The following is a 57,671-nucleotide window of genomic DNA, read 5'->3' as shown; positions in this document are numbered from 1 at the left end:
TGGCCATGGAAGGCCTCGATCAAGGGCTCATCGAGCTGCAAAAGGGGCTCGCCGCCGGTACAGACCACATAGGGCTTGCCAGGCTGGCCCTTGGGCCACAAGGCGGCCACTGCGGCTGCCAGCTCTGCAGCCGTGACGAACTTGCCGCCGCCCTGCCCATCGGTGCCGACGAAATCGGTATCGCAGAAATTGCAGACGGCACTCGCACGATCCTGCTCACGACCCGTCCACAGATTGCAGCCCGCAAAACGGCAGAACACCGCCGCACGGCCGGCTTGCGCGCCCTCGCCCTGCAGCGTGTAGAACATCTCCTTCACGGCATAAGTCATGTTCAACGCCTCACACCGGGATCAGCTCATCGATGCCGACAGCGCTGACGATGGCGCCAGAGCCACGGGTTTCATACATGTCGACACGGTCCAGGTGCGGCAACACCACGCGGCCCTTGGCCAGCACCCAGGCCGACAGGCTGGCGGTATCGCCATCGGGCAGATCGGCAATCTCGAACAGCGGACGGTGATCGATGGCCTTGAAGATCGGATCGAACAAGGTCTTCACGTCGCCAAAGTCGACGGTCCAGCCAGCGAATTCATCGAGTTCGGCGCCGAGATGCAGGCGCAGCGTGTAGGTGTGGCCATGGATGCCGCGCAAGACATGGCCCTCGGGTGCCCGCTTCAGCTGGATCGCGCTGTCCAGCGTCAGCTCTTTCCAGATCCGGTAGTTGCGGCCATCGAAATTGGCACCGCAGCTGCCGGTTTCATAGACGGTCACCCAGGACAGCTCAGGAAGCTGCGGCTTGATGCGTTGCCACAGCCAGGCCGAGATCACTTCGCTGGTCGGGTTGTCCAGACCTTCGATCTGGTTCAGGCACTGGTAGTTCAAGACCATGTGCAGGGGCGCCCAGATCTCGTCCAGGTGGTCGTAGTCGATGCTCAGGTCGCGTTCGCCCAGGTCCTGGTTGGCATGCAGGATGACCTCGAAGCCGTGGCCATGCATGCGGCCGCATTTGTGGCCCAGGGGCACATTGGGCAGCTGATGTGCCGCTTGAAAACGATAGCGCCGCCAGACATGGGCCTGGCCCGAGGCATCCAGATCGACGCCCGAATGCTGGGTGCTCTGAACACCGATCTGCTGGATGCCCTGCACATCGAACTCGGCCTGCAGACGCTCGCGTATCCAGCGGGCGATGTTCTCGTCGGTGGGCTGTTCAACCACCCGGTTCAGCAGCGCATGGTCCAGCGGTGCCACGCAGGCCTCCAGGCGGCGGCGCAGCTCTTCGACCTCGCCACCGGGGAATGGGGCCCAGCCGGCTGGCAGCTGGGCCCGCACGGTCGCGAAATAGCTGTGGCCATGCAGCCCATGGCTGCGATGGTTCAGGGCCAGCATCGGGATCTGGCAGGCGGATTCAAAGCCGGCGGAAGCGGTGTAAAGCGTGGCGGTGTTCATGCAGGGACAACAAGCCCAGCCTCCTCGGTGGCGGCTGGCAGCTCAGCAGTGTGACATGGCAGCCTGGGACCGGCCAAACCGGCCTGCGGCCCTGTGGTTTGTGCACACGGCAGAAGAACTCTCTTATTCAATGACGATATTGTTTTTCAGATTGGTGGTCGTAGTAGAGGGCGCCCCCTGCTGTGGATAAGCTCATTTGAGCCTTGTCTGACAAGGCTTTAGCTCACTCCAAAGCCTGTGCGCCGAGGGCCTGGGAGCGGCGGGACGAACCGACAACAAGTCCGTCCGGAGCCGCTGGCCTGTGGATAAGCCTGTACTTGTTCAAGAACTCTGCACAGGCTTGTGCATTGACAGCGGCTTCAGAAGGTTTCCCAGTCGCCGTCGTTGGCAGGTGCGGGCGCTGGCTTCGGCGAAGCACTGGGCGGTGGGCCGGGCGGCGGTGCAATCACCTTGCCGGCCGGCTTGGCCAGGGGCTTGGCTGCAGTGGCGGCAGGCTTCGGGCTGGCAGCGCGGGGTGCGGCCACGGGCGGCTTGCTGACGGTGGCTGGCTTGAGCCCGCCAGCCGGTTTGGCCAGGGCCGCCTTCAAGGCGCTGGAGGAGCCGGTGCCGGTGCGGAACACGGAAACCACCTCGGCCAGGCGCTGTGCCTGTTCACGCAGCGAGGACGCGGCTGCCGCGCTCTGTTCCACCAGCGCGGCGTTCTGCTGCGTCATCTGGTCGAGGCCGGTCACGGCCACATTGACCTGGGCAATGCCGTCGCGCTGCTCGGTGGCCGAGGCGGCGATCTCGCCGATCATGTCGCTCACGCGGCCGACACTGGCCACGATTTCCTGCATCACCGTGCCGGTCTGGTTGACCAGGGCGGCGCCGGATTCGACCCGCTCGACCGAGGCATTGATCAGGCCCTTGATCTCCTTGGCCGCTTCCGCCGAGCGCTGGGCCAGGCTGCGCACTTCGCTGGCCACCACGGCAAAACCTCGGCCCTGCTCGCCGGCACGGGCCGCTTCCACGGCAGCGTTCAGCGCGAGGATATTGGTCTGGAAGGCGATGCCGTCGATCACGCTGATGATGTCCGAGATGCGCTTGGAGCTGGCCGTGATCTGCTCCATATTGCCCACCACCTGTTCGACCACCGAGCCACCGCGGGCGGCGGCTTCAGCCGCCGAGGCCGCCAGCTGGTTGGCCTGGCGGGCCGTGTCAGCCGACTGCGACACCGTGGCCGTGATCTCTTCCATCGAGCTGGCCGTCTGCTGCAGGCTGGAGGCCGTCTGCTCGGTGCGGGCGCTGAGGTCGTGGTTGCCTGTGGCGATCTCGGCCGAGGCGGTGGACACCGATTCGACGCCCACCCGCACATCGCCCACCACCTTGCGCAGCTGGCTGGCCATGCGGTTCAGCGCATCCAGCAGCTGGCCGAACTCATCGCTGCGCTGCATGCTGGTCGAGGCCGACAGATCGCCCTCGGCAATGTGGTTGGCCAGCACGAGGGCTTCGCTCAGTGGCTGCTTGATCGAGCGAACCAGCCAGACTGCACCGGCCAGCAAGCTGCCCACGATGACGACCACCACCAGCATGGCCACACGCAGCGTGACCTTGCGGCGCTCGGCCAGCTCGGCGTCGGCGGCCTCCTTCTGCGTGGTCTGCTGGGCAGCGAAGTCGGCCAGCGACTTCAGATAGACCGCCACGGCCGGGTTGAAAGTCTGCCGCACTTCGTTGCCGGCTTCATCCGCCTTGCCGGCGGCCTTTAGCTCGCGGCTCTTGGCCAGGGAAGACAGCACCAGCTTGCGCTCGTCGGCGATGCGGGCCATCAAGGACTTGTCCTTGTCGGTCAGCTCCATGCCTTCGATGGCCTTCTGCACCTCGCTGATCTTGGCGATCGTGGCGGCAATCTCGTCCTTGAACAGGGCGTCCACCGCCGGATCGGTGCTGATGGCGGCGGCCTGCACGCGGGTCACATTGGTGGTGGTCATGCTGGCCCAGCGCTCGGCGGCGGCGCGCTTGGCGCCCATCTGCAGGTCGATGGCGGCGGCCTCGGCATTGAGATTGCTGGTCCGGATCGAAGAGAAGCCGATCAGGCCGATCAGGGAAACAATCACGGCCGCCACCGATATCCACAGCCGACCTGCCACACCCAGGCCCTTGAGGCTCAGTGCGGGTGCGGGCGCGCTGCCGCTGCCCGGCTTGTCGAAATTCATGCTCATGCTTGGTCTCCGCTTCAGATTGCGTATCGATGCATTGCACCTTACGCCTGGGCGGGCCGGCTGTCGCTAGGGCGGATGCCTAGGTCGGGGCGGTCAGCGTCGCCCGCGCGCCTGGTACAGCGGCTTCTTGCCCTTCAACTGGCGCTCGATGCCATCGTTGAGCCGGTTGCGCAGATCGACCACGGCCGCCAGGTGGCCGTAGATGCCCGGGAAGCGCAGGTCCAGCCAGAGCCACAGGGTGCAGCTGCGCAAGGCCTGCTCCATGCGGTCCAGCCGGCTGTGCTCGTCCACATCGTCCAGGAACCAGGGCGCGCCGACCTCGCCGGCCAGTGCGTGGCGCTGCGCCCAGTCGAGGAATTCCTGCACCTGGCTGTCGGTGCGGCTGTCCACCGGTGCCTGGGCGTAGATGAAGCGAGCCTTCAGCGGCAGTTGCGGCGCGGCGCGGTCCAGGCCTTCTGCCAGCTGCAGCATCTGCTCCAGCTCGGCCACGGCGAAATGGGCATCGTCCAGGCGCAGCCGGTCCATGAAGACCTTGAGCACCGCCTCGAGCTTGTTGAAGCCCAGGCTGCTCGCAATGGTCTGCACATGCCACCAGTTGGGTGCCACCGCTGCCTTGAAGTCGCGCGGCGCGCGCGGCTGCTTGGGCAAGAGCTCGCGCAGGGTCTTGCCGGCGCTGGCTTCGGCCTCACGCAGCACGCCGACGAAACCTTCGTCATGCATGCCGTAACGGCCGGCGCGGCCGGCGATCTGGTGCACTTCGGAGACGCTCAGGGAGCGGTCGCCCACGCCGTCGAACTTGGTGAGGGTGCTGAACAGCACGCGTCGGATCGGCAGGTTCAAGCCCATGCCGATGGCGTCCGTCGCCACCAGCACGTCGCTGGCGCCGACGGCAAATCGCTCGGCTTCGCGCCGGCGCACCTCCGGCGGCAAGGCGCCGTAGATCACCGAGACCGGATGGCCGGCCGCCGACACCTGGTCGCGCAGCATCAGCACCTCGCGGCGGCTGAAGGCAACGACGGCGTCGCCCTTTTTCAGCCCCGTCATCGGCACCGGTGCGGGCAGCAGCTGCACCTCCTGCTTGCGTTCGAATTGCCGCACCGTGCAGCGCTCGCCGCACAGACCCAGCAGGTTCTCGATGGCCGGCACCGCATAGGCCGAGCAGATGATGATCAGCTCATTGGCCGGCACGGCCACGATGGCCTGCGTCCATGCCCAGCCGCGGTAGTTGTCGAACAGCATCTGCGCCTCGTCGACCACGGCCACATCGATGGGCCGGCCGGTATCGACCATCTCGATGGTGGACGAGACGACGCGGGCGTTGTCGGCCGGCACGTTCTCTTCGCCGGTCAGAAGCGAGCAGGGCACGCCGCGCGCCACCAGGCGGTCGCGGCCCTCGAGCGCCAGCAGGCGCAGCGGCGCGAGGTAGGCGCCGTCATGGGCGGCGGCCAGCTTCTCGAAGGCCGCATGGGTCTTGCCGCTGTTGGGCGCGCCGACATAGAGCGTCACCGTGCGCTGCATATTGCGCGCGAGCTCGAAGCTGTCCGGGTAGCCCTGGAAGGCGAGCTGGCGCTCCAGCTTCTGCAAGGTGTTGATCTCGGCGACCCGCTGTTCCCAGCGGTCCTGGGCGCGGGTGCAGGCGGCGAGCAGGGCCGGCAGCGCTTGCGGCGTGGCGCATTCGGCCTGCAGGCGCGGCAGGAGCGAGTCGATCTGTTCCGGATGGCCCGAGGCGCTGCGCTCCAGCAATTGCGCGAGATGCGATTGCAGGGCATCCGCATCGGCGTAGCCCGGCGCCGGGCCGAGCGCGCGCTCTAGTGCGGCCAGATCGCCGTCGCGATAGAAATCCCAGAGGGCGCTGCTGTCCGGCAGCTGCAGCTGATAGGCCACCGTGAGCCGGCCGTCGAGCAGCGGCTGCTTGCACAGGCGCAGCCACTGCAGGCCGGCGCGGCGCAGGCCCAGCGCTTCGAGCTGGCTGCTGCGCTGCTGCATCAGGGCCCGCAGGGTCGGGCCGGTGCCGAGCGCCTCGAGATGACGCAGCGCCACCTTGATCAGGGCCGGCGCGATCCAGCGGCTCGGCCGGCCGCCGGCTGCAGCCTTGGAGATCTGCACCAGGCCCAGGCTGTCGGCGTCCTGGCCCTCGTCCAGGTCGGCTGGCGTCAGCACGTGGGGCAGCTGGTAGGCGGCCTGGCGGATCTCCTGCCATTGCTCGGACGTGAGCCCGGGTGGCAGGCGCTTCAGGTGGCGGGGATTGGGCAGCACCGGCGCGGGTGCGGCGGCGTCAGGGGAGGAATTGGGGGAGGAATTGACTTCGGACACCTGCCAAGTGGAACACAGGCCCAGCGCCGGCCCGTGGGTCGGCGCTGGGCCCAGCCGAAGCGAACAAGCGAATCAGCTGCTGCGATAGAACCAGCTGCGCACGCCCGTGGTGTCGAAGCGCTGCCATTGCCCTTCGGGCTGGGCCAGGCGGTCGGCCACCGCATACAGCGCCAAGGGATTCATGCCCATGCCGCAATGGCTGGCCTGGACCTCGATGTTTTCGCTCAAGGGGCCGGGCGCCATCACGCTGCATTGCCAGGCGACCACGCCATCGGTCTTGGAATAGATCGAGGTGGTGGGCACCGGCGGCGTGCGGCGAATTTCTTCCAGCAGCTCATGGTCCTGCACCCTTTGCCCGCTGACCAGCTCGAAGAGGCGCCAGGCATTCGTCGCGCGCGGATGGCCGGTGAATGGCGTGCCCAGTGTGATCACATGCCTGACATGGTCGGGCAGCTCCTTGGCCAGCTCGCGGGCATAGATGCCGCCCAGGCTCCAACCGATCAGGCTGACCGGCCGGGCGTGATCGCGGAACAGGCGCTTCACCTTGGCCGTGCAGTGCTCCAGCACGCCCTCGCGCGGGCCGAAATTGAAGCCATGGCCCCAGGGGTGGGTGACATAGCCCAGCTCGTCCAGAAAGCGGCGCAGGGCAAGGGTGGTGAAGTCGTTGGCACCGAGGCCGGGAAAGACGATGACCGGATGGCCGTCGCCCCGGGGCAGCTTGCGCAACCAGGGCGAGGCGGCGAGCAGGGCGGCGAACTCCCAGGGCGCGCGGCCCTCGAGAAGCATCAGCCAGGCATTGGGGGCGCGCAGCTCGTCATCTGAGCTGCCGGGCGCTGCGGCAGCGGCAGCGCTGCGGCGGGCTTGTTTCTGGGGCATGGACGGCATCCTAGCGCCGCCGCCTTGCATCGGTCTTGGGCGCTTGCCCTAGTAACGAGGGGTGTCGGCCGAGCGTCGTATATATTCGTATATATCGAAACAAGGAGCCGCGATGCCCTTGCTGGAACTGCGCCGATGCGCCCTGTCCCTGCTGATCTCGCTCAGTGCCTTGGGCGCTGGCGCCGCCAATGCGGCCGAACTGACGGTCTCGGCCGCCGCCAGCCTGACCCAAGCCCTGCGCGAAATCGCGCCGCTGTTCGAGGCCAGCCAGCCGGGCCACAGGCTGCAGTTCAACTTTGGCGCCTCGGGCGCGCTCCTGCAGCAGATCGCCAAGGGTGCGCCGGCCGATGTGCTGGCCACCGCCGACCAGGAGACGATGGACCGGGCCCAGGCGCAGCAGCTGATCACCGCCAGCCAGCGCCGCGACTTCGCCCGCAACGAGCTGGTGCTGATACTGCCGGCCGCAAGCGCCCTGCACCCCAAGGCGCTCGCCGACCTGGCCCAGCCGGCCTATGCCCGCATCGCCATCGGCCTGCCCGCGAGCGTGCCGGTGGGCCGCTACACACAGGAGGCCTTGCAGATGGCTGGCCTGTGGTCGGCCATCGAGCCCAAGATGATCGGCGCCAGCAATGTGCGCCAGGCGCTGGACTACGTGGCCCGCTCCGAGGTGGACGCCGGTTTCGTCTATGCCACCGATGCCGCGCTGCTGCCCGACAAGGTGCGCCGAGCCGCGTTCACCGTGCCCACGCGCAAGCCGGTGCTCTACCCGGCCGCGCCGGTCGCTGCGAGCACGCAGCCTGCGCTGGCCCGGGCCTTTGTCGAGTTTCTGCTCACGCCGGCCGCGCGCACCGTGTTGCTCAAACACGGCTTCGCCGCGCCCTGATCCCCATGGACGGCGCCTGGACCGCACTCGCTCTGAGCCTCAAGGTGGCGGGCTGGGCGACCCTGATCAACCTGTTCCTTGGCGTCGGCGTGGGCTACTTGCTGGCACGCCGGCGGTGGTGGGGCCGCGAGCTGCTGGATGCCGCCCTGACCCTGCCCATGGTGATGCCGCCCACGGTCCTGGGCTACTACCTGCTGGTGCTGCTGGGCTCGCAGGGGCCACTGGGCGCCTGGCTGATGCAGACCTTCGGCATCCGCCTGATCTTCACCTGGCAGGCGGCGGTGATCGCGGCGACCGTGGTGTCGTTCCCGCTGGTGTTCAAGGCCGCGCGGGCGGCCTTCGAGATGGTCGATGCCGACCAGCAGGACAGCGCGCGCACCTTGGGGCTTGCCAATGCGGCCGTGTTCTTCCGCGTCAGCCTGCCCCTGGCCTGGCACGGCATCCTGGCCGGCCTGCTGCTGGCGTTTGCGCGCGCGCTGGGCGAGTTCGGTGCCACCCTGATGGTGGCCGGCAGCATTGCCGGCAAGACGCAGACCTTGTCGATCGCCGTCTATGAAGCGGTGCAGGCCGGGCAGGACTACCAGGCCGATCTGCTGGTGGCGCTGACCTCGATCACCTGCATGGCCGTGCTGCTGAGCTCGAGCCGCCTCATGCGCAGCTCCCTGCCGCAGCGGGGGCAGCAGCGATGAACTGGCTGATCGAGATCGAGAAGCGCCTGAGCGGCAGCTTCGACCTGGTTTTGAACCTGCGCAGCGACGCGCCCAGGCTGGCGCTGTTCGGCCCCTCGGGCGCCGGCAAGAGCCAGACCTTGAAGATGATTGCCGGTGTGCAGCGGCCAGATGCCGGCCGCATCGCCGTGGCGGGCAAGACCCTGTTCGACAGCGCAAGCGGGCAGGACCTCGGCCCGCAGCAGCGAGGCCTGGGCTGCGTGTTCCAGGACTATGCGCTGTTCCCGCACCTGAGCCTGCGGCAGAACATTGCCTTCGCCCGCTGGCGCGGCTGGCGCAATCCGCCGCGCGATGTCCGAGACCCGCTGGCCGAGCAATGGCTGGAGCGCTTTGGCCTGGGCGCGGTGGCCGACCAGAAACCGTCGCAAGTCTCGGGCGGCCAGCGCCAGCGCGCCGCCCTGGCCCGGGCCCTCGTCAGCGCGCCGGCCGCGCTGCTGCTGGACGAGCCTTTCGCCGCGCTGGACCAGCGGCTGCGCCGCAGCCTGCGCGACGAGCTGGTCGACCTGCAGGCGCAACTGCAGATACCGTTGCTGCTGATCACCCACGAGGAAGACGATGTGCGCGCGCTGGCCGACGAGGTGGTCGAGCTGGCGCAGGGTCGTGTCGTCGCGCCGACCGTCCAAGCATCGACAGCCAGCACATGACCGAGAAGAAGAACAAGAGCCAAGCCGCCGGCAGCCAGGGCACAGGCCGCCTGAGTCTTGGTGGTTCGATCTGGATCAGGTCCGGCGACCAAAACCTCGGCGGCCCGGGCCGCATCGCCCTCTTGCGCGCCGTCGCCGAGCAGGGCTCGATCACCCATGCCGCCAAGGCCTATGGCATGAGCTACAAGGCCGCCTGGGACGCCATCGACGCGATGAACCGCGTGGCCGGCGAGCCCCTGGTGGAGCGCAGCACCGGCGGCCGCGGCGGCGGTTCCACCCGCCTGACCGAACGGGGCCTGCGCCTGGTGCAGCGCTATGAGCAGATCGACGCGGTGCACCAGCGCTTCCTGGGCCTCGTGGAGGCCGCCGCCACCGACCTCGGCCGCGAGTTCTCCCTCCTGGATGTGATCAACATGAAGACCAGCGCCCGCAACCAGTTCAACGGCACCGTGCGCGCGGTGCGCGAAGGCGCGGTCAACGACGAGGTGGAGCTCGAACTGCCCGGCGGCCAGCGCCTGGTGGCCATCGTGCCCCAGGAGAGCAGCCTTGCACTGGGCCTGCAGACCGGGCTGTCGGCCATGGCCTTGATCCCCTCGTCCAACGTCCTGATCGCCACGGGCCTGGACGGCTTCAAGGTCTCGGCCCGCAACCAGCTGTCTGGCACCGTTGAGCAGCTGCGACCCGGCGCGGTCAATGCCGAAGTTGACGTGGCCCTGGCCGGCGGCACTCGCCTGGTTGCCACCATCACCCAGTCCAGCGTCCAGCAGCTGGGCCTGGCACCCGGCGTGGCAGTGACCGCCCTGGTCAAGGCAACGGACGTGGTGCTGGCCGTGCTCGCCTGAAGCCCTGTTTGAGAGGCCTGCACGCACGAGCCGGTGACTGTCATGCTTGCATGCGGCTTCAGTTGAATAGCCGATTGCGCTGGCATGCCGCCTGCTGGCGCCCGCCCAACGGCAACACGCCGGCAAATCGGCGGGCTGGCGTCACAGGCCTAGCCGCGCTCCACCCGGCACTGGAAGCAGTTGAACTTCGAGCGGATGTGGACATAAGCCACGGCGGGGTCGGCGAGTATCTGCCGGCAGGCCTGGCCGAGTTCCGCGCCCGGGACGACCTGACCGGTCTCGTAGCGAATCCTGTCGTCATTGCCGTAGCCGCGGATCAGGGCCGGCTGCAGGTGCTCGAACCACTTTGGCAGAGCATCGCTGTCGTGGCGCTCACAAGCCTTGCTGTGCAGAAAGATCGGGCCCAGCTCGGCATAGGGCTGTAGCTGATCAAAAGGCCGATAGGCCAGCACCAGCATTTCCTCGCCCGGCGCTATCAGCTGCAGGCAATGTCGGCAGGGGTTGCCTTGGCCTTCGGCCAGCTGCTGCAGCGCGGCCTGGCCGTTGGCGTCAGGTCCGCCGCTGCGCAGCGCCTGCGCATGCGCGCCTGGAATTCCTCGCACGGTGAGTTTCATCGTCATCGTCTCGTTGGGTCACGGGGCCCTGGGGTGAGGGTTCATGCTGAGGATTTCATCGCACGAACGGGCTTGGGTCGTGCCGTTTCCGGACACGCAATTCGCTAACATCGAACTTCCTTTGACCGTCAAGCTCGAGCCTGACCGCAGACTGATGAAAAAACTCCTCGCTTTCGTCGCCCTTGTCTGGATTGCATTGCTGCCGCCCCTGTTCACGCGCGGGGCGTGCACGGAGGAATACGAAGCGGTGGACCAGCTGGTGACGGCCAACAAGCTGGAGTTTTCGACGCCGGACGCGGCGCTGGCGGCCTTGCAGCGGCGCGATCTGCCCGCCCGGCTCCTGACGCCGGACGACTGCGCCAGATCCAAGCCGCGCTTCCTGATGCAATGCAGCAGTGGCACCTTGGTCTATGCCGAGGTGCCGGTGCGCAACCGGGTCTGCCGCATCTACCGCGATGACAAGACCATGGTTCAGCTGCAGTACGACCGGCGCGACCGCCTGGCCCGCACCCTGGTCGAAATGAACCCCTACAAGTTCCTGCCCCTGCCCTGGGGCGGCAGCATCAACTGGGCCAAGTGATGCGGTGGGCCGATCAGGCCGCCATGCCCCGCCACTCCTCCAGCGCCTCGCGCAGATAGGCGGCCAGCGTGGCCGTCTCGGGCAGCGAATCGCTGCAGGCCATCAGGCCGAACTCGAGCGAGTCGCCATAGGTCTGCACCGTGATGTTGAGCGTCATGCCGTGCACCGCGATCGAGGTCGGGTAGTTCGTGATCATGCGGGCACCGGCGAGATACAGCACCACCTGCGGGCCAGGCACATTGGAGATCGCCACGTTGGCCAGCGCCGGCAGCTTCTCGGCCATGCTGGCTGCGCCATAGAGCCGCGCCGCGCCCTCCATCAGCCAGGGCAGGCCCAGCGACGGGAAGTCCAGCGGCATCAGGTCCTTCAAGGTGCCGAGCGAGCTCTTCATCGCGGCGGACGCAGCCAGCACATGGGCCAGGCGCTTTTGCGGGTCGGCGATGTGCGTGCCCAGGGTGACCGTGCTCATGGTGGCCTGGTTGTTCGACGCCGTGTCGCCGGCGGCGCGCGTGGAGACCGGCACGGCCGCGACCAGCGGCTTCTTCGGCAGCTCATGCCAATCCAGGAAGAGCCGGCGCAGCGCTGTGCCGCAGAGGAAGAGCACCGCGTCGTTCAAGCTCGCGCCATGGACCTTGCGAAGCCGATGCAGCTCGGCCAGCGGCAGGCTCACCGTGGCAAAGCTGCGCCCGGCCGTGATGCTGCGGTTCAGGCGCGTGCGTGGCGCCAGCTTCAAGGGGCTGGCCGAGGCGCTCTTGCCGCGCAAGAGGCCCAGCAGCGCGCCTGCCGCGTCGCCCGCTGAAGCACCGAGTGTGCCGATTGCGCCAGGCAGTGCCCGCGCGGCGTTCATGTACTGCTTGGCCTGGTGCAGCAGGGCGCCACGCAAGAGGCTGAGCGTGCCCGGCTCATGGCGTTTGCGCGGTGGCCTGGCCGGCATGTCGCGCGGCACCGGCGTGAGGTCCAGGATCACCGCGGCCAGCGCTACCGCCGCCTGGCCGTCCACCGCTGCGTGGTGCAGCTGCGTGTAGAGCGCCACGCGGGTGGCGCCGTCGTCGGGCGACGGCGCCAGACCTTCGAAGACGTGGAATTTCCACAGCGGGCGCTCGCGCGGCAGCAGTTGCGGATGCAGGCGGGCCACCGCTTCTTCAAGCGCCACCATGCCGCTGCCGGCGGGCAGTGCCACGGGCACGATGTGCTGTTCAAGATCAGGCTCGGCATCGACCCAGGCCGGGTTCACCACATTCAGGCCCACGGCCGCGAGGCGGCGCCTGAGCGCGGGCAGATGCGGCATGCGCGTGCGCATGTGCTTGCGCAGTGCTTCCAGGAAGCTGCCCTTGAAGCCTGCCGGCAGTTCGAGGACGTGCAGCGCACCCACATGCATGGGCATCTCGGCCGTCTCCAGGAACAGAAAGCTCGCGTCGAGCCCGGCCAATTGCTTGATTGCCATCGCTTGTCCTCCAGCGCTGGCTTGATGCTAACTGCTGCGCCGCAGCCTGAGCTCGAAGATCACGCCGTCCGCCACATTGCGCGCGTTGACGCTGCCGTCCATCTTGGCCAGATAGCTCCTGGCCACGAACAGCCCCTGGCCACGACGCTCGCCACCCTGAGCTTCGGGCTGGTCGGAGACGCCGTACTCGAAGATCTTGTCCAGCAGGTGCTCGTCGATGGCCGGCCCCTGGTTGTGGACCGTCAGCAAGACCTGGCCCTCGCCTTCCCCGGCCGTGATACTGATCGGTGTACCGACAGGCCGGTAGCGGTCGGCATTGCGCAGCAGGTGCGTGATCACGTCTTCCAGCGAATAGGCATCGGCCCGCGCCCACAGCGGCGTGCCGTGCGCCTCGTAACGCACATCGGCAATGTCGGCGAAGGCCGCATTGGCGGCCACTTCCTGCAGGAACTGGTCGATGTCCAGGCGGCCCGGGGCGAGCTGGGCCGAGGCAATCGCCTCGCTCGGCGATGCGGCGCCGTAGAGCACCCGCACCGCCTGCTGCATGCGTTGCAGATAGCGGTGGCTGGCATCGTCTGGTGAGCCATGCAGTGCCATCAGCGATTGCAGGGGCGACATGATCTCGTGCCCCACCGCATGCCACATGTCGCGCTCATGCTCGGCGCGCAGATGCTCGCGACGGATGCCGTCGCGCGTGCGCTCCAGCAGGTCTGACAAGGAGCCGGCCAGGATGCCCACTTCATCGCTGCCGCGCAGGTCCGAAACATCGAGCCGGCCCAGGCGCTGCTCGACCTGCGGATGCTGCACTTCGTACGACACCGCTGCCGCCCGCCTGGTGAGCCGTGCCACCCGGCGCATCAGCCCGAGCTCGATGATCAACCAGGCCAGGGCGATGGCCGCCAGCATCGCACCCACCAGCCACGAGGCGCGCGCCGCGCTGGCGCTCAGGGAGCGGTCCAGGCTGCGCCAATCGCCCCGCAAGGCGAGCTCGTAGCGGCCCAGCGGTGTCACCACGCTGTCTTCGGCTAGCAGCGCCGGCGCCTGCACCTGCACCGGCAGCCGGCGGATCAGCCGGGTCAACCAGGGCGAAGGAATCTCGGCCGGGTCGGCCGAGCCGCGCAGCGTCGTCACCGGCCGGCCATCGCGGGTGATGGTCAAGGTCTCGCCCGGCTGCAGCGATTGGCCCACGCTGTTCAGCGAGACCGGCGGCAGGAGCGTGCCGGCGCCACTGTCGAACAAGGGCGCGGCGCCGTTCGGCGCCAGCATCTCCATCCGCACTTCGATGCGGTCCAGCTCGGCCGGCGGCCAGGTCGGCGCGGGCTGCCGGAACAGCGCGTTGCGAAAGGCCTCGACCGGCAGACGGATCGAGTACAGCGTGCGGCGCGGGCAATCGGCGCCGTTCGTGTTCCTCAGGCAAGGCCCTTCGCGCCACAGCCAGCCGCGAAAGTCGCGCGTCGGCCTTGCGCGGACCGGCAGCTCATCCGTGCCACCGAGGAAGCCGGTGAGCCGCCCGAGCTGGCCTTCGCCGCCGCTTGCCATCGCTTCGAAGGGCGCGATCCACTGCTCGCTGCCACCGGGCAACTTCACCGTGATGCGTGCGCGATGCAGGCCGGCCAGTGCCGAGGCGCCGTGCTCACGCCCGACCAGCGGACCGGCGTCCAGGCTGCCCACGAGATAGATGAAGGCACCGGCCGCCGCCTTGCTGCCCACGGCCACGCACAGGCTGGCGCCATCGCTGAACTGCAAGGTGCAGCCCGACATCTCGACCGCGCGCTGCGCCTTGGTCGGGTCATCGAAATCGATGGCCGAGAAGGGCAGCAGCAGCGGCGTGATCGGCCGCCTGCCCTGGAAGCCCGGGTTCAGGAGCGCCAGCTGGCCGGTCGGGTGGCGCAGTTGCGCCGTGATCTCGCCGAGCGAGCGCTTGAAGCCCTGCTCGTAGCGCTGATAGCTGCGCTGTTTTTCTTCCAGCAAGAGCGAGACCGCCAGCGCCAGCGTGGCGGCAGCCAGCAGCAGAAACACGCCGTGGAAAACGATGCGGCTGCGAAAGGCCGCCAGGCCCAGGCGCGGCACCTCGTCGAGCGCCGGCAGTCTCATCGGCCGGTCCAGCGGAAGCCGCGCATCGGCACGTTCTCGATGCCGTCAAACGCCGGGTCGACATCGCGAAACGCGTCGCGGATCGTGCTCACATGCTTGCGCACGTTGTCCTTGTTGCGGCCGCTCTTCACCACCTCGAACAGCTCGCCGTAGCTGACCACTTCGCCGCGCCGCTGGTGCAGGGTGGCGAGGATGCGCTGGGCCGTGAGCGGCAGGTTGATGCGCTGGCCGCGCCACATGGCCGAGCGTTGCCACAGCGGGTCCAGCGTCAGCTCGGCCTCCACGGGCGCCGAGGAAGCGGCCGGGCGGCGGGCCTTGGCGGCGCGCAGCATGTCCAGAAAGGTCTCGATGAACTCGGCTTCATCGAAGGCCGTCTTCTGCAGATAGTCCCAGGCGTCGAGCGCCTTCATGATGCCGCGGTAGATCGCGGCCGGCATGGCGGACACCACCAGCACTGGCGTGCCCTGCTGCAGCTTGTTGATCGCGTTGATCAAGGCCACGCCGGCATGCCGCTCGCGGCCGAGCTCGATGTCCAGCAGCACCATGTCGTAGCCGCCGGTCGCAAGCGCTGCCTCGGCTTCGTCCCGGGTGAACCACTGGTCGACCTGCAGCTCCGGCCGGGCGGCGCGTATCCAGCCGACCAGCTGGTCGCTGGTGGGGCGGTCGTCTTCGATGACGGCGACTTTGTTGCTCATGACGCTCGCCGGGCTGCCCCAAGAGCGGCATGCGCCCCCTCGGGGGGCAGAGAAGCGGCAAGGCCGCGATCGTGGGGGCTCAAGGTCATGCGGTGGATTATGGGAGCCGCTGAAGGCCGGGCCTGTGAAGCTTTCTTCCGAGCCCCGGAAGAGAGTCACCCGCGCGCCGCCTTGTTGCTTCCTGCCCGGGCGCCGAATCATGCAGCCATCGCCAACACCAAGGAGAAGCGCGATGGAACTGATGCAAAGACTCAAGGCCCTGCCCCAGGCGATCCGCAACGCCATGCCAGCAATGTCGGGCGTGGCGGCCGTGAATGGCCGCGTGCTGGGCACCCTGCTGGTGGCCGGCGCCATCGGTACGGCGGGCTACCTGTTCGTCAGCCATCCGCCGCTCTACACCGTGCAGCGCGGCGAAGCGGCCGTGCGCAGCAATCTCTTCACCGGCGCGGCCACGGTCTGGACCGACGGCCGCATCCTGGCCTTGCCCGGCGTGCATGAGGTGCGCGGCCTGCCGCTGCACGACCTCAGCTACCGCGCCACCAACATGAGCCGCGCTGATGGCTCGGCGCCCTTGCAATCGGTCGAAGGCCTGTCTCTGGGCCTGGACCTGACCGTGCGCTATGGCATCGACCCGAACCGCCTGGCGCAACTGGCCCGCAGCCTGCCCGACAACATCGAGCGCGACCTGGTCGAGCCGGCCTTGCAAGGTGTGGCCTACCGACTGGTGGCCAAGCGCACCGTGCGCGAGATCTTCTCCAGTCAGCGCGCCGAGCTGCAGCAGCAGATGGAAGCCGAGCTGCGCGTGAAGCTGGCGTCTGACGGCATCCTCTTGCGCAGCGTGCAGATCGGCAAGGTCGACCTGCCGGCCGACTACCGCCGCGGCATGGACGCGCTGCTGGCCGAGGGCCTGTCGGCCGAGAAGATGCGCTACACGCTGGAGTTGAAGGACAAGCAGGTCAAGCAAAGCGAGCTGGAAGCCGCTGCCGACAAGGTACGCCGCGAAATCGCCGCCGAAGCAGCCGGCCGCGAGCAGGTGCTGGCCGCCAAGGCGCAGGAAGAGGCGATGAAGCATGTCATCCCCTTCAAGCAGCGCCAGATCGAGCAGCGCGAGCTGGAAGCCAAGGCGCAAAGCGCCTCGCGCATCAAGGTGGCCGAAGGTGAAGCGCAAGCCCGCCGCATCGAGGCCGAGGGCGAAGCGCAGGCACGCCAGAAGCTCGCCGATGCCGAGGCCTACCGCATCGCCCAGCTGGGCAAGGTCAATGCGCAGCAGATGGCCACCGAGGGCGCGCTGCTGTCAAAGCATCCTCTGCTGGTGCAGAAGACCATGGCTGACAAGCTTTCGGACAAGGTGCAAGTGATCATCGCCGCGCCTCCGGCTGCCGGGGGCTTCATCGGCAACGCATTGCTGGGTGCCGGCAAGCCGGCGGCGCAATCGGAAGAAGGCAAGGAGTAAGCAGTCATGAGCAAGAACAAGCGTCGCGTGTGCAGCCTGCCGGTCCTGCTGGTGATGGGCCTGTCGCTGGCGGCCGCCTGTCTCAACGTCGCCGCCGCTGCGGAAGCCGGCAAGCCGCTGGGCGCCGGCCTGGTCCTGCACGACCAGGCCCCGCTGCGCGGCGCCGCGCGTGACTCGGCACCCTTGCAAGCCAGTCTCTGGCGTGGCGAGGCGCTCGAGATCCGCGCCGAGCGGCTCGACCACTACCAGGTCTGGGACTACCGCCGAGAGCGCGGTGGCTGGCTGCGCAAGAGCCAGATCTACCGCCTGCCGAACGATCCCAATGAGCTGCTGGCCAGCTTGCGCCTGGTGCGCCTGCAGCAGGGCGCGGAAGCCTTGGGCCTGGGCCTGGCCGCCGCCTATGTGCAGAGCGCTTCTCGCGAGCAGCTGAATGGTGCAGGCGGCACTGAAGCGCTCGATGCGCTGGGCACGCTGGCGGAGCGCATCGCGGACCGGGCCAACCTCGGCAACAAGAACAACGAAACGCTGACCGCCGCCCAGCTCGACGTGGCCGCGCGCTACGGCCTGCGCTATGTGAGCTTCAACCAGCCCGATGGCCGGGTGCTGCTCTGTTACGACGGCGATGCCTTTCGCCGCGTGCTCTCGATGCCGGCGGCCGCCGAGGCTCAGGCCCGCGCAGCGTTGGCGTTGACCCGCCCCGATTGCTCGGATCCGGCCGCCCTGCCCTCGGACAAGGAAAAGCTCGACGCCTGGCGCGCCGAGGTCTTGAGCCATGTGGATGTGCAAGACCTGGCCCCGCACTGGAAGAACCGCGTCCTGATGCGCCGCGCCGCCGTGCAGGCCAGCCTGGCTTTCGCGCGCCGCGAGGCGGCGGCGTCAACAGCGGCGGCGCAAGCCTCGCTGGCTGACTTCGCCAGCCTGCAGCCGACTGAGCTGGCCGAAGACGATCAAGCGAGCTGGAACGACACCGCCATGCGGGTGAATGCGATGCGCTGGGCCGGATCGCCGCGCCTCTCTTCGCGTGAGTTCGGCAAGCTGCAGATGAGTCTCTCCGCCACGCCGGAAGGCGAGCAATGCCTGAGCCTCACGGACGGCAACCCGGCCAAGCCCTTGCTGCGCCGCTGCAGCTTCGGCCAGGTCTGGCTGGCTTCGGCAAGTCTCAACCGCGAGGGCAATGCCATCGCCATCGCCGCCCAGCCGCTGGAGGGCTGGCGCGAGCTGTGGATCCTGCACAAGAGTTCCGAGGGTTGGCGCCTGCAGGTGCTGCCACCCACCGCCGCCCATCCGGGCCTGGGCTATGTGGAATTCGCTGGCTGGGTGCCCGGCGGCAAGCAGGTGCTGGTCAGCCGCGAGGCGCGCGCCGAAGGGCGCTACGCCCGCCGCACGTTCGAGCTGCTGAACCTGCAAACCCTGGCCACCGAACGCCAGGCCGGCGAGCCGCAACTGCTGGGCGCCTTCCAGCGCTGGCAGGACCCGGCCTGGAAGCGCGAGTCGCTGGCCCTGCGCTGAGCGAACCGGGCAATCTTTGCCATGGCCTCCGGGGTGGCGCCACAATCGGCCTCCCCAGGAGGAGATGGCAACGATGTCTTACATGCTCTTGATCGTGGAACCGGTCGGCCAGCGTCAGGAACGCGGCCTGGAGGCCGGCCAGCAGGTCTATGACCGGATGCTGCGATTCGGCGAGATGCTTCAGCAGCGCGGCGTGCTGGTGGCGGCCAATTCGCTGGCCTCGACCCGGCGGGCCACGCGGCTGAAGGTGCGCGACGGCCGCTCGCAGGTGATCGACGGCCCCTTCGCCGAAGCCAAGGAAATGGTCGGCGGCTTCTTCCTGCTGGACGGCGTCAGCCGCGAGGAGGCGCTGGCCTATGCCGAGCAATGCCCGGCGGCCGAATGGGCGACGATCGAGGTTCGCCAGGTCGGGCCCTGCTTCGACGATTGAAGAAGAAATTCGGCCCTCTTGTCGAAATTGGGCGGGCTGGTCCGTCGTATCCCTGAGCGCCCTCACGCCGGCGTGCTGACAGGAGAGACAGATGCGTTTCATGATCATCGTGCGGGCCAATGCGGCCAGCGAGGCCGGCGTCATGCCGGCCCCCGACAACGAGCTGTTGGCCGACATGCTGGCCTACCACGAAGAGCTTGCCAAGGCTGGTGTCCTGCTGGATGGCGCAGGCCTCAAGCCCAGCGCAGAGGGCTGGCGTATCCGCTACGAAGGCGGGCAGCGCCGCGTGGTCGACGGGCCCTTTGCCGAAGCCAAGGAGCTGATTGCCGGCTACACCGTGATCCAGGTCCGTTCTCGCGAAGAGGCGATGGAGTGGGCGCGCCGTTTTCCAGACCCGTTCAAGGGCATCAGCGAGGACAGCGTGATCGAGGTGCGGCAACTCTACGAACCGGAAGATTTTGAACCCGCCGTGGCCGCCGGCCTGGGAGGGCACTGACTTGCTGAAGATCGTCCTGGCCAGTCTCAAGAAGATCGCCGAAACGCGCAGCTGAACACGGGAGCCGTCATGCACACCCAGATCTACGTCAACATCGCCATCAAGGACATGGCGCGCTCGCAGGCCTTCTGGCGCGAGCTGGGCTATGAGTTCAACCCCCATTTCACAAACGAGCATGGCGCCTGCCTGGTGCTGGGCAAGAACCTCTACGCCATGCTCCTGACCGAGCCTTTCTTCAGCAGCTTCACGGCCAAGCCGATTGCGGACGCCAAGGCCAGCACCGAGGTGCTGATCTGCCTGAACTGCTCGAGCCGCGAGGAGGTCGACAGCCTGGTGGCCAAGGCCGTGGCGGCCGGCGGCACCGCGCCGCGAGCACCGCAGGACCATGGCTTCATGTACGCCCACGGCTTCGAAGACCTGGATGGCCACATCTGGGAGCTGGCGTACATGAACACCAGCGCGGCCGCGAACCCGGAACGCGATGCCTGATCCGGCGCAGGTCGCCCGGCTGGCGGCGACACAGCGGGCCATAGCGGCGGTCTGGCGCCTGGAGTCGGCCAAGATCGTCGCTCATATCGCTCGCATCACGCGCGACGTGGGCGTTGCTGAAGAGCTGGCGCAGGACACGCTCCTGGTCGCCCTGCAGCGCTGGCCGAACGAAGGCCTGCCGGACAAGCCGGCCGCCTGGCTGATGACGGCGGCCAAGAACCGTGCGTTGGACCATGTGCGCGCTGCGGCCCTGCATGCGCGCAAGCATGAGGAGCTGGGCGCAGACCTGGAGGCACAGGAGGCGATGATCGTGCCGGACTTTGTCGATGGGCTGGATGCCGCAAGAGCCGATGACATCGGCGACGACCTTCTGCGCCTGATCTTCACCGCCTGCCATCCTGTGCTGTCCACCGAGGCGCGCGTGGCCTTGACGCTGCGCCTGCTCGGCGGGCTTTCCACCGCGGAAATCGCCCGCGCCTATCTGGTGGCCGAGCCCACGATTGCCCAGCGCATCGTGCGCGCCAAGAAAAGCTTGAGCGCGGCCCGCGTGCCCTTCGAGCTGCCGGCGCCCTCAGCGCGTCATGAGCGCCTGGCCTCGGTGCTGGAAGTGATCTACCTGATCTTCAACGAAGGCTACACGGCCACCGCAGGCGAAGACTGGCTGCGCCCGGCGCTGTGCGACGAAGCCTTGCGTTTGTCACGCGTGCTGATGGGACTGATGCCGGAGGAGGTCGAGGTGCTGGGCCTGAACGCCTTGCTGGAGATCCAGGCTTCGCGCGCCCATGCGCGAACCGACCGCCACGGCCGGCCGGTGCTCCTGATGGACCAGGACCGCAGCCGCTGGGACCTGCTCCTCGTTCGCCGCGGCCTGGCATCGCTCTTGCGCATTGCCGAGCTGGGCAAGGAGCTGGGGCCCTACGCCTTGCAAGCGGGCATCGCGGCCTGCCATGCGCGGGCGCTGCGGGCCGAGCAGACCGACTGGACCGAGATCGTCGCGCTCTACGACGCACTGTGCCAATTGCAACCCTCGCCGGTGGTGGAGCTCAATCGTGCCGTCGCCGTCGGCATGGCCGAGGGGCCGGCAGCGGCGTTGGCCCTGGTTGATGAGTTGGTGGACGAGGGCGCGCTCGCCAACTATCCCTGGCTGTTCAGCGTGCGCGGCGACCTGCTGGTCAAGCTCGGCCGCCTCAGCGAGGCGACGGTCGAGATCGAGCGTGCAGCGGCCCTCACCCGCAATGAGCGCGAACGCGAGCTCTTGCTTGAGCGCGCGCGCAAGCTCTCACAGCACTAGCAGGCTCAGGGCGCCACGTCGGTCCGCAGTACAGGGTAGAGATTGAAGCGCTCGTCCCAGCTGCTGTGGCGGCGGGCAAAGAAATCCAGGCGCTGGGCCGGGCTCTTGGCGAACGCCGCGTCTTCGGCGATGCGCTTGTCGAAGGCGGCGCGCAGGGCCGGGTCGGCGGCCAGCTGTTCGCGGGCGACCTCCTCGGCCACATAGCCCTCCATGTACTCCTTGCGTTCGAAGTGGTTGTTGAAGAAACCCCAGGCGACGTAGGAGTCCGGCGCCAGCGGCTCCAGCACCGACATCACCAGGCGTGCGCCGGGCTGGGCCATGGGCACGAACAGCGAACCGGCCGGCACGTCGCGGGCCTCGGCCGACCACTGGCCTTGCAGGTCCAGGCGCTGGTGGCTTTCCACCGACTGCATGCCGCGCTTGGCCGAGCTGGCGCGGAAGGTCTCCACTGCCGCCTTGACCAGCGGCGCCTTCAGGACGCGATAGCTGATGCCGTGCAGCTTGAGCTTGTCGGCCATCCAGGCCGCATGCTCGGCGGGGACGAGGTAGCCGGCCTTGGGCGCCGTGATCTGCAGGTCGGGCAGGATCTCGTCGCGCAGCGGCAGCTTCCAGAGCTCGGGCCTGGTTTCGTCGTAGCGCGTCATCAAGCCGCCGGAGATCTCGCTGGGCGTGCGGGTGTAGGCATAGCCGCGGAATTCGATCTCGCGCGCCTTGGGGCTGGCCTTCCAGGTCAGGGCCACCGTTTGACCGCCGAGCTGGCTGGCGCGCGCGTCGGCATCCTTCGCCACCTGTTGCCAGGCCGCGCCGCTCGCGCCCACGCGCTCCAGCACCGAAACCACGATGTTGCGCGTCACGCGCACGCGGTGCGGATAGTCCTTCCAGGAATGCGTTTCCACCAGCATGGCCAGGCGGTTGCGCAAGAGCGGGTAGCCGGTGGAGAAGCGGGGCGTGGAAACGCCGTCGGTGAAGCCCGAGGCCGGGTTGTCGTCCTCGTTGAACGAGGGGTAGAAGACCACCGGCAACGAGCCCTGCCTGGCGATGTCGGCCGCCACGCCGTCGCGCCAGGCGCGGCCGACCGCGCGCAAGGCCTCGTCGCCGGCATGGACCGGCTCGACCTGCACCGCTACGTCATGCTCGAACTTGGCGCCGTCGGTCACATGCAGGTCCACGAGCACCAGCGGGTCCCACAGGTCGATCAGGCGCAGCATGGCCTGCATTTCGGGCGCGTCGGCCTTCACATAGTCGCGGTTCAGGTTGTAGTTCTGCGCCGTGGTGCGCCAGCCCATCTGCTCGGGGCCGCGCTGGTTGGGCCGGTTCCAGGCGGCGAAGCGCTCGTGGCCGTCGACATTGAACACGGGCACGAAGACCAGCACCTGACCCTTGAGTGCGCCCGGCGCGGCCTGACCGTCGAGGACCTGGCGCAGGGCGAGGAAGCCGGCGTCCTTGCCGTCGATCTCGCCGGCATGGATGCCGCCCTGGATCAGGCTGACCGGCAACTTCCGCTTGCGCGCCTCGGCCGGGGTGAGCGCGCCGCTGTCCGAAGCCACCAGGGCCAGCATCGGCCGGCCCTGTGGCGTGCGGCCGAACTCCCAGCAGCGCACGCGGCCCGGATAGGCCTTCTCGAAGTCGCGGCACAGGGCCTGCACTTCGTCATAGCGGCCGGTCTTGAGGAAACCGCTGCGCTCGGAGACGGTGCTCAGCGGGGGCGGCGCGGCGAGCGCGCTGGCGGCAAGGAGGGAGGCGGCGAGAAGCGTGGAGAGCTTGAACATGGGCTGATCAGTCCGGGCGACAAAAGTGTCGCCGGACTGTACTAGCCGCCCGCTCGCTTTGCCGGATGTCCGGCCTTGACCAGCAGCTCGGTCACGCGCTCGGCATGGTCGCCCTGGATCTCGATCACCCCGTCCTTGACCGTGCCACCGGTGCCGCAGGAGGCGCGCAGCTTCTTGCCCAGCAGCTGCAGGTCGGCGTCGGCGAGGGTCATGCCCTTGACCAGGGTGACGGTCTTGCCGCCGCGGCCCTTGCTCTCGCGCCAGACGCGGGCCACACCGTCGCCGGCCGGCTTGGCGGCTTTCTTCAGTGCCGCACAGCGGCAGTCGGCCAGGGCCTGCCGGCAGTCCGGGCAGGTGCGGCCGGACTCGGTGGAGTAGACCAGTCGGCTGCCGCCGCTCATCGCTTCGCCCCCGAGGCGGCGGCGGGCGCCTGCAGCTGGCGGCGCTGCTGCTCGTAGTCGCGGTAGTCCTGGCTGTTGCGGCGCCTGCATTCGGTGCGCGCCGTGGCGTCCTGCATCTGCTCGCAGTCGCGCAGGGCGGTCTGCTGGCCCATGTCGTACATCAGCTCGCAGCCTGACAGCAGCGAGAGAAAGAGGAGCGCGACCAGGGCTTTCATTTGTCAACCTCGCGCTTGTCGTTTGCCTGCTCGCGCAGCATCCGGTTCATCAAGGCAAAGAAGCGGTCGTAGAAGTCGCCGGCGGGAATCGTCTCGCTGGCCACCTTGACCAGTGAATCCTGCGAGGACGACAGCGGCACCGAGATCGAGCCGATGGCGCTGATGCCGATGCTGCTCGCGTTGGTGCTCTTCTTGATCGCGTAGCGGTCCTGCTGGGCCGAGACATAGGCGGTGGCGATCTGGGCGTTCTTGCCGTCGGCCACGCAGACGATGTTGAAGCTCAGCTCCACATGCACCTCGCCCTCGGGCTGGAAGCGCTTGCTGCCGTTGATCGCACCCTCGCGGACATTGGTGATGATGTAGCCCTGGCTCAGGAGCGCGCGGCGCGCCGCCTCGCAGGTCTCGGCCACGCCGCCGTCGAACAGGCGCGAGAAGGTCTCGTCGCTCTGGAACTTCTCGTTCAGGTAGACAGCGCTCTTGGGCGTGGCTTGCAGCGGCGTCGACAAGCCGCAGCCGCTCAGCAGGGCGGCGGCAAGCAGGCCGCCGGCGAGCGGGCGAAGGAAGGAGCGGTGGGTCTGCAGCATTGGCGCGCATTATCCCAGTGCGAACGGCGGCTGCTGGCGGAGCTCGCACCGTATCACCCATACTGGGGTGATGCTAAGCTGGCCCGGCTGCAAGAAAGCGAGCCATGAACCTGTCGCGACGCCATCATCTGAGCGCCCTGCTGGGCCTGATGGCGGCACGGCCGGCGCTGGCCGGCAATGCGCGGCTGGCCGAGCTGGCCCGAGCCGCGCGCGCCGAAGGCCAGCTGGTCAGCACCGGCATGCCCGACAGCTGGGCGAACTGGCGCGAAACCTGGCACGACCTGCTGCACGAATACGGCCTCTCCCATGTGGACCACAACCTCAGCAGCGCTGAGCAGCTGACCCGCCTGGCCAGCGAAGGCCGGGCGGCGAGCATCGACCTGTGTGACGTGGGCTTCGAATTCGCAGCGCAAGCCAAGGCTGCCGGGCTCACGCGCGCCCACAAGCCTCTGCATTGGGAGCAGATTCCCGATTGGGCCAAGGACGCCGATGGCCATTGGGCCCTGGCCTACACCGGCACGATTGCCTTTGCGGTCAACACCCGGCGCGTTCCGCAGCTGCCACGCAGCTGGCGCGCCCTGCTGGCCAGTTCGGCGCGGGTGCTGATCGGCGATGTCGGCCCGACGGCGCAGGCCAATGCCGCCGTGCTGGCCGCGGCGATCGCGCTGGGTGGCAGCGAGACCCGGCTGGAGCCCGCCTTGCAAGGATTTGCCGAGCTCGCCAAGCATGGCCGCCTGATCAGCGACAACCCGACCCTGCCGCGCATGAAGGTCGATCATGCGGATGTCTATGTGATGTGGGACTTCAATGCCTTGTCCCTGCGCCACCGCCTGGGCAACGCGGGCGACTTCGAGATCCTGATTCCCGAGGACGGCTCGGTCGTTAGCGGCTATTCGCCCCTCATCAACAAGCATGCGCCGCATCCCAATGCAGCCGTGCTGGCGCGCGAGTTCATCTTCAGCGACGAGGGCCAGCTGAACCTGGCCCGCGGCAATGCCCGGCCGATACGCATCGACCACCTGAAGCTGCCCGAGAGGGTGCGCCGCCGCCTGGTGGACAGCGCCCAGTACCGCAATGCACGCGCCTTGCAGCCGGTGCTGTGGGCGCGTGAATCCAAGAAGCTCACCAGCAGTTGGCAGCGGGAAGTGCTGCGCAGGCCAGGCTGAAGACGCGCTGAAGGCCTTGTTGGTGCGCCCGGGTTTGCCCGCGCAGCCCAGTCTGGTGCGGCGGGCGTAGACTGGTCCGACACAGTGGTGCACCGGTGCCCTTTTGCACCGCCAACGTGCTTTCGCTGTGATCCGCACAGGAGGGTGTCCACGGTGCAGCGCAGCGATATTGCCGATCCGGCCTATTTCCACAAGGTCGTCGACTGTCAGTGGGCCTGTCCGGCCCACACCCCCGTCCCCGAATACATCCGCCTGATCGCCCAGGGCCGCCATGACGAGGCGTACATGGTGAATTGGGTGTCCAACGTCTTCCCCGGCATCCTCGGACGCACCTGCGACCGGCCCTGCGAACCGGCCTGCCGGCGCGGCCGGGTCGAGGAAAAGAACTCAGCCAAACCCGAGGCCGTGGCCATCTGTCGATTGAAGCGCGTCTGCGCTGACAACAAGACAGACGAGCTGCGTGCACTGTTCCCCAAGCCACAGCCGCGCAATGGCAAGCGGGTCGCCTGCATCGGCGCCGGCCCGGCCTCCCTCACCGTGGCGCGCGACCTGGCCACACAGGGCTATGCGGTCACCGTCTTCGATGGCGAGGCCAAGGCCGGCGGCTTCATCCGCACGCAGATTCCGCGCTTCCGCCTGCCCGAGTCGGTGATCGACGAGGAATGCGGCCACATCCTGAACCTCGGCGTCGAGCTGCGCGCGGGCGAGCGCATCGCGTCGATGAAGGCGCTGCTGGACGAGGGCCATGACGCGGTCTTCGTCGGCTGTGGTGCGCCGCGCGGGCGCGACCTGCAACTGCCCGGCCGCCAGGAAGCGGGCGCCAGCATCCGCATCGGCATCGACTGGCTGGCCTCGGTGTCGTTCGGCCATGTCACCAGCGTCTTGCCGCGCGTCATCGTGCTCGGCGGCGGCAACACCGCGATGGACTGCTGCCGCTCCGCGCGGCGCCTCGGCGCCAAGAGCGTGACGGTGGCGGTGCGCAGCGGCTATGCGCAGATGAAGGCCTCGCCCTGGGAGAAGGAAGACGCCGAGCATGAGGGCATTCCCATCCTCGATTTCCATGTGCCCCTGGCCTTCGAGCATCAGGGCGGCCAGCTCACCGGCATGCGCTTCAAGAAGGCGCAGACCGGCGAAGAGATCACCATCCCCTGCGACGAGGTGCTGATCGCCGTGGGCCAGGAGAACGCCTTCCCCTGGATCGAGCGTGACGCGGGCATCGCCTTCAACGAGCACGGCCTGCCGCAGCTCGATGCGCAGAGCTTCCAGTCCAGCCTGCCGCAGGTTTTCTTCGGTGGCGATGCAGCCTTCGGCCCCAAGAACATCATCACCGCCGTCGCGCATGGGCACGAGGCCGCAGTGTCTATCGACAGGTATCTGCACGGCGAGGCGGTCAGCAAGCGGCCGCCGCCCTACGTGAACCTGATGTCGCAGAAGATGGGCATCCACGAGTGGAGCTACGACAACGCGATTGCCAACGACGCCCGCTACAAGGTGCCCTGGACCGCGGCCGAGAAGGCGCTGGCCAGCATCAAGGTGGAAGTGGAACTCGGCTTCGATGCGGCCACCGCTTTCAAGGAAGCGCAGCGCTGCCTGAACTGCGACGTGCAGACGGTGTTCACCGACAAGCAGTGCATCGAATGCGACGCCTGCGTGGACATCTGCCCGATGGACTGCATCAGCTTCACGGCCAATGGCGAGGAAGCCGAGCTTCGCACGCGACTCAACGCGCCAGCCCTGAACATCGCGCAAGACCTCTACGTCTCGGACGAGCTGAAGACGCAGCGCGTGATGGTGAAAGACGAAGACGTCTGCCTGCACTGCGGCCTGTGCGCCGAGCGCTGCCCGACGGGCGCCTGGGACATGCAGAAGTTCCTGTTGCAGACAACGAAGGCCGGCCCGGCTTGTCGGGATCATGAGACACGGAGGGCTGCCACATGAGCCGTATCGAAGCCGTCAACGATTTCGTCGTCAAATTTGCCAACGTCAACGGCTCGGGTTCGGCCTCGGCCAACGAGCTGTTCGCCAAGGCCATCCTGCGCATGGGCGTGTCGGTCAGCCCGCGCAATATCTTCCCCAGCAATATCCAGGGCCTGCCCACCTGGTACGAGGTGCGCGTCTGCGAGGCTGGCTGGCTGGGTCGGCGTGGCGGCGTGGACATGATGGTGGCGATGAACCCGCAGACCTGGGCGCAGGACCTGAAGGAAATCAGCCCCGGCGGCTATCTGTTCTACGACTCCACGCGGCCGCTGCCGCCCGAGGCCTTCCGCTCCGATGTGCACGTGATCTCGATGCCGGTCACGGCCATCTGCAACGCCACCTACGAAGACTCGCGCCAGCGCCAGCTGTTCAAGAACATCATGGTGCTGGGCGCGCTTTCGCAATTGATGGGCATGGACCCGGGCGAGATCGAGAAGCTGTTTGCCGAGCAGTACAAGGGCAAGGAAAAGTTGCTCGATTCGAACGTGCGCGCGCTGCATGCCGGTCGCGAGTTCGCGCGAGACCATCTGGCCGATGCGCTGGGCCTGCAGGTGCGGCGCGGCAAGGGCATTGGCAATCGCATCTTCATGGAAGGCAATGCGGCCGCGGCGCTGGGCTGTGTCTACGGCGGCGCCACGGTCTGCGCCTGGTACCCGATCACGCCGTCTTCGTCCGTCGCCGAATCCTTCGAGAAGTACTGCAGCAAGTACCGCGTCGATGCGGCCACCGGAGAAAAGCGCTACGCCATCATCCAGGCCGAAGACGAGATCGCCTCCATTGGCATGATCACCGGCGCCGGCTGGAACGGCGCGCGCGCCTTCACCGCCACCAGCGGGCCGGGCGTCTCCCTGATGAGCGAGTTCCTGGGCCTGGCCTACTTTGCCGAGATACCTCTCACCATCATCGATGTGCAGCGCGGCGGCCCGTCCACCGGCATGCCCACCCGCACCCAGCAGGCCGACCTGCTGGCCGCCGCCTATGCCTCGCATGGCGACACCAAGCATGTGCTCTTGCTGCCCGAGGATCCCAAGGAATGCTTCGAGCATGCGGCCGCTGCGCTGGACCTGGCGGACCGGCTGCAGACGCCGGTCTTCGTGATGACCGACCTCGACATCGGCATGAACCAGCGCCTGTGCGAGCCCTTGCAGTGGAGCGACGAGCGGCGCTTTGACCGCGGCAAGGTGATGACGGCCGAGCAGCTCGATGCCGGACCTGAGTTCGCCCGCTACAAGGACGTGGATGGCGACGGCATTCCCTGGCGCACGCTGCCCGGCACGCACCCGAGCAAGGGCGCTTACTTCACCCGCGGCACGACGCGCGACCCGCAGGCCCGCTATTCGGAGAAGGGCGAGGACTACGTCTACAACGTCGAGCGTTTGCTGAAGAAGTTCGCCACCGCCGCCACGCTGGTGCCGCAGCCGGTACTGCGCGGAGCAACGCGCAAGACGCGGCTGGGTGTCATCTACTTCGGGTCGACCAGCCCGGCCATGGACGAGGCCCTGCACGCGCTCGGCGCCGCCGATATCCATCTCGATGCCCTGCGCCTGCGCGCCTTTCCCTTCCCGGCCAGCGTCAAGGAATTCATCGAGGCGCATGAGCAGATCTTCGTCGTCGAGCAGAACCGCGACGCGCAGATGCGCAGCCTGCTGGTGAACGAGCTCGAAGTGGCGCCAGCCAGGCTGACCAAGGTCCTGCACTTCGATGGCACGCCGATCACCGCGCGCTTCATCACCGAATCGATCACGCGCCATGTGCACGCCTTGGCGACGGCACCGCGCGAGCAGAGGAATCCGGCATGACCTATCTCGCCAAACCCACGCTGCACCATCCGTCCTTGCAGAAGAACAAGGTCGGCTACACGCGGCGCGATTACGAAGGCAAGGTCTCGACGCTGTGCGCCGGCTGCGGGCACGATTCGGTGTCCAGCGCCATCGTTCAGGCCTGCTGGCAGCAGGACATCGCGCCGCACCGCGTCGCCAAGCTCTCGGGCATTGGCTGCTCCAGCAAGACGCCGGACTACTTCCTCGGCGCCAGCCACGGCTTCAACACGGTGCACGGCCGCATGCCCAGCGTGCTCACCGGCGCGAACCTGGCCAACCGCGAGCTGCTGTACCTGGGCATCTCCGGCGATGGCGATTCGGCCTCGATCGGCCTCGGCCAGTTCGCGCATGCGATGCGGCGCGGCGTGCGCATGGTCTACATCGTCGAGAACAACGGTGTCTATGGCCTGACCAAGGGCCAGTTCAGCGCCACGGCCGACCGAGGCTCGGTGGCCAAGAAGGGCGCAACCAACAACGACGCGTCCATCGACCTGGTGGCGCTGGCGCTGCAGCTCGGCGCGACCTATGTCGCCCGGTCATTCAGCGGCGACAAGGCCCAGCTCGTGCCCTTGATCGAAGGCGCGATCCGCCATGGCGGTGCCGCTTTCATCGACGTGATCAGCCCCTGCGTGGCCTTCAACAACCATGCCGGCAGCACGCGCAGCTACGACCATGTGCGCGAGCACAACGAGGCCCTGAACCGCATCGACTTCATAGCCCTCGCCGCGCAGCAGGAGGCGGCCGGCGACGAGCAGGAAATCCTCGTGCCGCAGCCCGACGGCTCGCAGATGCGCTTGCAGAGAGTGTTGACGGACTACGACCCCACCGACCGGCTCGGCGCGATGAACCACCTGCAGGCGCTGCAGGCCTCGGGCGTGATACCGACCGGCCTGCTCTATGTCGACCCGAGCGCGCATGACATGCACACGGGCCTCAAAACCGTTGCCACGCCCTTGAACCGCCTGGCGGAGCGCGAGCTCTGCCCTGGCGCGGCCGTGCTCGACAAGATCAACGCCGGGCTGCGCTAGCAGCTTCGCCCCGCCCGCTCTTCATCGGCTTGTCACGAGCCGTCTCTATGGTCTCGCCCAATTCACACATCGGGCGAAAACCCTGGAGCGGTAGCAATGACTATCAAGAGCAAGACGAAGGTGGCGATGGCCGTCACCATGGCAATGGCCCAGATGGCCCTCATGGCCACGATGGCGGGCTGTTCCGGTGATGACGACCAGGCCGCGCCGGTCACGGTCAACGGGCGCCTGCTCGATGGCGCTGTCGAGGGCGTGCAATACAGTGCCTCGCCCTCCAAGCTGGCGGGCCGCACCGGTGCCGAGGGCGGCTTCCAGTGCCAGCAGGGCGACGTGGTGCGCTTCACGGTCGGTGACGTGATTCTTGGCGATGCGCTCTGCACCCAGACGTTGATGGCCTCCGAGCTGGCGTTGACGAGCAATCTTGCCGACCCGCGCCTGATCAACCGCCTGGTTTTCCTGCAATCATTGGATGATGACGACGACGCCAGCAACGGAATCCGCATCCCCGCCGCCGTGGCCGATGCCTTCAAGGGCAAGAGCCTCGATTTCACGGCTGCGCCCGACGTCTTCGAGGCCGCATTCAAGGCCCTGCTGCCCGCGAACCAGTTGGACAGCTACGGCCAGCCCTATGCCAGCCGCGCCATGGGCGAGCTGCGCCGCACGGCATCAAGCGAGCACTACGAATCGACACTGGCAAGCCTGATGGGCAAGACCGAGACCAGCAAGAGTACGCAGGCCACGGCCGGCGGCGATGTGCTCATCACCAAGTACGAGCTGCAGGCCGATGCCTCGATGTTCGTGCCTTACGAGGGCACGAACGCCGCCGCGAAGAAGGACTTTCCCAAGGGCTTCTACCCGGCCGTCGGCTCGGGCCTGGCCTTCAAGGGCAAGGCGGCCGATGGCAGCCTCGAGTTCTGGGGCATCACCGACCGCGGCCCCAATGGCGACAGCCCGAACGCACCGCGTCCCGACCAGGCCGGCGCTACCAGCATCACCAAGATGTTCCCGGCACCGAGCTTCACGCCTTCCATCGGCGTGATCAAGGTGGGTGCGGGTGGTGCGGTCACCACCAGCCTCCTGCCGCTGAAGTCCGACGCCAATACCAGGATCACCGGCCGCCCCGCGCCTTTCGGCGTGGTTGGCAGCAGCCTGGAGATTCCGCTGGACGACGCGCTGCGCTATGACGGTGCCAAGGGTGGTTTCGATGCCAAGGGCCTGGACAGCGAAAGCCTGGTCTATGACGACGCGGCCAAGGTGTTCTGGACCTCGGACGAATACGGCCCCTTCGTCGTCAAGATCGATGCCACGACGGGCGTGGTGCTCAAGCGCTACGAGCCCGGCACCGGCCCGGGCAAGCTGCCCGCCGTGCTGGCCCAGCGCCGCAGCAACCGCGGCATGGAAGGCCTGGCGATGGACAAGGCCAGCGGCAAGCTGCATGGCTTCCTGCAAAGCCCGATCGACGCGCTGGATGCGGCCGGCAAGTCCGTCGAGGTCATCGACAGCTCGGACCTGGACCAGGACGGCAAGAACACCGACAAGGTCAAAGTGCGCGACTTCGCCCAGTTCGCCCGCTGGTTGGAGTTCGACCCCAAGACCGAAACCTCCAGGCTGTACGCTTATCCCTTGAACCATGCCCTGTCGGCCAGCGGCGGCAAATGGGACCGCAACCGCACCGGCAGCGCCAAGCTGGGTGACCTGGTGAGCCTGGGCGAGGGCAAGTTCATCGTCATCGAGCAAGGTGCGGATGCGAATGGCCAGGTGCGCAACTTCCTGATGCTGGTGCAGGTGCCGAGCAATGCCACCGACATCAGCGCCCAGGGCAGCGAGCTGGAGAAGAACAGCATCGACGGCCTGACGGCCACGGCCACGCCCTGGAAGCAGGTCGTGACGCTGAAGAAGACGATGTTGCTGGACCTGAATGCCGCCGGCTGGTTGGCTGAAAAGGCCGAAGGCCTGGCCGTGGTGGATGGCCAGACCCTGGCGCTGATCAACGACAACGATTTCGGCCTGCGCACCACGCTGGTCGATGCCACGGGCAAGCTGGTCGACGGCGACCCGACGGCCTGCATGGTGGACGCGAATGGCAGCATCCTGAGCGACGGCGCCTGCGCCCCTGGCGCCACCGGTGTGCGTGTGACGCGCGGCAACGAGATCGAGCGTCGCACGCGCTTGTGGCTCCTGAAATTCCCTAAGGCGCTGGCAAGCTACACCCTGCCCTGACAGGGCCGAGAATGCGGCCTTCGCACAAGAACGAAGGTCCGCCATGCGCCGCCCCAGCCTCCTGATCAGCGCCCTGCTCGCCACCAGCGCAGCCGTGGCGCAGCCACTGCCGTCCTCGCAGTCTCCCGCCGCCGAGACACCTCTCGCCGCCCTGCCCTACACCCCGAGCCTGGACACCCAGGCGATGGACCGCTCGGTCGACCCCTGCGAGGACCTCTACCAGTTCGCCTGCGGTCACTGGAACAAGAACAACCCCATCCCTGCGGACCAGTCGCGCTGGTCGGTCTACGCCAAGATGGCCAACGAGAACCAGCGCTACCTCTGGGGCATCCTGGACAAGCTCTCTCAAGGCGGGCCCGAGCGAACGCCCAACCAGGTCAAGATGGGCGACTACTTCGCCTCCTGCATGAGCGAGGACGCAGCGCGCGCCCAAGGCCTGGCGCCCTTGCAGCCGCTGCTCACCAGCATCGATGCGCTGGCCGACAAGCGTGAGCTGCCCGCCCTGCTGGCCATGCTGCACCTGGCCACCAACAACGAACGCCTGTTCTTCCGCTTCGCCTCGGGCCAGGACTTTGCCGACTCCAGCCGGCTGATCGCCTTCGCCACCGCCGGCGGCCTGAGCCTGCCCGACCGCGACTACTACCTCGGGCAGGACGCCAAGTCAAAGAAGATCCGCGCCCAGTTCGAGGCCCACGTGGCGCGCCTGCTGGAGCTCGGTGGCGCCACGGCCGCGGCGGCACGCGCGCAAGCCAGGACGGTGTTGAAGATCGAAACCGCGCTGGCCCGCGCCTCGCTGAGCAAGGTCGACAAGCGTGATCCGTACAAGAGCTTCCACGTCGTCAATGCCCAGGGCCTGCAGGCGCTGACACCGGGCTTTGACTGGGCCGCCTACCAGCAGGCGCTGGGCGCGCCGTCGGGCCTCACCCGCTTCAATGTCACCGAGCCGGCCTTCATGAAGGCCTTTGCGGCGCAGCTCAAGGCGCTGCCACTGGCCGACCTGAAGAGCTATCTGCGCTGGCAGGCGCTGTCCAGCCATGCCGCGCTGCTGTCGCCCGAGATGGTGCAGGCCAACTTCGACTTCTTCGGCCACACGCTCAACGGCGTGCCGCAGCTCAAGGCTCGCTGGAAGCGCTGCGTCGAGCTGGTCGACCTGCAGATGGGCGAGGCCCTCGGCCAGGAGTTCGTCACGCGCAATTTCAGCCCTGCGCTTAAAGATGCGACGCTGAAGATGACGGCCCAGATCGAGACCGCGATGGCGGCCCGCATCGAGAAGCTCGAATGGATGAGCCCGGCCACGCGCAAGCAGGCGCAGGAGAAGCTGCATGCCATCGTCAACAAGGTCGGCTACCCGGACCGCTGGCGCGACTACCGCTCCCTGCCGGTGGCGCGCGGCGCCTTCGTGGCCAATGTGCAGGCAGGCCACGCCTTCGAGCTGCGCCGCCAATTGGCCAAGATCGGCCAGCCGCTGGATCGTGGCGAATGGGGCATGACGCCGCAGACCGTCAACGCCTACTACGACGCGCAGATGAACGACATCAACTTCCCGGCCGGCGTGCTGCAGCCGCCGCTGTATGACGCCAAGCTCGACGACGCGCCGAACTACGGCAACACCGGCGGCACCATCGGCCATGAGCTGGTACTCGCAAGTAATCCCACTAGAGCCGACATTCGCAAGTTCGCCTGAGATGGACAAGGGCGTGGACATGCACGCTCAGCGATTAGAGACGTCGTTGACCCGTTTTGGAGCCTCGGGGGACAGGTGCAACAGACGATGAGCCATGCGGAGATCTACAGCTCTATCACCACTGCATTGACACACGGCTCTTGCCATCGCGCCTCTGAGGGGAGGCTCGATGGCAAGAGCCGGCACAGTTTGCAGGATCGGCTATGCAGACCGCCCACAGCTTGAGGCGCTGCATTGGCGTGCCTACTCCGGACTTTTCGCTATGGGCCGAAGCGGTAGGACGTTGCCACCGGTGAGCTCCGCGAGCTGCTTCTTTAGCTGAAGAACCTCGCGCAGTAGGGAAATCTCGCGAGCAACGGCGGCCTCGAACTTCTGACGATACCTACCCAGAGGCCTTGGCTATCCAACCGCTTTCGCGTTTCGGCGTCCTGAATCGGCCGGATGAAGTACTCCCCGTCGGGCAGTTCGACACGCGTCGCGTCAGCGTCTGATGCATCGGCTAGTACCGTGAGGACCATCTTCGGTAGCAAGAGCTTTCGGGGCGGCTTCATGCGAAGGATCAGCATCCAACCGATACGATGTCCGTATCAGTAAATGTTATGCTAACTCGTTGATTTATAAGGAAATTATCATAGCAGAGGGCGTCGAGAGACGCTGACTAAGCGAACTGCTCTCTCCATAGCCACCGTCCGGGACAAGGCAGCACAGTGGCCGTGAACGGCTTCAGCGCGCGGTCCCTGATGCTGCAAGGTCAGTCGAAGGGTCGATATCTGCCCGTCGGTTCTTGGGGAGGCGTCGACTGCTTGGCTTGGTGATGGCGCTTACACCAGGTCACATGTGATCGCCGCGTGCAGCGAGGACAGTCCGCAATGCTGGGGGCTGTTACTTGGCCGTGCTTAGCCTTTGTATGGCCCATCATCAGTGAGTGGCGGCTCCGCAGCGGATGCTGCCATTCGGTCAAGTCGACGGGTGGGCCGCTTCCGGCTCAGAAGCAGACATTGGCGAGCGGCAGCGCTAGGCTGCGCTGAATCGGAAGTTCAATCTGTGTAGGTACTCCGCCTGACCTTGCCGACAGTGTGTAGCTCGTGACCCGCCGGTACGTGCTGTCGGGAAACTGACGAGCATTGTCAGTGCTTGTGCACTGAACGCAGATGGCCGCTGCTGTGCTCCGGCTGCGCATGGTCTTGCGACGCCTCCGTTAGACCGGCGAGGATGCCGCATTGGTCGGCCGGACGCACATCACCGCAACACTGCCGCAGTCGCTTGAGTTCCTTCTCTAGTGCTCTCAGTTCTTTGATGCGCTTGGATACATGACCGATGTGCTCATCGAGCAAGGCATTGACATCACCGCATCCTTCGTCCGGCGCATCTTTGAAGCGCAGCAAGACACGCACCTCCTCCAGCGACATGTCGAGTCCGCGGCAATAACGGATGAATTGCAGGCGTTCCAGGTGCGGGACCTCGTACACGCGAAAGTTCCCCTGGGTCCGGGCAGGCGCGGGCAGCAGCCCCTCGCGCTCGTAGAAGCGGATGGTTTCGATGGGCGTGGCCGATGCAGCAGACAGGTCGCCAATCTTCATGGGTTCTCCGGAGGTTCTCTATAGGGCAAGTGTAGGGACTTGACTCTGTAGTAGCTACAGGTTGTCAAATACCCTTGAACCCCACGAACCAGACAGCATGAGCCCCCACGATCACCACCACGGCGACCAAACGGACCACCACCATGAGCACGAACATGCTCGTGGCGCTGGGCATGACCATGGTCACAAGCACGAGACGCCGTGCTGCGGCTCTGCCTGCAGCACGGAGACCAAGGCGCCGACGGCGGCAACGACCAGTGGCCTGTTGCTGCGTATTCCCGCGATGGACTGCCCGACTGAGGAAGGACAGATACGCCGCGCGCTGGAGCGTTTCTCCGAAGTGCGCGGATTGCGGTTCGACCTGCCCGCGCGCGCCTTGAACATCGACGCGCCGCAGACGACCTGGGAGCCGGTTATTGCGGCCATCAACGGTATTGGCTTCAAGGCAGAGATGCTGTCGGCTCCGCCTCCCATGCAGGACACGGCAAAAGCTCAGCGTGCCGAGCTGACCCGACTGATTGGGGCCCTGCTCGTGGCCGTTGCGGCGGAGCTGGTCGATTTCCTGGCTCCGGACACGCTGGCTTGGCAAGTGGCCGGCATGGCCATCGCGGCCGGCGCCATCGCGCTCTCTGGGCTTGCCGTTTTCCGCAAAGGCATGTCCTCGCTCGTGCGCGGTGAGCTCAATATCAACGCCCTGATGTCGGTGGCTGTTGCCGGTGCGTTCGTCATCGGTCAATGGCCTGAAGCGGCAATGGTGATGGCGCTGTATTCCTTGGCAGAGCTCATCGAAGCACGCTCGGTCGAACGGGCGCGCAATGCCATCACTGGTCTTCTCGCGCTGTCGCCGCCCCGGGTAGAGGTGCAGCAAGCCGACGGCACCTGGGCCAGCGTCGATGCCAAGGCCGTCGCTATTGGAGCGACAGCCCGCGTGAAGCCTGGCGAGCGGTTCGCGCTCGATGGCCGCGTGACCGTCGGGCAGGGCGCTGTTGACCAATCTCCAGTCACCGGCGAGAGCATTCCCGTCGACAAGGCTCCCGGTGACGACGTCTTTGCCGGAACCATCAACCAGAGCGGCTCACTCGAGTTCGAAGTGACCAAGCGCGCCAGCGACACTGTGCTGGCCCGCATCATCCATGCTGTCGAGGAAGCCCAGGGCCAGCGTGCGCCTACCCAGCGTTTCGTCGACCGGTTCGCCGCTATCTACACGCCGGCCGTCTTCGTGCTGGCGTTGGCAGTCGCTGTGGGAACACCTTTCCTCATGGGCTGGCCTTGGCTGACGGCGATCTACAAGGCCCTGGTCCTCCTCGTCATCGCCTGCCCATGTGCCCTTGTCATCTCGACGCCGGTCACGGTCGTCAGTGGTCTCGCGGCAGCGGCTCGCCGCGGCATCCTCATCAAGGGCGGCGTCTACCTGGAGGAGGCTCGCAAGCTCAAGGTGATGGCGCTAGACAAGACCGGTACGCTAACCGAGGGCAAGCCGCGCCTCGTCGAGCATGCAGCCTTGTCGCAGCAGCTGTCGGAAGAGGAGGTAATGCTCATCGCCAAGAGCCTGGCCTCACGCTCTGACCATCCGGTGTCAAAGGCCGTTGCGATGGGTTTGGGGGGCGAGGTGCTTCCCGTAGAAGACTTCGGCGCCGACATGGGTCGCGGCGTTCATGGCACGGTAAATGGCCGCCAGTACATCCTTGGCAACCACCGCTGGGTGCATGAGCAAGGCCTTTGCTCTGTTGAGCTTGAGACCCGACTGGAAGGGCACGAGGCTCAGGGGCGCACGCTGTCCTTGCTAGCGGACCAGGAGCGCGTCCTGGGACTGTTTGCGGTTGCCGACACCGTCAAGGAGACCAGCCGGCAGGTGGTCGCCGAGCTGAAGGCTCTGGGTATCCGCTCGGTCATGCTGACCGGTGACAACCCATCGACCGCGAAGGCGATTGCCAGCCTTGTCGGTATCGACGACCTGCAGGCCAACCTGCTGCCGGAGGACAAGCTCAAGGTGATTTCAGAGCTGGGCCGGGTTCAGCAGACGGGCATGGTCGGAGATGGGGTCAACGACTCGCCGAGCCTGGCGGCGGCGGCTGTGGGCTTCTCGATGGGTGGGGCAGGCACCGATACGGCGAAGGAAGCGGCAGACGTACTCATCATGAACGACGACCTGAGCAAGGTGCCTGAGACCATCCGGCTGTCGCAGCGAACCTATGCCATCCTTTTGCAGAACATCATCCTGGCACTTGGTATCAAGGCCGTGTTCTTCGTGCTGGCAATATTTGGCAGCGCCACCATGTGGATGGCCGTTTTTGCCGACATGGGCGCGAGCCTGCTGGTGGTTTTCAACGGGTTGAGGCTCTTGCGTACTTCAGTCAGTCACTGATTGGTACGGTCCACAGCGATAATCACTATATGTACCGGCTCGTCGCATTGCTGCTCGCATTGTTGCTGCCGCTCCAGTTCGCCTGGGGCGCTGCGGCCGCGTACTGCCAGCACGAGACTAGCCAACAGACATCTAAGCACGTCGGCCATCACGCGCATGAGCACAAGGCGGATGAAGGGGCAAAGAAGCCCGTGGGCGCGAAGCTCGTGGTCGATAACGACTGCACGGCCTGCCACGCCACATGCTCGGCAATGGCCTGTGACGCTCCCGCCAGCATGGAATCTCTCGCGCTGACGAGTCGACTTGCCGCCCCCACTTTCGACGCTCATGCGTCCGCGCCCACCAGGGCGCCGGACCGCCCTCAGTGGCCCCGTCTCGCCTAGCCGGCGAGACGTCTGAACTCCCTCCTGTTCCGTCTCGCCGAATCCCAAGGTTCCAACCGATGAGATTCGATGAGAAAACTCCTATTGCCGCTCGGGCTGGCGGCAGCATTGCTCAGCCCTGTGCCTCTGTGGGCACAAACCATCCTTACCCTTGAACTCGTGCTTGAACAGGCGACCTCTCGAAGCCCGGCCATTGCGGCCGCGGCCAAGGAAGTCGAAGCTGCCGGCGGTGCCGCACGCCAGGCTGGCGTCTGGCGCAATCCGGAACTCAGCACGACGGTCGAGGACACCCGCCGCGAAAGTCGGACCACCACCGTCACGGTCGACATCCCGTTAGAGCTCGGCGGCAAACGTGCGGCCCGAGTCACAGCAGCGGAGCGCGCAGTCAGCGTTGCCTCTGCCGAGCTGAGCAACGTACGCGCCGAAGTTCGCTCCAGCGTCATCAACGCCTTCTTCGGCGTCTTGGTGGCCCAGGAGCGGATTAAGCTCGCCGAGAGCTCGAACGACATCGCCGCCCGCGCGGCGGACGCGGTCGCCAAGCGAGTTGCCGCAGGCAAGGTCTCGCCCGTCGAGGAGACCCGTGCCCGTGTTGACTTCGCCAATGCTCAGTTGGAGCTGGCAGAGGCCAGGTCCGAGCTGCAGACGGCCCGGTTTGGGCTCGCCACGCTGATGGGCGATAGCGCGCCGACGTTTGACACCGTCCAAGGCGACGCCAGGACGCTGCCTGCGCGCCCTGGTTTCTCCGAGCTAGCGTCGCAGCTCGAGAGCTCTCCATTGCTTCTGATTGGCCGCATGGAGGCCGAGCGACGTGCGGCACTCGTCAGTGTCGAGAAGAGCAAGGCCACCCCTGACGTGACGCTCAGTCTTGGCGGCAAGCGAGATGCGTCCATGGGCCGCAACCAGGCCGTTGTCGGCTTCTCCATCCCGCTGCCGCTGTTCGACCGCAACCAGGGCTCCATCCTGGAGGCTTCGCGTCGAGCCGAGAAGGCCAAGGACGAGTTGCAGCTTGCACGGCTCCGATTGCTCGGCGAGTTGCAGGACGCTTCGAACCGGCTGACGGTTGCGGGCACCTCCTTGCAAACATTGCAGGGCACCGTACTGCCCTCCGCCCAGGAGGCCTATGAGGCCGCGAGCAAGGGCTTCGACGCCGGCAAGTTCGGTTTCCTTGAAGTTATCGACGCGCAGCGCACCTTGCTGCAAGCGCGTTCGCGCTACCTGAATACCCTGGCCACTGCCTATCAGGCAGCCGCAGCCATTGACCGCATCACCGGTCGCTGAAGAGGGACAACAACATGAACATCACGAAGAAGCAACGAACCATCATGGCCGCGGTTGTCGCGGCAGGCCTCATTGGCAGCGGCGCCGTTCTTTGGAGCGGGCGCGCTGCAGTTCTCTCGGCAGAGCGTGTGGACACGCACGAAGACGAAGGCAAGGCCCATGGCAAGGGCGAGACCGGCAAAGCCGAAGGTGGCCACGAAGAGGAGCGCCTCGTCAAACTCTCCGCCGAGCAGATGAAGACGGCGGACATCACCGTCGTTGCAGCCGGCAGCGGAGCGTTGCAAGCGGCCAGCGACTTCTCCGGAGAAATCCGTTTCAACGACGACCGCACTGCTCACGTCGTGCCTCGCCTTGCTGGCGTAGCAGAAGCGGTGTCGGCCAACCTCGGGCAGCAGGTGCGCGCCGGCCAGGTGCTGGCTGCCATCGCCAGCACGTCGCTGTCGGAACAGCGCAGCGAGCTGCTGACGGCCCAACGCCGCCAAGAGGCCGCGCAGGCGACCTTTGATCGCGAGAAGAAGCTCTGGCAGGAGAAGATTTCTGCCGAGCAGGACTACCTGCAAGCGCAGACAGCGCTGCGCGAGGCCAACATCGCCGTCGACAACGCGCGGCAGAAGCTCGCGGCCATCGGCGCCGCAGGTTCCTCCTCCAGCTTGAACCGCTTCGAGGTCAAGGCGCCGTTCGACGGCACCGTGGTCGAAAAGCACTTGTCACGCGGCGAAGCGGTTCGTGAGGACACCAGCATCTTCACGGTCTCTGACCTCAGCTCGGTATGGGCAGAGTTCGCCGTGGCTCCCAAGGACCTGGCGGTCGTGCGCGTGGGACAGAAGGTCGTCGTCTCGTCCTCGGCCTTCGAGGAGAAGGTGCAGGGCACGATTTCCTACGTCGGCTCGCTGCTGGGTGAGCAGACCCGCACGGCGCGCGCCCGCGTCACGTTGGCCAATCCCCAGGGCGCGTGGCGGCCAGGTCTCTTCGTGACCGTCAGCGTGCTCGGGGCCGAGCAGCAAGTTCCCGTCGCCGTCGCGGCGGAGGCCATCCAGACCATTGAGAACCAGACCATGGTCTTCAAGGCGGTCCCCGGCGGCTTCCAGGCCGTGCAGGTGAAGACTGGCCGTGCCGACGGTAAGGCCGTGGAGGTGCTGCAAGGCCTGAAGGCTGGCGACAAGGTCGCCACGGGCAATGCCTATGTCCTGAAGTCGGAGCTGGGCAAAGCCAGCGCCGAACATGACCACTGATCGGAGGCGATATGTTTGAACGCATCATCCGCTTCTGCATCGAGCAGCGATGGCTCGTCATGCTCGCCGTCCTCGGCATGGCGCTACTTGGCGTCTTCAGCTACACGAAGCTGCCCGTTGACGCCGTGGCCGACATCTCGAATGTGCAGGTCGTCGTCAACACGCAGGCGCCTGGCTATTCGCCGCTGGAGACCGAGCAGCGCGTTACCTTCCCTATCGAGACGGTCATGGCCGGCTTGCCAGGGTTGGAGCAGACCCGTTCGCTGTCGCGCTACGGGCTCTCCCAGGTGACGGTCATCTTCAAGGACGGCACCGACATCTACTTTGCACGCCAGCTGGTCAACCAGCGCATGCAGGAAGCTCGGGATCGCCTGCCCGCCGGCGTTGCGCCGACGATGGGGCCGATTTCCACGGGTCTTGGAGAAATCTACCTGTGGACCGTGGAGGCCGAGCCCAAGGCCCGGAAGGCTGACGGTTCGGTCTACACGCCTACCGACCTGCGCGAGATTCAGGACTGGGTCATTAAGCCGCAGCTGCGCAACGTCCCGGGCGTCACGGAAATCAACTCCATCGGCGGCTTCGAGAAGCAGTACGTCGTCGCGCCGAACCTGGAGCGTCTTTCGGCCTATGGCTTGAGCCTCGCCGACGTGGTCAATGCGCTGGAGAAGAACAACTCCAGCCAGGGCGCCGGCTACATCGAGCGCAAGGGCGAGCAGTACCTGGTGCGCGCGCCAGGCCAGGTCCAATCCATGGACGACATCCGCGACATCATCATCGGCACAGCTCAGGACCAGCCGATCCGTGTGCGGGACATTGGCGACGTCGAGTTGGGGCGCGAGCTCCGTACGGGTGCCGCTACCGAGAACGGCAAGGAGGTCGTGCTGGGAACGGTCTTCATGCTGATGGGCGAGAACAGCCGCAAGGTTTCGCGCGCGGTGGACAAGCAGATGGAGGCGGTCAACAAAACGCTGCCTGCCGGCGTGAAGGTCGTGACGGTCTATGACCGCACGACCTTGGTCGACAAGGCCGTTCGCACCGTACAGAAGAACCTCATCGAAGGCGCTGCGTTGGTGGTCGCCGTGCTGTTCCTGTTCCTCGGCAACATCCGGGCCGCGCTTATCACCGCGATGGTGATACCGCTATCCATGCTATTCACCTTCACCGGCATGGTCCGGATGGGCATCAGCGCCAACCTGATGAGCCTTGGTGCGCTGGACTTCGGCATCATCGTTGACGGCGCCGTTGTGATCGTTGAGAACTGCGTGCGCCGCCTGGCACATGCGCAAGAGCACAAGGGCCGCGCGCTGACGCGCACTGAGCGTTTCCATGAGGTCTTCGCCGCAGCCCGCGAGGCACGCCGTCCGCTGCTGTTCGGCCAGCTCATCATCATGGTGGTCTACATCCCGATCCTGGCACTCACCGGCGTCGAAGGGAAGATGTTCCATCCGATGGCCTACACCGTGCTGCTGGCCTTGCTGGGTGCCATGCTGCTCTCGGTGACCTTCGTACCCGCTGCCGTCGCGCTCTTCATGGGCAAGCGAGTGGCGGAGAAGGAAAACCGGCTGATGCAGTGGGCGGAATCACGCTACAAGCCGCTGCTCGCCAGCTCGCTGTCCAACGCTCCAATCGTCCTGACGATTGCGGCCGTCCTGGTCGCCTTCTGCGGTGCGGTTTCCACCCGGTTGGGGTCGGAGTTCGTGCCGAACCTGAATGAGGGTGACTTCGCCATCCAGGCGCTGCGCATCCCGGGCACGAGCTTGAGCCAATCGGTTGCGATGCAGAAGCAGCTCGAGTCGCATCTCATGGGCAAGTTCCCTGAGATTGAGCGCATCTTTGCTCGCACCGGCACTGCGGAAATCGCTGCCGACCCGATGCCGCCCAACATCTCGGACGGCTACATCATGCTCAAGCCGATGGACCAGTGGCCCGAGCCCCGCAAGACGAGGGATGAGTTGCTGGCGGCCATCCGAGCGGAAGCGGACAAGGTTCCTGGGAATAACTACGAGTTCTCCCAACCTATCCAGCTGCGCTTCAACGAGCTCATCTCCGGAGTTCGGTCTGACGTTGCCGTGAAGGTGTTTGGCGACGACAACGACGTCCTCAATGACACCGCCAACAAGATCGCTCAGGTCTTGCAGGGCGTGCCAGGAGCCACCGAGGTCAAGGTGGAGCAGACGACGGGGCTGCCCATGCTGACCGTCAACATCGACCGGTCGAAGGCCACACGCTATGGGCTGAACATGACCGAAGTCCAGGATGCTGTGGCCACCGCCATCGGCGGTCGGGAGGCCGGCACCTTCTTCCAGGGCGACCGGCGCTTCAACATGTTGGTGCGACTGCCGGATGCTCAGCGCGAAAACCTCGAATCGCTGCGCCGCCTACCGGTGCCGCTTCCCAAGGGACGCGGTGAAGGCCGGGTGAGCTATGTGCCGCTGTCCGAGGTGGCCACGCTGGAACTGGCGCCGGGGCCGAATCAAGTCTCGCGCGAGAACGGAAAGCGTCGCATCGTCGTCAGCGCCAACGTGACGGGCCGCGACCTGGGTTCCTTCGTGGGCGATGCGCAGGCGGTCATCGACCAGAAGGTCAAGGTCCCCGCAGGCTACTGGACGACTTGGGGCGGCACCTTCGAGCAGTTGCAGTCGGCGACCCAGCGCCTGCAGATCGTCGTGCCGCTGTCGCTGCTGATGGTCTTCGTCCTGCTGTTCGCGATGTTCGGCAACGCCAAGGACGGCCTGTTGGTCTTTACGGGCATTCCATTTGCGTTGACTGGTGGGGTCTTGGCACTGTGGATGCGCGGCATCCCACTGTCCATTTCGGCAGCCGTCGGCTTCATCGCGCTCTCCGGTGTAGCCGTGCTGAACGGCCTGGTGATGCTGTCCTTCATTCGCAGCCTGCGCGAAGAAGGGCGCAGCGTCGACGAGGCGGTGCGCGAAGGTGCACTGACTCGCTTGCGACCTGTGCTGATGACGGCCTTGGTCGCGTCGCTAGGCTTCGTGCCGATGGCCTTGGCCACAGGCACGGGTGCTGAGGTCCAGCGCCCACTGGCAACGGTGGTCATCGGCGGCATCCTGTCATCGACGGCCTTGACGCTGCTGGTCCTTCCCATCCTCTATCGGTGGGCGAATAGGACGGGCCAGCGACTCGATGAAGCGGCGGACGATCCGGCCGCGTCTGGCGAGGAGCTAGCAACGCGCTAACAAGAACGGGCTGCAGGTTCAACGACCTTGCAGCCCTTTTGCTATTTGCGGGTCTGGATAGCTGGCGGCTGGATGTCCGGTCTAGATCAAAGCAGACGCTTGAGCCAACGACTGCCGATGACGCGTTTCAGCCTGCCGCTGACTTTCACCAAGTGACAGGCTCGTCTGCAGCGAGATCAGACATTCAATGACACCCAACGAATGACCGAACTGGACCGCTTCAGGGTCACTCGAAGCGAAGCCGATCAGATGTGGGCTTCGGTGGTGAGCGAGGGCTTCAGCAGGTTGAAGCTCAGGGTTTGACTCTCGGTGCCTACCCGCTCATCGCCGAAACTGGCGATGGCCCCACCTGCTCCCATCTGCATCAAGGCCAGGCGAACCAGCGGGGAGTCGAGGTGGCTTGACTCAAGCCTGAGCCCGCCGAAGGTCAATGACAGACTGATGGCTTCTTCTGCTTTGACGCTGATCTCCAGCGTCAGGCCGCTGGTGCTGGACGACGCCAGGGCGAGCAGGAGTTTTTGCATCCCCGCTTGGAACTGCTCCGCATTGCCCATCACCGCCAGGGTCCGGCTGGGCAGGGCCAAGCCCAGGTCGATGGCCTTGCTTTGGGTTCGACACCATGCGTCGAGCTCCGTCAGCGCCTGCGCCAGGTCAAAGCCTTTCAGCTGCGGGGGCGCAATCGGTAGCGCCGCGCGCCCCTGAACGGCGGCGACCAGGTCCTCGGCCGAACGGGCGCCGTCGCTCAAGGCCTGGAGCAAGGCCAGCTGCACGCCGGAGGCGACGACCGCATCGCGCAGCGCCTCGCGCCGCTGCTCGGCGGCGATTCGATCGCTCGCATCACGCAGCACGACGGTGGTGATGCGGTGCGCACCGCCCCCCTGCTGAAAGACCACCGGCTCCACCGATCGGACCGCGCCATCGCCGCGGAACAGGCGCAGCACCCGCGCCGGGCGGCCGCTGCGCCGCCGCTCGTTGGCTTGGGCCATGGCCTCGTTGGCAAAGTCCAAGGCCATCCAGCCGGGGAGCACCGCCTCCGCAGGCTGGCCGAGCGCGCGCTCCACCGAGACGCCGAACAAGGCGGCGGCGGCCTTGTTCATCAGCCGCACCACGCCGGCCGAGTCCACGGAAACGATGGCATCCGAGGCCACCGACACCAGCTCGGCCACACGGCGATCGCCCAGCTCCTGCCAGTGCGCGGCGATGGCGTTGGCCGTCTCCTCGCGCTCGCTGCGCAGCTGCAAAAGCTTGCGCACCCGGGCCAGCAGCACGTCGGGCTTGAAGGGCTTGGCCAAGAAGTCAGAGGCGCCGACCGCAAAACCCAGGGTCTCGTGCTTGGCCTCGGCGTGAACGCTGACGAAGGCCACCGGCACCTGGCTCAGCACGGGGTCGGTCTGCATGGCCTGGCACACGGCGTAACCATCCAGCCGCGGCATCTGGGCATCCAGCAGCACCAGGTCGGGAACCTCTTTGTGCATCTGGGCGAGCGCTTCCTCGCCATCGGCCGCCGCCAGCAAGGTGGCGCCCAGCGGCGCCAGCGTCGAGCGGAGTGCCTCGATCGCCAGCGGGTCGTCGTCCACCAGCAGGATGCGCGCGCTGCGCAGGTTCAGGGTGGCCGGCTGGTGGGCGCGCAGCGCCGACAGCCGCAGCAAGGCGCGCATGCGATCGACCAGCAGCTCCGGCTGGAACGGTTTGCGGACGAAGTCCTGGGCGCCGATCTGCAGCGCCGTGGCCTCCAGCGCTTCATCGCTGGCGCTGGTCACCAGGATCACCGGCAGCTGCGCGCTGGCGGGGCGGGCCCGGAGCTGCGCGAGCACCTCCATGCCCCCGAGGCCCGGCATGTTGACGTCGAGAATGAGCAGATCGGGCAGTTCCGACTCCACCGCCTGGAGTGCTTCGGCGCCGCTGCGCGCAAAGCGTATGCGGGCGTAGGGCGCCAGGGTCTTGCTCAGGACCTGCAGCGTGACCGTGTCGTCATCCACCAGCAACAGTCTGGGCTTGTCGGCCATCGATCAACCTCCTTGTGACCATCCCGGCGCTTCGGCTGGCGCCGTCTCTGTATTATTTGGGCACCAACCATAGCAAAGGATCGGCTCGCGCGACCGTCGCACGCTGCGCCACGCCAGGAATCCCAACACGATGCAAGCTCAACTCAGCAGGGCATGGACATGGGTCGGACTGCTGGGTCTGATCGCGACGGGTCTCGTCGGCGGCGGCTTGAGTCTGGAGAACGAGCGCCGACTCGCGCAGGAGATGGAGCGCCAGGCACAGCAGGTGGCGCAGCAGGTGGAGGCGCGCTTCGGCCTCTACGAGTACGGTCTGCGCGGCGCCCGCGGCGCCATCCTCGCCGGCGGCGGCGCAGACATCCGGCGCCCGACCTTTGCCGCCTACTCGCAAAGCCGCGAACTGTCGCGAGAGTTCCCGGGGGCGCGGGGTTTGGGCTTCATCCGGCGCTGGTCCCTTGGCCAGGATGAGGCCGAGCTGCGCCGCGCGCGCGCGGACGGCATGCCGGATTTCCGGCTGCGCGAACTGACTCCGCACCCGGGCGAACGGTTCGTCATCGAGTACATCTACCCCCAGGCCAGCAACCAGGGCGCGACCGGCCTGGACATCGCCTCGGAACGCCATCGGCGCGAGGCAGCGGTGGCCGCGGCCCAGTCAGCCGCGCCGCGGCTGACGGCGCCGATCACCCTGGTGCAGGCCAACCAGAAGCCCCGGCAGGGCTTTCTGATGCTGCTGCCGGTCTACGCGCCGGGCGTGCTGCCACCCGACCCTGATGCAAGACTGGCCCGGACCCTGGGCTGGTCCTACGCGCCGCTGCTGGCCGACGAAGTGCTCAGACCCTTGCTCGAGGCGTTCCCGCTGGTGAGCATCAGCCTGGCGGAACACGATCAAGCCCAGGCCTTCTTCGCGACCCACCCGGACACGAGCGACATGGGGGACGCGGACATGGCTCGCGTTGAAAAGAGCCTGTCAGTGTTCGGCCGGACCTGGCGCCTGGAGCTGCAGTCCAGCCCCGCCCTGCGCGCCCAGTCGCGCCTCGCACCGGTCTGGCTGGTGCTGGTGCTCGGCGCCTTGATCAGCGGGCTGATCGCCCTGGTCACCCGCCTGGCGACGGCCCGGCCGAATGCCGAGGTCCTGGCTCAACAGGGCGGCACCCGGGTGGCGGACTTCGTTCGCAGCCCGCTGGCACGCTGGTCCTTGCTGGTCCTGCTGGCCCTGGGCGGGGCCTATGCGGCCTTCGTGGGCTGGCAGGTCAGGCAGTCGGTTGCCGCCCGCATCGAGCGCGAGCTGCAGCTGCTGGTCGACCAGCGCGCCAGCACCGGCGAGACCGCCATGAAAGGCCGCAAGGCCGCGTTGGTCTACCTGCGTGGAACGCCGCCGGTCGATGGGCTGGTGCGCAGCGACGCCAGCGGTCGCGACCCGCTGGATGGCAGCGCTGCCGCGCTGTGGCGCCAGCGCATGGGGCAGATCTTCGCGGCCTATGCGCAGGCCAACCCGGATGCCCAGGAGATCCGCTTGATCCGCCTGGAAGGCAGTGCCCTGCAACTGGTCACGTGGCGTCGGGAAGCCGTCGGCCCCGCTCGGGCGGGTGCTGTGTTGGTGGACCAATCGATGGACCCGGCGTCGCTCGGCACGCTGAACGATCTGCGCGCCCGTCTGCTGCGCGGCGAGGCCTGGACGCATCCAATCACGGCCGCCCCGCGCCCGGGCGCGCAAGGCGAGCCGCTGCGGCAGCTCATTCGCTACACCCAACCGGTGCTGGTCGACGGCAGGCTGTTCGGCGTGCTGGAAATGGACGTCGATGTCTCCGCGCGCTTCAGCGCCGAGAGCCTGCGCCTGCCCTGGGGCGGCAGCTTGCATGTGCTGAGCAGCGACGAGCGCTGGCTGACCCGCCAGGGCCCGTTGGAGGGGAACGCCGCCGACAGCTGGCGGGACCGCTACCGCCCCGGCTCGTTGGCGGTCGCCACCCCGCTCGACCGCTTGCGCGCCTGGCAGGGCGCCCAGGCCGAGGTGCTGAGCGTGGAAAGCGTCATCGACCCCAACCCTGGGGACCGAAGCGCCAGAGTCATCTACCGCGCGGTGGTGCCCAAGTCGGCCATGGACGACGCGGCGATGACGCAATGGCGCTCGCGGATGCTGCCACCGGCGTTGCTGGCGGGCCTGTTCTATGCGCTGATCTACCTGTACTGGCGCCTTCAACAGCGCCATCAGAGGCGACTCACGACGCTCAACGCCGACCTCGAGCGCCGCGTCGCCGAGCAGACCCGGGATTTGCAGAGCGAACGGAGCCGACTGAGCAACATCCTGGAGGGCACCGGGGCCGCCACCTGGGAGTGGAACGCGCAGACCGGGGAGACCCGCTTCAACGCCCGCTGGGCAGAGATACTGGGCTACCGCCCCGAGGCCCTGCTGCCGATGACCCGCGACGGCTGGATCGCGCTGATCCACCCCGAGGACCTGGCACGTACCCGGCAGCTGCTGGGTGCGCACCTGAAGGGTGAGAGCGCGCAATACGTTTGCGAAAGCCGGCTGCGCCACCAGGACCAGCACTGGGTCTGGACCCTGTCGGCCGGCCGGGTGATGAGCCGCACCCCCGATGGCCGGGCCGAGTGGGTCAGCGGCACCTTGCTGGACATTTCCGAGATGCGCGCCGCGCAGCAGGAGCGCGAGCGCTTTGCCAACCTGCTGCGCGGCGTGCTGCAGGCAGCGACCGACTTCTCCATCATCGCCACCGAGCCCGATGGCCTGATCACCGTCTTCAACGCCGGTGCCGAGCGCCTGCTGGGGTACCGCGCCGAGGAGATGGTCGGGCGGCAGACGCCGGCCCTCATTCACTTGCCCGAAGAGGTCATGCAGCGCGGCGTCGAGCTCAGCGCGGCCGAAGGCGTAGAGGTACAGGGCTTCCGAGTCTTCCTGCATGTGCCCGAGCGTGATGGCAGCGAGCAGCGCGAGTGGACCTATGTGCGCCAGGACGGCAGCCGGGTGCCGGTGTCGCTGACGGCGAGCGTGGTGCGCAGCGAGCGCGGCGAGATCGTCGGCTATCTGGGCATTGCGCAGGACATCTCGGCCCGGCTGGCCGCCGAGCAGGCGTTGCGCCATGCCAAGGCCGCCGCCGAGCAGGCCAGCGCCGCCAAAGGCATGTTCCTGGCCAACATGAGCCACGAGATCCGCACGCCGATGAACGCGGTGATCGGCATCGCCCACCTGCTGGCCGACACCCCGCTCAGCGAGGACCAGCGCCAGCTGCTGCGCAAGCTGCAGGTGGCCGGGCGCTCGCTGCTCGGCGTCATCAACGATGTGCTGGACTTGAGCAAGATCGAAGCCGGCGAGCTGGCCGTCGAGCGCTCGCCTTTCCAGCTGAGCGAGCTGCTGCGTGAACTGGACGCAGTGTTTGCCGACCCGGCACAGGCCAAGGGCCTGAGGTGGGAGCTGCACAGCGCACCGGACCTGCCCGACACCCTGGTCGGCGACGCGCAACGCTTGCAGCAGGTGCTCGGCAATCTGCTCAGCAACGCCATCAAGTTCACCGCCCAGGGCCAGGTCAGCTTGAGCGTCGACCGCGTCGAGCTCGACGCGCAGCGGCCAGGCCTGCGCTTCCAGGTGCGAGACAGCGGCATCGGCATCCCCCCGGAGGCGCAGGCGCAGCTGTTCCAGCCCTTTGTGCAGGCCGAGGCGTCGACCACCCGGCGCTTCGGCGGCACCGGCCTGGGCCTGTCCATCGTCAAGCACCTGGCAGGTCTGATGGGCGGCACCGTGGCCCTGGAAAGCCAACCGGGCCAGGGCAGCGTGTTCACCGTGGAGTTGCCACTGCTGGAGGCGGCCGAGACCAGCCGGCACAGGCCGCAACGGCTGGAGGCGGTCATCGTTGAGGACGAAGAGCTGCAACGCGATCGCCTCAGCGCGCTGTGCGTCGGCTTTGGCTGGCAGGCGCGCAGCTTCGCCGAGGCCGCCGGCTTGCTGGCGCTACTCCAGCAGCGCCAGCAAGCCGGTCAGGCCCTGCCTGATGTGTTGCTGGTTGACTGGCATCTCGGTGACAGCCTGGACGGCATCAGCGCGATGCGCCGTTTGCGCGCATCGCTGCCGGCCGGCCAGGTGCCGGCGGCCTTGCTGATCACCCAGGACCAACGCCGCGCGCTGCAGACCGAGGACATCGAGGATGTGGTCGATGCGGTGCTGGCCAAGCCGGCCAACCCGTCCACGCTGTTCAACGCCGTCAACGAGGCGATCGCCAAGCGCAAGGGCAGCAGCGATCACCTGCTGGACCAGGCCGCGATCCAGCGCCTGGGTGGTGGCCTGCTGCCCGATATGCGCCTGCTCGTGGTGGACGACAGCGATATCAACCTGGAGGTGGCAAGACGGATGCTGGAGCGTCAGGGGGCGGTGGTGCGCTGCGACGGCGGTGCCGAGGCGGCGCTGGCGCGCCTGTCCGGCGGCGAAACCTTTGACGCTGTGCTGATGGACATCCAGATGCCCGGCATGGACGGCCTGGAAGCCACGCGGCAGATCCGCGAGGGTCTGCAGTTGCGCGAGCTGCCGGTGATCGCGCTGACGGCCGGCGCCTTGGTCGAGGAGCGCCGTCGGGCGATGGACGCCGGCATGGACGATTTCCTGACCAAGCCCCTGGACCCCGAGGCCTTGGTGCGCGCGGTCAGGCGGCGAGTCGAAGCGCGGCGAGGCGCGCCTCTGCCCGTGCGCGGCAGCGACACCCAGGCCGCGCTGCCGCCCGATTGGCCGCTGATCGAGGGCATTCAGGCCCAGGAAACCGCGCATCGTTTGGGCGGGGATGTCGCCCTGTTCCACCGCCTGCTGGGCAGGCTTCTGGAGACGCATGACTCGGCCTGGGTGGGGCGCCTGGCGGCGATGAGTGCCGAACAGGCTGCCGCGAGCCTGCACAAGCTGCGAGGCTCCGCCGGTTTGCTGGGTGCCAAGCCAGTGCAGGACCTCGCCGCCGAGGGGGAGGAGCGCTTGCGTCAGGGCGATCCCCTGACCGAACTGACATCACTATTCGACAGCCTGTCGCATTCCCTGTCGGCGCTGCGTGGCGCGGCATCGGCTTGGCTGGCTCAAGCCATTGACAAGGTGGACAGCGGCCAGGCAGCGCCCCTGAGCGACGGACCGGCGCGGTATGGGGTGCTTCTCGATTTGCTTCGACAGCAGGACCTGGATGCTGGCAGCGCTCTGAAGGAGTTGCGGTTCTGGTTGCGGGAGCGGGGACTGAGTGAGCAGGATGTTGCGGCGATCGAGGCCCACGTCGACGAGTTGGACTTTGAACAGGCTTTGCGTCTGTTGGAAGCTCGTCAGCTCTTAACTTGAACCTGTTGGCGCCACCTGCACTGCGATGTGTTTCCCTCTGGAGTCGAGAGCATGAACCCGATCGAAAGAAACCATGTCCGCCGCATCGGCCAGCAGGGCCCGGTGCTGCTCTATGCACATGGCTTTGGCTGTCACCAAGGCATGTGGGCCGGCATCACGCCGGCGTTTGAGGCCAGCCACCAGCAGATGCTGATGGGCTACACGGGCAGCGGCCCGGCGACTGCTCTTCGACAGCAGGCGCTGCAGCCGCCTGGACGGCCATGCGCAGGACCTGATCGACGCGAGGCCTGTCGCGGGGCATCACCCTGGTCGCCTTCAGCACCGCATCGCTGATCTCGACTTTGCGCCTGCGCATCCGTTCCTCCGTGATTGACAGGCATCCGATGCCTCGTCGCGTCAAGCATGATGCGCGTCGATAACGCTAGCAAACCCGGTCGTCAACTGACATGAACGAATCCAGACCCACGCCAGCCACGCTGCTCCTGGTCGACGACGACCCATCGATCATCCAGGCGGCCAGCCGCCTGCTGAGCGATTTCGGTCGCTGCCGCTTCGCGCGCAGCGCAGCGGACGCCTTGCGTCTGCTGCGTCAAGAGCCGGTCGATCTGGTGCTGCTGGACGCGGAGATGCCGGAGATGGGGGGGCTGGAGATGTTGTCGCTGATGCAAAAGGCCAGCGAATTGGCAGAGATTCCGGTGGTGCTGCTGACCAGTCACCGCGACGAGGCCACCGAGGAGGCCGCCTTCGCCGCGGGCGCCGTCGACTATTTGTCCAAGCCGATCCGCCCCGGCGTGCTGAGAGCCCGGGTCAACACCCAGCTGCGACTGAGCCGGGCTTTGGCCGAAGTCCGACGGCTGTCACGCACCGACCCGCTGACCGGGCTGTCCAACCGCCGCGCGATGCAGGAATGGCTGGAGAGGGAACTGCTGCGCGCCGACCGCCAGAACGCGCCACTGAGCGTGCTGATGGTCGACGTCGACCACTTCAAGGCCTTCAACGACTTGTACGGTCATGCAGGCGGCGATCACGCGTTGATCAAGATGGCCGACTGTCTTCGACAGGCAGCCAGCCGTGCCAATGACGACTGCGCGCGCTGGGGTGGCGAGGAGTTCTTGGTCCTGCTGCCCGACACCGACGGCCCAGGCGCGATGGCGGTTGCTCAGCACCTGCATCGGGCCCTGGCCGAACTTGCCCACCCGCATGAAGCCAGTCCGCTGGGGCAGTTGACCGCGTCGGTCGGCATTGCGACCTTGGAGCCGCTCAGTGAGGAGCGCGCCGCTGCACTGCGAGCGGCGCCGGTTCAGGATCGGATCGAGGAGTTGCTGGGGCGAGCCGATGCGGCGCTGTACCGCGCCAAGGCAGCGGGCAGAAGCCGGAGCGAAATCGCAGAGAGCTGAGGAAGCTCGAACCACGCCGCGTACGGCGACGGCCGCACAAGGCGAGCACGAAGCCGGTGATGGCGTAGAGCAAGACCGCACCAAGCTGAGGGCGACGCCGAATCCAATCGAGCGGCCTGAACGCAAGAAATGCAGACGGCCACGCTGAAACATGGGGCGGGTGCTGGCAGCCCGGTAGCGTCAGAGAGCAATTCGCACTCCAAATGGCAGCTTGAATCATTCGCCCATCGGCGCATGCTCTGATGCCCATCAACTCGATGGGAGACCATCATGAGCATGTCGAATGGCAACGCGTCTCGCGAGCCGTGGAATAAGGGCAAGATCGTCGGACAAAAGGCGCCCTTCAAGCTGAAAGACATCTGGGCGCTTCGCGTTCGCCTGCAGATGCAAGGACGAGTTCGCGAGCTCGCCCTGTTCAACCTGGGCATCGACAGCAAGCTTCGCGGGTGCGATCTGGTGGCGCTTCGAGTGAGGGATGTGTGCCATGGCGACCAGATGGCCTCCCGCGCCATCGTCATGCAGCACAAGACCCAGCGCCCCGTGCAGTTCGAGATCACTGCGAGCACGCGTGATGCCCTGCAAACCTGGATCAAGCAGGCCGGCCTGAGAAGCGAGGATTTCCTCTTTCCCAGCCGGTTGCACGAGTCGCCGCACCTGGGCACGCGTCAGTACGCTCGCATCGTCGGGCACTGGGTGAAGGAACTGGGACTCGATCCAGCGGACTACGGTACGCACTCCATGCGCCGGACGAAGGCGACCCTGATCTACCGGCGCACCAAAAACCTCCGCGCGGTGCAGCTGCTGCTTGGCCACTCCAAGCTGGAGTCGACTGTCCGATGCCTTGGGATCGAAGTCGATGACTCCCTCGAGATCTCGGAACAGACGGAGATCTGAAAAGGCTGCGGCGATCACAACGAAACAGATAGTGGCGTGACAGCCGCAAGCGCTGCGCCCTCCTTCTGGATCGCCGCATCCTGCTCCGTCCGACTTCTAACATCACCGGTTCCACCGGTTGGGGTAAGGGACCGATCCTGGGTGAAAGCGGCCATTGGGCAAAGAAGGGTTGACGGACGGCTCTCAGCCTGAACCAGTCTGTGCAGAATCGCTCGTGCTTTGTAGCCTGCCGTTCACGTCTTGGACGTTGGCTACAGGCCTGAGACATCCCCCCTTACGTCGCGCGCAGCACTGCCCTGCTTTGATTGCGCGTTTGTCTCGCTTGCGCGGCTGCTCTTCGCTCTGACAAGCACTCTTGCGCCGAAACGCCATACGCCCTATATTGCCTACAAAGTAATCAATACTTGGAGTTACCAATGGCAGCTTCTCAACATTGGGTCCGACATCCCGTGCTGTCGACCATCCTTGGCGTGTTCGCGGGGGCGATCGCCATCTCGCTGTTCGAGCTAGCTGGACACACGCTCGGGGGAAGTGCCGAGGCGCCCAAGCCTGCGGAGGCCTCTGGCAGCATCATCCTGGTCGTGGTGATCGGCTGGCTTGCTGGTGCCGCAGTGAGTGCGTGGGTTGCTGGTCGCTGGAACGGTAGCGGCCGCGCCACACCAGGCGTCGTGGCCGCACTGTTCCTGTGGGGCGCAACCGGGCTCACGCTGTGGACAGTGCCGCATCCGATGTGGGCAGTCGTCGCATCAATGGTGTTGATGCCTATCGTTGGCTGGTTTGCTGCGAATCGCGCGGTGAAAGCTAAGTCGTGACTGCTCCCGCCAGCATCGGCGAGTTCGAACTCTTGGTGTTGTTGAGCGTGCTGCGGCAAGGTCGGTCAGCCTACGCCGTGTCCGTTCGCGACGAACTGGAGCGCAGCACGGCGCGTCCCGTATCGCGGGGGGCTGTGTACGTGACCTTGGACCGGCTGGAGCATAAGGGCCTAGTGCAATCTTGGATGGGCGAGCCAACGGCGGCCCGCGGAGGCAAAGCCAAGCGAATCTTTGAAGTGACCCCTGAGGGGCGGTTGGCCACGCAGGCGTCTCTCCAACGCACCCAGTCGCTTGCAGCGGGCCTGGGGCTGGAACAAGGCTGACCGTGGCTGGCTCCGCGCCGCACCTGATGGCCCGGGCCATGTTGCGATTGGCACTGTTGGCCTTGCCATCGAACTTGCGGGAGTGCATCGAGGCAGACCTGAAGGAGTCCATGCCCGAGCGCGCGGACTCAAACGACGCCACACAGGCATGGGCCATGGCCCGCGAAGTGCTGGGCGTGGCTTGGCATTACCAAGCCGAATGCCACCGAACGCATGCCTCGCGGCTGCAGCTCAGCGCCCTTCTGGCGGGTTGTGCGAGCCTGATGTTCCTGGTGCCACCGGCGTTGAGGACGGCGGCCTTGGGCTGGGTATCAGTACAGCCCGATTCGTCCTTGACCGGGCCCTGGTTGAACATGGGGCTCTCGCTTTGCGCCGCAGTGGCGGCCGGTTTGGTACTTGGATCGTTCGCGCCGAAACAACCCCACCTCGCAGGCAGTCAGAACATGGTTCTGGCTGTTTTGGTGCTGATCGCCTTCAGTCATCACGCCTTGCCGGATGCGTTTGGCGGGATCGCCGCGCTGGCCGCTGGGCTTTGGCTGGGACGCAAACGCAATCCAGGACGTTGGATCGGCCCGCGCTGAACGTCTTTTCCCTCGTTGCAACTCATCTCCAGGAGCAAGCATGATGACCTTGGCAATCCGGCATTGCATCGTTCACCCTGAGGCTGCGGCCCTGGCCGGCTTTCTGGACAAACTCGGTCTCAATCGGCGCGAGATGAGCGATTGCAACGACACGACCAACGACGACGACTTCACCGGCGCGATCTTCCCGGCGGGAGACAGTTGGATCGAGGCCTGGACCGCGTCGCCCGAGATTCCGGCGTGCACCATGTTGCAAATCGTGGTGGACGACGCGGACGCCTTTGCGACCAAAGCCCGAGCTGAAGGGCTGGAGCTCCTTGGGCCCACGGACGCGCACGGCGAGCGAATCTACTTCGCTCAAGCGCCTGGGGGAGTGCAGTTGACCGTGCAGTCGGCGCTGCCGACTGGGGTTGCGAGTGCCGCGTAAGCGGTGCACTGCGGCGCGCCCTACAGTCCACGCGGGAACGGCTGACGCCTTTCGTTTTCGTGCCAAGATTGGAAACTGGCTGTGATCCTGCAATTCGTCGGGTAGGGTAATTCGGTGCTTCGGTCCCTAGAGTGAGTTCCATGACGCACACCAGAGGCCGCCCTCCATTCCCCGATCAGCTCACCCCTGCGGAGTGGCGGGTGGTCGAGGCTGTGCGTCATGGCCTCAGCAACCCTGACATTGCGCGCCGACAAGGGGTCAGCTTGGATGCCGTGAAGTACCACGTCGCCAACGCGCTGCAGAAGCTGGGACTTAGCAACCGCAAGGCACTGATGCAATGGTCAGGTGTGGCCAGGTCCAGCGTCTTGCCCAGCCCCGGAAAGTCGCCACCCATGAACGTTCAACTCGGCCCGATCGGGCAAATCTCGCGAAGCGTTTCCAACATTGAGGACGCCAAGCGCTGGTACGGCGAGGTACTCGGCCTGCCGTTCTTGTATGCCTTTGGCAACCTCGCCTTCTTCGACTGTGGTGGCGTTCGCCTCTTCTTGTCAGAGGGAGATGGGGACGTCAACTCCATCATCTACTTCCGTGTATCCGACATTCACGCCGCCACCGCATCGCTCCAGGAGCGGGGCATCGAGTTCATCAACGCGCCGCACATGATCCACAAGCATGCGGGCGGCACCGAAGAGTGGATGGCCTTTCTCAAGGACAACGAGGACAGGCCTTTGGCCTTGATGTCGAGTGTGGCCCCCGCTGCCGCAGGGGCCCAATCGTGAGGGCCCGCCACTTCAAAGCCCTGGCCATGGCGTTGGCGCTCGTGATCAGCACGGGTGCCCTTGCAAGCCAGGCCGAAGAGTTGCTCAAGGCAGTTCGCGCCAACGACACCGAAACGATCGACCGGCTTCTGCAGGCCAACCCCGCAAGCGCGACAGCACCGCTGCCCGACGGCACCACCGCGCTGACTCAGGCGGCCTACTTGGAGCGGCCGGCCCTGGTGGAACGACTCCGCAAGGCCGCTCCCACGTTGTCCTTCTTCGAAGCGTGCATCGTGGGCGAGGTTGCCCAGGTTCGAAAGGCCTTGACACTCGGCCAGAACGTCGACCAGCTGTCCCCGGATGGGTTCTCGCCGTTGGGATTGGCCGTCTTCTTCCGACAGCCGGAGGTGGCCAAGGTGCTGATCGATGCGGGGGCCAACGTTCGCACTCGCTCAAACAACACGCTGAGAGTCGCACCGATCCACTCGGCTATCGCGCGCGGAGATCTGGCCATGCTTCAGACCCTCTTGCTCAGCGGTGCCGACCCCGACCAGACGCAGCAGCGCTTGCTGCGGCCGATCCATGAGGCCGCAGCCGCCGGCTCGATGCCTATCGTTGCCATGCTTCTGATGTTCGGGGCAGATGTGGCGGCGCTATCAGAAGACGGTCGAACGCCTGCGGACTTCGCCGCAGGCAGCGGGCACGCTGAGCTGGCCAAGCGCTTGACTGCCCTCGCCGCGAAGTCCCGCTGAAGCACACGCGCCCATGCCCCAAGGAGTAACCATGCGCCTTGCAGTGGCCGTCAGCTTGTTCCTGACCTGTGGCACGGCAGGTGCTGCGGTCGTTGAGGTGCGTACACCGCCTGTCCAACCCGGCTATGCACCGGTGGTGCAGATCACCGGGCTTGCATAAGGGCAAGCTGTTCGACCATGGACGGCTCGCCGCCCACAAAGCGTTCGACCCCGTGTGGCAGCAAATGCTGCTGCCGCGCTCGGATGCCTACGAGTGGCTTGCTCACACGCTCGGTATTCCGCGACATCGTTGCCATATTGGAATGATGGCTCTTGAAGATTGCCGCCGTGTCAGTCAAGCGGTTTGGGAGCGCTCTGGCGGCTTGGACACGTTACGCTAGTTCTATCGTTCAAAGACACATATGCAGCGAGAGCCGTCGTTCGAGCTCGGACGCCGAGTTCACGTTAAGTGCCACGAAGCGGTCATGGCCCCACCTGGCAAAGCAGCGG

General features: G+C 66.6%; 49 protein-coding genes (1 of these 49 only partly in view). 34 read left to right on the top strand and 15 right to left on the bottom strand.

What is annotated here, in order from left to right:
- From queE to V3596_RS21160, 5 genes are all read right to left on the bottom strand, one after another.
- Positions 1–329, bottom strand: the 5' portion of a protein-coding gene (gene queE / locus V3596_RS21180) for a 7-carboxy-7-deazaguanine synthase (protein WP_334279826.1). 307 nt of this gene lie to the left of the window's left edge; 329 of the gene's 636 nt are visible here — the first part of the coding sequence; it begins with the start codon at positions 327–329; its stop codon lies off the left edge, out of view.
- 10 nt (positions 330–339) lie between these two features.
- Entirely contained in the window at positions 340–1,446 is a 1,107-nt protein-coding gene (locus tag V3596_RS21175; RefSeq protein WP_334279825.1) for a 6-carboxytetrahydropterin synthase, read from the bottom strand.
- A gap of 359 nt (positions 1,447–1,805) precedes the next feature.
- Positions 1,806–3,644: a methyl-accepting chemotaxis protein gene (locus V3596_RS21170; protein ID WP_334279824.1), complete on the bottom strand. Its 1,839-nt coding sequence runs from the start codon at positions 3,642–3,644 to the stop codon at positions 1,806–1,808.
- Between the two features lie 93 nt (positions 3,645–3,737).
- Positions 3,738–5,900: a helicase-related protein gene (locus tag V3596_RS21165; RefSeq protein WP_334279823.1), complete on the bottom strand. Its 2,163-nt coding sequence runs from the start codon at positions 5,898–5,900 to the stop codon at positions 3,738–3,740.
- A 129-nt stretch (positions 5,901–6,029) separates the two neighbouring features.
- Complete coding sequence (locus tag V3596_RS21160; protein ID WP_334279822.1) at positions 6,030–6,833, bottom strand: lipase family alpha/beta hydrolase; 804 nt, start codon at positions 6,831–6,833, stop codon at positions 6,030–6,032.
- A gap of 112 nt (positions 6,834–6,945) precedes the next feature.
- Between V3596_RS21160 and modA the strand changes: the two genes are divergently transcribed.
- Genes modA through V3596_RS21140 form a run of 4 tightly spaced genes read left to right on the top strand, consistent with a single transcriptional unit; the run spans position 6,946 to position 9,930 of the window.
- A complete protein-coding gene (gene modA, locus V3596_RS21155; protein ID WP_334279821.1) occupies positions 6,946–7,716 on the top strand; it encodes a molybdate ABC transporter substrate-binding protein in 771 nt (256 codons plus the stop codon).
- Between the two features lie 5 nt (positions 7,717–7,721).
- Positions 7,722–8,405, top strand: coding sequence for a molybdate ABC transporter permease subunit (gene modB / locus V3596_RS21150; protein ID WP_334279820.1), 684 nt, complete (start codon positions 7,722–7,724; stop codon positions 8,403–8,405).
- Entirely contained in the window at positions 8,402–9,088 is a 687-nt protein-coding gene (locus tag V3596_RS21145; protein ID WP_334279819.1) for an ATP-binding cassette domain-containing protein, read from the top strand. The genes modB and V3596_RS21145 overlap by 4 nt, the downstream gene beginning before the upstream one ends.
- Complete coding sequence (locus V3596_RS21140) at positions 9,085–9,930, top strand: TOBE domain-containing protein (RefSeq protein WP_334279818.1); 846 nt, start codon at positions 9,085–9,087, stop codon at positions 9,928–9,930. Before V3596_RS21145 ends, V3596_RS21140 begins: the two co-directional genes overlap by 4 nt.
- 149 nt (positions 9,931–10,079) lie before the next feature.
- Here V3596_RS21140 and V3596_RS21135 read toward each other — a convergent pair whose 3' ends face one another.
- A complete protein-coding gene (locus V3596_RS21135; protein WP_334279817.1) occupies positions 10,080–10,550 on the bottom strand; it encodes a DUF1203 domain-containing protein in 471 nt (156 codons plus the stop codon).
- A 148-nt stretch (positions 10,551–10,698) separates the two neighbouring features.
- Between V3596_RS21135 and V3596_RS21130 the strand changes: the two genes are divergently transcribed.
- Positions 10,699–11,124: a hypothetical protein gene (locus V3596_RS21130; RefSeq protein ID WP_334279816.1), complete on the top strand. Its 426-nt coding sequence runs from the start codon at positions 10,699–10,701 to the stop codon at positions 11,122–11,124.
- A gap of 13 nt (positions 11,125–11,137) precedes the next feature.
- On the opposite strand, the gene V3596_RS21125 is transcribed toward V3596_RS21130, so the two are convergent.
- From V3596_RS21125 to V3596_RS21115, 3 genes are read right to left on the bottom strand one after another with little or no spacing between them, the layout of a single operon-like run.
- A complete protein-coding gene (locus tag V3596_RS21125) occupies positions 11,138–12,568 on the bottom strand; it encodes a wax ester/triacylglycerol synthase family O-acyltransferase (RefSeq protein ID WP_334279815.1) in 1,431 nt (476 codons plus the stop codon).
- A gap of 27 nt (positions 12,569–12,595) precedes the next feature.
- Positions 12,596–14,662 carry a HAMP domain-containing sensor histidine kinase gene (locus V3596_RS21120; RefSeq protein ID WP_334279814.1) on the bottom strand — a complete coding sequence of 689 codons (2,067 nt, stop codon included), beginning with the start codon at positions 14,660–14,662 and terminating at the stop codon, positions 12,596–12,598.
- The gene (locus V3596_RS21115; protein ID WP_334279813.1) at positions 14,659–15,357 is read right to left on the bottom strand and encodes a response regulator transcription factor; all 699 of its coding nucleotides are present in this window, start codon (positions 15,355–15,357) and stop codon (positions 14,659–14,661) included. Before V3596_RS21115 ends, V3596_RS21120 begins: the two co-directional genes overlap by 4 nt.
- A 232-nt stretch (positions 15,358–15,589) precedes the next feature.
- Between V3596_RS21115 and V3596_RS21110 the strand changes: the two genes are divergently transcribed.
- The 6 genes from V3596_RS21110 to V3596_RS21085 all read left to right on the top strand — a co-directional run bounded on the left by V3596_RS21110 (position 15,590) and on the right by V3596_RS21085 (position 21,025).
- A complete protein-coding gene (locus V3596_RS21110) occupies positions 15,590–16,810 on the top strand; it encodes an SPFH domain-containing protein (RefSeq protein WP_334279812.1) in 1,221 nt (406 codons plus the stop codon).
- A gap of 6 nt (positions 16,811–16,816) precedes the next feature.
- Positions 16,817–18,319 carry a hypothetical protein gene (locus V3596_RS21105; protein ID WP_334279811.1) on the top strand — a complete coding sequence of 501 codons (1,503 nt, stop codon included), beginning with the start codon at positions 16,817–16,819 and terminating at the stop codon, positions 18,317–18,319.
- Between the two features lie 73 nt (positions 18,320–18,392).
- Positions 18,393–18,749, top strand: a complete 357-nt coding sequence (locus tag V3596_RS21100) for a YciI family protein (protein ID WP_334279840.1) — start codon at positions 18,393–18,395, stop codon at positions 18,747–18,749.
- A 91-nt stretch (positions 18,750–18,840) separates the two neighbouring features.
- Positions 18,841–19,245, top strand: a complete 405-nt coding sequence (locus tag V3596_RS21095; protein WP_334279810.1) for a YciI family protein — start codon at positions 18,841–18,843, stop codon at positions 19,243–19,245.
- A gap of 69 nt (positions 19,246–19,314) precedes the next feature.
- Positions 19,315–19,734 carry a VOC family protein gene (locus tag V3596_RS21090; RefSeq protein WP_334279809.1) on the top strand — a complete coding sequence of 140 codons (420 nt, stop codon included), beginning with the start codon at positions 19,315–19,317 and terminating at the stop codon, positions 19,732–19,734.
- On the top strand, positions 19,727–21,025 hold the full coding sequence (locus tag V3596_RS21085; protein WP_334279808.1) for an RNA polymerase sigma factor: 1,299 nt from the start codon (positions 19,727–19,729) through the stop codon (positions 21,023–21,025). Before V3596_RS21090 ends, V3596_RS21085 begins: the two co-directional genes overlap by 8 nt.
- Positions 21,026–21,030: 5 nt before the next feature.
- On the opposite strand, the gene V3596_RS21080 is transcribed toward V3596_RS21085, so the two are convergent.
- The 4 genes from V3596_RS21080 to V3596_RS21065 are packed head-to-tail and all read right to left on the bottom strand — an operon-like array spanning position 21,031 to position 23,994.
- Positions 21,031–22,794: a M14 family metallopeptidase gene (locus V3596_RS21080; protein WP_334279807.1), complete on the bottom strand. Its 1,764-nt coding sequence runs from the start codon at positions 22,792–22,794 to the stop codon at positions 21,031–21,033.
- A 41-nt stretch (positions 22,795–22,835) separates the two neighbouring features.
- The gene (locus V3596_RS21075; protein ID WP_334279806.1) at positions 22,836–23,195 is read right to left on the bottom strand and encodes a translation initiation factor Sui1; all 360 of its coding nucleotides are present in this window, start codon (positions 23,193–23,195) and stop codon (positions 22,836–22,838) included.
- On the bottom strand, positions 23,192–23,410 hold the full coding sequence (locus V3596_RS21070; protein WP_334279805.1) for a hypothetical protein: 219 nt from the start codon (positions 23,408–23,410) through the stop codon (positions 23,192–23,194). The genes V3596_RS21075 and V3596_RS21070 overlap by 4 nt, the downstream gene beginning before the upstream one ends.
- Positions 23,407–23,994, bottom strand: a complete 588-nt coding sequence (locus V3596_RS21065) for a DUF2242 domain-containing protein (protein ID WP_334279804.1) — start codon at positions 23,992–23,994, stop codon at positions 23,407–23,409. The genes V3596_RS21070 and V3596_RS21065 overlap by 4 nt, the downstream gene beginning before the upstream one ends.
- 104 nt (positions 23,995–24,098) lie before the next feature.
- Here V3596_RS21065 and V3596_RS21060 point away from each other — a divergent pair, with 104 nt between their 5' ends.
- The 6 genes from V3596_RS21060 (at position 24,099) to V3596_RS21035 (ending at position 33,889) form a co-directional block, all read left to right on the top strand.
- Positions 24,099–25,160, top strand: coding sequence for an extracellular solute-binding protein (locus V3596_RS21060; RefSeq protein ID WP_334279803.1), 1,062 nt, complete (start codon positions 24,099–24,101; stop codon positions 25,158–25,160).
- A 153-nt stretch (positions 25,161–25,313) separates the two neighbouring features.
- On the top strand, positions 25,314–27,098 hold the full coding sequence (locus tag V3596_RS21055; RefSeq protein ID WP_334279802.1) for an FAD-dependent oxidoreductase: 1,785 nt from the start codon (positions 25,314–25,316) through the stop codon (positions 27,096–27,098).
- The gene (locus tag V3596_RS21050) at positions 27,095–28,936 is read left to right on the top strand and encodes a 2-oxoacid:acceptor oxidoreductase subunit alpha (RefSeq protein ID WP_334279801.1); all 1,842 of its coding nucleotides are present in this window, start codon (positions 27,095–27,097) and stop codon (positions 28,934–28,936) included. The genes V3596_RS21055 and V3596_RS21050 overlap by 4 nt, the downstream gene beginning before the upstream one ends.
- A complete protein-coding gene (locus V3596_RS21045) occupies positions 28,933–29,985 on the top strand; it encodes a 2-oxoacid:ferredoxin oxidoreductase subunit beta (protein WP_334279800.1) in 1,053 nt (350 codons plus the stop codon). The genes V3596_RS21050 and V3596_RS21045 overlap by 4 nt, the downstream gene beginning before the upstream one ends.
- A gap of 96 nt (positions 29,986–30,081) precedes the next feature.
- On the top strand, positions 30,082–32,205 hold the full coding sequence (locus tag V3596_RS21040; RefSeq protein WP_334279799.1) for an esterase-like activity of phytase family protein: 2,124 nt from the start codon (positions 30,082–30,084) through the stop codon (positions 32,203–32,205).
- Positions 32,206–32,248: 43 nt separating this feature from the next.
- Complete coding sequence (locus tag V3596_RS21035) at positions 32,249–33,889, top strand: M13 family metallopeptidase (protein WP_334279798.1); 1,641 nt, start codon at positions 32,249–32,251, stop codon at positions 33,887–33,889.
- A gap of 1,127 nt (positions 33,890–35,016) precedes the next feature.
- Here the strand turns inward: V3596_RS21035 and cadR are convergent.
- Positions 35,017–35,469, bottom strand: coding sequence for a Cd(II)/Pb(II)-responsive transcriptional regulator (gene cadR / locus V3596_RS21030; RefSeq protein ID WP_334279797.1), 453 nt, complete (start codon positions 35,467–35,469; stop codon positions 35,017–35,019).
- A 97-nt stretch (positions 35,470–35,566) separates the two neighbouring features.
- On the opposite strand from cadR, the gene V3596_RS21025 reads away from it, so the two are divergent.
- From V3596_RS21025 to V3596_RS21005, 5 genes are all read left to right on the top strand, one after another.
- A complete protein-coding gene (locus V3596_RS21025) occupies positions 35,567–37,834 on the top strand; it encodes a heavy metal translocating P-type ATPase (protein WP_416384007.1) in 2,268 nt (755 codons plus the stop codon).
- A gap of 29 nt (positions 37,835–37,863) precedes the next feature.
- The gene (gene czcI, locus V3596_RS21020; protein ID WP_334279796.1) at positions 37,864–38,217 is read left to right on the top strand and encodes a cation efflux protein, CzcI family; all 354 of its coding nucleotides are present in this window, start codon (positions 37,864–37,866) and stop codon (positions 38,215–38,217) included.
- An 84-nt stretch (positions 38,218–38,301) separates the two neighbouring features.
- Positions 38,302–39,495, top strand: coding sequence for a TolC family protein (locus tag V3596_RS21015; protein ID WP_334279795.1), 1,194 nt, complete (start codon positions 38,302–38,304; stop codon positions 39,493–39,495).
- Positions 39,496–39,509: 14 nt separating this feature from the next.
- Entirely contained in the window at positions 39,510–40,727 is a 1,218-nt protein-coding gene (locus V3596_RS21010) for an efflux RND transporter periplasmic adaptor subunit (RefSeq protein WP_334279794.1), read from the top strand.
- Positions 40,728–40,738: 11 nt separating this feature from the next.
- Entirely contained in the window at positions 40,739–43,924 is a 3,186-nt protein-coding gene (locus V3596_RS21005; RefSeq protein ID WP_334279793.1) for a CusA/CzcA family heavy metal efflux RND transporter, read from the top strand.
- A gap of 245 nt (positions 43,925–44,169) precedes the next feature.
- On the opposite strand, the gene V3596_RS21000 is transcribed toward V3596_RS21005, so the two are convergent.
- Positions 44,170–45,930, bottom strand: a complete 1,761-nt coding sequence (locus V3596_RS21000) for a response regulator (RefSeq protein WP_334279792.1) — start codon at positions 45,928–45,930, stop codon at positions 44,170–44,172.
- A gap of 130 nt (positions 45,931–46,060) precedes the next feature.
- Here V3596_RS21000 and V3596_RS20995 point away from each other — a divergent pair, with 130 nt between their 5' ends.
- From V3596_RS20995 to V3596_RS21775, 12 genes are all read left to right on the top strand, one after another.
- Entirely contained in the window at positions 46,061–51,238 is a 5,178-nt protein-coding gene (locus tag V3596_RS20995) for a CHASE domain-containing hybrid sensor histidine kinase/response regulator (RefSeq protein ID WP_334279791.1), read from the top strand.
- A 51-nt stretch (positions 51,239–51,289) separates the two neighbouring features.
- Entirely contained in the window at positions 51,290–51,571 is a 282-nt protein-coding gene (locus V3596_RS20990; protein WP_234687292.1) for an alpha/beta fold hydrolase, read from the top strand.
- Positions 51,572–51,684: 113 nt separating this feature from the next.
- Positions 51,685–52,635: a GGDEF domain-containing response regulator gene (locus tag V3596_RS20985; protein ID WP_334279790.1), complete on the top strand. Its 951-nt coding sequence runs from the start codon at positions 51,685–51,687 to the stop codon at positions 52,633–52,635.
- A gap of 270 nt (positions 52,636–52,905) precedes the next feature.
- On the top strand, positions 52,906–53,529 hold the full coding sequence (locus V3596_RS20980) for a tyrosine-type recombinase/integrase (RefSeq protein ID WP_334279789.1): 624 nt from the start codon (positions 52,906–52,908) through the stop codon (positions 53,527–53,529).
- 416 nt (positions 53,530–53,945) lie between these two features.
- On the top strand, positions 53,946–54,341 hold the full coding sequence (locus tag V3596_RS20975; protein ID WP_334279788.1) for a hypothetical protein: 396 nt from the start codon (positions 53,946–53,948) through the stop codon (positions 54,339–54,341).
- Positions 54,338–54,664, top strand: coding sequence for a PadR family transcriptional regulator (locus V3596_RS21780; RefSeq protein WP_416384006.1), 327 nt, complete (start codon positions 54,338–54,340; stop codon positions 54,662–54,664). The genes V3596_RS20975 and V3596_RS21780 overlap by 4 nt, the downstream gene beginning before the upstream one ends.
- 2 nt (positions 54,665–54,666) lie before the next feature.
- The gene (locus V3596_RS20970; protein ID WP_334279787.1) at positions 54,667–55,245 is read left to right on the top strand and encodes a hypothetical protein; all 579 of its coding nucleotides are present in this window, start codon (positions 54,667–54,669) and stop codon (positions 55,243–55,245) included.
- A 40-nt stretch (positions 55,246–55,285) separates the two neighbouring features.
- Positions 55,286–55,672, top strand: coding sequence for a VOC family protein (locus tag V3596_RS20965; RefSeq protein WP_334279786.1), 387 nt, complete (start codon positions 55,286–55,288; stop codon positions 55,670–55,672).
- 140 nt (positions 55,673–55,812) lie between these two features.
- On the top strand, positions 55,813–56,451 hold the full coding sequence (locus tag V3596_RS20960; RefSeq protein ID WP_334279785.1) for a LuxR C-terminal-related transcriptional regulator: 639 nt from the start codon (positions 55,813–55,815) through the stop codon (positions 56,449–56,451).
- A gap of 26 nt (positions 56,452–56,477) precedes the next feature.
- Positions 56,478–57,182 carry an ankyrin repeat domain-containing protein gene (locus V3596_RS20955; RefSeq protein ID WP_334279784.1) on the top strand — a complete coding sequence of 235 codons (705 nt, stop codon included), beginning with the start codon at positions 56,478–56,480 and terminating at the stop codon, positions 57,180–57,182.
- A gap of 31 nt (positions 57,183–57,213) precedes the next feature.
- Positions 57,214–57,342: a hypothetical protein gene (locus tag V3596_RS20950; RefSeq protein WP_334279783.1), complete on the top strand. Its 129-nt coding sequence runs from the start codon at positions 57,214–57,216 to the stop codon at positions 57,340–57,342.
- Positions 57,308–57,562, top strand: coding sequence for a zinc-finger-containing protein (locus tag V3596_RS21775; RefSeq protein WP_416384005.1), 255 nt, complete (start codon positions 57,308–57,310; stop codon positions 57,560–57,562). Before V3596_RS20950 ends, V3596_RS21775 begins: the two co-directional genes overlap by 35 nt.
- The last annotated feature ends 109 nt before the right edge of the window (positions 57,563–57,671 follow it).

This window comes from Roseateles microcysteis, from assembly GCF_036880965.1.
Classification (GTDB): Bacteria; Pseudomonadota; Gammaproteobacteria; order Burkholderiales; family Burkholderiaceae_C; genus JAUASW01.
This window is presented reverse-complemented; position numbering and strand designations above follow the sequence as displayed.

Coding starts and splice junctions, on each gene's coding strand:
- V3596_RS21045 (WP_334279800.1), top strand. CDS start 28,933: ATGACCTATCTCGCCAAACCCACGCTGCACCATCCGTCCTTGCAGAAG.
- V3596_RS20995 (WP_334279791.1), top strand. CDS start 46,061: ATGCAAGCTCAACTCAGCAGGGCATGGACATGGGTCGGACTGCTGGGT.
- modB (WP_334279820.1), top strand. CDS start 7,722: ATGGACGGCGCCTGGACCGCACTCGCTCTGAGCCTCAAGGTGGCGGGC.
- V3596_RS20965 (WP_334279786.1), top strand. CDS start 55,286: ATGATGACCTTGGCAATCCGGCATTGCATCGTTCACCCTGAGGCTGCG.
- V3596_RS21095 (WP_334279810.1), top strand. CDS start 18,841: ATGCGTTTCATGATCATCGTGCGGGCCAATGCGGCCAGCGAGGCCGGC.
- V3596_RS20950 (WP_334279783.1), top strand. CDS start 57,214: ATGCGCCTTGCAGTGGCCGTCAGCTTGTTCCTGACCTGTGGCACGGCA.
- V3596_RS21000 (WP_334279792.1), bottom strand. CDS start 45,930: ATGGCCGACAAGCCCAGACTGTTGCTGGTGGATGACGACACGGTCACG.
- V3596_RS21110 (WP_334279812.1), top strand. CDS start 15,590: ATGGAACTGATGCAAAGACTCAAGGCCCTGCCCCAGGCGATCCGCAAC.
- V3596_RS21070 (WP_334279805.1), bottom strand. CDS start 23,410: ATGAAAGCCCTGGTCGCGCTCCTCTTTCTCTCGCTGCTGTCAGGCTGC.
- V3596_RS21120 (WP_334279814.1), bottom strand. CDS start 14,662: ATGAGACTGCCGGCGCTCGACGAGGTGCCGCGCCTGGGCCTGGCGGCC.
- V3596_RS21100 (WP_334279840.1), top strand. CDS start 18,393: ATGTCTTACATGCTCTTGATCGTGGAACCGGTCGGCCAGCGTCAGGAA.
- V3596_RS21050 (WP_334279801.1), top strand. CDS start 27,095: ATGAGCCGTATCGAAGCCGTCAACGATTTCGTCGTCAAATTTGCCAAC.
- V3596_RS21010 (WP_334279794.1), top strand. CDS start 39,510: ATGAACATCACGAAGAAGCAACGAACCATCATGGCCGCGGTTGTCGCG.
- V3596_RS21035 (WP_334279798.1), top strand. CDS start 32,249: ATGCGCCGCCCCAGCCTCCTGATCAGCGCCCTGCTCGCCACCAGCGCA.
- V3596_RS21170 (WP_334279824.1), bottom strand. CDS start 3,644: ATGAGCATGAATTTCGACAAGCCGGGCAGCGGCAGCGCGCCCGCACCC.
- V3596_RS21115 (WP_334279813.1), bottom strand. CDS start 15,357: ATGAGCAACAAAGTCGCCGTCATCGAAGACGACCGCCCCACCAGCGAC.
- V3596_RS21080 (WP_334279807.1), bottom strand. CDS start 22,794: ATGTTCAAGCTCTCCACGCTTCTCGCCGCCTCCCTCCTTGCCGCCAGC.
- V3596_RS21005 (WP_334279793.1), top strand. CDS start 40,739: ATGTTTGAACGCATCATCCGCTTCTGCATCGAGCAGCGATGGCTCGTC.
- V3596_RS21075 (WP_334279806.1), bottom strand. CDS start 23,195: ATGAGCGGCGGCAGCCGACTGGTCTACTCCACCGAGTCCGGCCGCACC.
- V3596_RS21040 (WP_334279799.1), top strand. CDS start 30,082: ATGACTATCAAGAGCAAGACGAAGGTGGCGATGGCCGTCACCATGGCA.
- V3596_RS21025 (WP_416384007.1), top strand. CDS start 35,567: ATGAGCCCCCACGATCACCACCACGGCGACCAAACGGACCACCACCAT.
- V3596_RS20975 (WP_334279788.1), top strand. CDS start 53,946: ATGGCAGCTTCTCAACATTGGGTCCGACATCCCGTGCTGTCGACCATC.
- V3596_RS21090 (WP_334279809.1), top strand. CDS start 19,315: ATGCACACCCAGATCTACGTCAACATCGCCATCAAGGACATGGCGCGC.
- V3596_RS20955 (WP_334279784.1), top strand. CDS start 56,478: ATGGCGTTGGCGCTCGTGATCAGCACGGGTGCCCTTGCAAGCCAGGCC.
- modA (WP_334279821.1), top strand. CDS start 6,946: ATGCCCTTGCTGGAACTGCGCCGATGCGCCCTGTCCCTGCTGATCTCG.
- V3596_RS21085 (WP_334279808.1), top strand. CDS start 19,727: ATGCCTGATCCGGCGCAGGTCGCCCGGCTGGCGGCGACACAGCGGGCC.
- V3596_RS21175 (WP_334279825.1), bottom strand. CDS start 1,446: ATGAACACCGCCACGCTTTACACCGCTTCCGCCGGCTTTGAATCCGCC.
- V3596_RS20990 (WP_234687292.1), top strand. CDS start 51,290: ATGAACCCGATCGAAAGAAACCATGTCCGCCGCATCGGCCAGCAGGGC.
- V3596_RS21775 (WP_416384005.1), top strand. CDS start 57,308: ATGCACCGGTGGTGCAGATCACCGGGCTTGCATAAGGGCAAGCTGTTC.
- V3596_RS21060 (WP_334279803.1), top strand. CDS start 24,099: ATGAACCTGTCGCGACGCCATCATCTGAGCGCCCTGCTGGGCCTGATG.
- V3596_RS21140 (WP_334279818.1), top strand. CDS start 9,085: ATGACCGAGAAGAAGAACAAGAGCCAAGCCGCCGGCAGCCAGGGCACA.
- cadR (WP_334279797.1), bottom strand. CDS start 35,469: ATGAAGATTGGCGACCTGTCTGCTGCATCGGCCACGCCCATCGAAACC.
- V3596_RS21125 (WP_334279815.1), bottom strand. CDS start 12,568: ATGGCAATCAAGCAATTGGCCGGGCTCGACGCGAGCTTTCTGTTCCTG.
- V3596_RS21065 (WP_334279804.1), bottom strand. CDS start 23,994: ATGCTGCAGACCCACCGCTCCTTCCTTCGCCCGCTCGCCGGCGGCCTG.
- czcI (WP_334279796.1), top strand. CDS start 37,864: ATGTACCGGCTCGTCGCATTGCTGCTCGCATTGTTGCTGCCGCTCCAG.
- V3596_RS21130 (WP_334279816.1), top strand. CDS start 10,699: ATGAAAAAACTCCTCGCTTTCGTCGCCCTTGTCTGGATTGCATTGCTG.
- V3596_RS21105 (WP_334279811.1), top strand. CDS start 16,817: ATGAGCAAGAACAAGCGTCGCGTGTGCAGCCTGCCGGTCCTGCTGGTG.
- V3596_RS21160 (WP_334279822.1), bottom strand. CDS start 6,833: ATGCCCCAGAAACAAGCCCGCCGCAGCGCTGCCGCTGCCGCAGCGCCC.
- V3596_RS20985 (WP_334279790.1), top strand. CDS start 51,685: ATGAACGAATCCAGACCCACGCCAGCCACGCTGCTCCTGGTCGACGAC.
- V3596_RS20960 (WP_334279785.1), top strand. CDS start 55,813: ATGACGCACACCAGAGGCCGCCCTCCATTCCCCGATCAGCTCACCCCT.
- V3596_RS21135 (WP_334279817.1), bottom strand. CDS start 10,550: ATGACGATGAAACTCACCGTGCGAGGAATTCCAGGCGCGCATGCGCAG.
- V3596_RS20980 (WP_334279789.1), top strand. CDS start 52,906: ATGAGCATGTCGAATGGCAACGCGTCTCGCGAGCCGTGGAATAAGGGC.
- V3596_RS21145 (WP_334279819.1), top strand. CDS start 8,402: ATGAACTGGCTGATCGAGATCGAGAAGCGCCTGAGCGGCAGCTTCGAC.